50 protein-coding genes, 1 tRNA gene and 1 pseudogene (2 of these 52 only partly in view) are annotated in these 57671 nt (G+C 56.1%); 21 read left to right on the top strand and 31 right to left on the bottom strand.

All coding sequences use genetic code 11. The annotated features are described in order from the left end of the window. A protein-coding gene (locus BSR28_RS06735) for a nitroreductase family protein (protein ID WP_073713710.1) crosses the window boundary here: on the top strand, positions 1 to 70 show its 3' portion. 719 nt of this gene lie to the left of the window's left edge; only the last 70 of its 789 coding nucleotides appear in the window; its start codon lies beyond the left edge, outside the window; the stop codon is at positions 68 to 70. Between the two features lie 16 nt (positions 71 to 86). On the opposite strand, the gene BSR28_RS06730 is transcribed toward BSR28_RS06735, so the two are convergent. The 11 genes from BSR28_RS06730 to BSR28_RS06680 form a co-directional block, all read right to left on the bottom strand. Continuing rightward, positions 87 to 863, bottom strand: coding sequence for a hypothetical protein (locus BSR28_RS06730; RefSeq protein WP_073713709.1), 777 nt, complete (start codon positions 861 to 863; stop codon positions 87 to 89). Between the two features lie 104 nt (positions 864 to 967). Then, the gene (locus BSR28_RS06725; protein ID WP_073709206.1) at positions 968 to 1204 is read right to left on the bottom strand and encodes a hypothetical protein; all 237 of its coding nucleotides are present in this window, start codon (positions 1202 to 1204) and stop codon (positions 968 to 970) included. Further along, on the bottom strand, positions 1194 to 5756 hold the full coding sequence (locus BSR28_RS06720; RefSeq protein ID WP_073713708.1) for a hypothetical protein: 4563 nt from the start codon (positions 5754 to 5756) through the stop codon (positions 1194 to 1196). Before BSR28_RS06720 ends, BSR28_RS06725 begins: the two co-directional genes overlap by 11 nt. Before the next feature lie 67 nt (positions 5757 to 5823). Beyond that, complete coding sequence (locus tag BSR28_RS06715) at positions 5824 to 6438, bottom strand: HAD family hydrolase (protein WP_073713707.1); 615 nt, start codon at positions 6436 to 6438, stop codon at positions 5824 to 5826. 64 nt (positions 6439 to 6502) lie between these two features. Continuing rightward, positions 6503 to 6575, bottom strand: a tRNA-Arg gene (locus BSR28_RS06710). Between the two features lie 153 nt (positions 6576 to 6728). Next, a complete protein-coding gene (locus tag BSR28_RS06705; protein WP_073709209.1) occupies positions 6729 to 7673 on the bottom strand; it encodes a universal stress protein in 945 nt (314 codons plus the stop codon). A gap of 209 nt (positions 7674 to 7882) precedes the next feature. Beyond that, on the bottom strand, positions 7883 to 8698 hold the full coding sequence (locus tag BSR28_RS06700) for a C40 family peptidase (protein ID WP_073709210.1): 816 nt from the start codon (positions 8696 to 8698) through the stop codon (positions 7883 to 7885). Between the two features lie 147 nt (positions 8699 to 8845). Then, positions 8846 to 9514 (bottom strand): metal-dependent transcriptional regulator, encoded by a 669-nt coding sequence (locus BSR28_RS06695; protein WP_073713706.1) that lies wholly within the window; start codon positions 9512 to 9514, stop codon positions 8846 to 8848. After that, positions 9511 to 10851, bottom strand: a complete 1341-nt coding sequence (locus tag BSR28_RS06690) for an MFS transporter (RefSeq protein WP_073709212.1) — start codon at positions 10849 to 10851, stop codon at positions 9511 to 9513. The genes BSR28_RS06695 and BSR28_RS06690 overlap by 4 nt, the downstream gene beginning before the upstream one ends. Positions 10852 to 10894: 43 nt before the next feature. Continuing rightward, the gene (locus tag BSR28_RS06685; protein WP_073713705.1) at positions 10895 to 11689 is read right to left on the bottom strand and encodes a DUF3027 domain-containing protein; all 795 of its coding nucleotides are present in this window, start codon (positions 11687 to 11689) and stop codon (positions 10895 to 10897) included. 14 nt (positions 11690 to 11703) lie between these two features. After that, entirely contained in the window at positions 11704 to 12078 is a 375-nt protein-coding gene (locus BSR28_RS06680; RefSeq protein ID WP_073709214.1) for a cold-shock protein, read from the bottom strand. A 202-nt stretch (positions 12079 to 12280) separates the two neighbouring features. On the opposite strand from BSR28_RS06680, the gene BSR28_RS06675 reads away from it, so the two are divergent. The 3 genes from BSR28_RS06675 to BSR28_RS06665 all read left to right on the top strand — a co-directional run bounded on the left by BSR28_RS06675 (position 12281) and on the right by BSR28_RS06665 (position 15911). Then, positions 12281 to 14515: a TPM domain-containing protein gene (locus tag BSR28_RS06675; RefSeq protein ID WP_073713704.1), complete on the top strand. Its 2235-nt coding sequence runs from the start codon at positions 12281 to 12283 to the stop codon at positions 14513 to 14515. Between the two features lie 105 nt (positions 14516 to 14620). Then, positions 14621 to 15337 carry a PspA/IM30 family protein gene (locus BSR28_RS06670; RefSeq protein ID WP_073713703.1) on the top strand — a complete coding sequence of 239 codons (717 nt, stop codon included), beginning with the start codon at positions 14621 to 14623 and terminating at the stop codon, positions 15335 to 15337. A gap of 13 nt (positions 15338 to 15350) precedes the next feature. Further along, positions 15351 to 15911: an NYN domain-containing protein gene (locus BSR28_RS06665; protein WP_073709217.1), complete on the top strand. Its 561-nt coding sequence runs from the start codon at positions 15351 to 15353 to the stop codon at positions 15909 to 15911. Between the two features lie 75 nt (positions 15912 to 15986). Here the strand turns inward: BSR28_RS06665 and BSR28_RS06660 are convergent, their stop codons facing one another. The 3 genes from BSR28_RS06660 to BSR28_RS06650 form a co-directional block, all read right to left on the bottom strand. Further along, positions 15987 to 18710, bottom strand: a complete 2724-nt coding sequence (locus BSR28_RS06660) for an ABC transporter permease (RefSeq protein WP_073713702.1) — start codon at positions 18708 to 18710, stop codon at positions 15987 to 15989. Position 18711: 1 nt separating this feature from the next. Continuing rightward, complete coding sequence (locus BSR28_RS06655) at positions 18712 to 19476, bottom strand: ABC transporter ATP-binding protein (RefSeq protein ID WP_073709219.1); 765 nt, start codon at positions 19474 to 19476, stop codon at positions 18712 to 18714. 134 nt (positions 19477 to 19610) lie between these two features. Further along, positions 19611 to 20582 (bottom strand): sugar-binding transcriptional regulator, encoded by a 972-nt coding sequence (locus tag BSR28_RS06650; RefSeq protein ID WP_073713749.1) that lies wholly within the window; start codon positions 20580 to 20582, stop codon positions 19611 to 19613. A gap of 154 nt (positions 20583 to 20736) precedes the next feature. On the opposite strand from BSR28_RS06650, the gene BSR28_RS06645 reads away from it, so the two are divergent. The 7 genes from BSR28_RS06645 to BSR28_RS06615 all read left to right on the top strand — a co-directional run bounded on the left by BSR28_RS06645 (position 20737) and on the right by BSR28_RS06615 (position 30162). Continuing rightward, positions 20737 to 22467, top strand: a complete 1731-nt coding sequence (locus BSR28_RS06645; RefSeq protein WP_073709220.1) for a glycerol-3-phosphate dehydrogenase/oxidase — start codon at positions 20737 to 20739, stop codon at positions 22465 to 22467. 134 nt (positions 22468 to 22601) lie between these two features. Next, positions 22602 to 23357, top strand: a complete 756-nt coding sequence (locus BSR28_RS06640; protein WP_073713701.1) for an MIP/aquaporin family protein — start codon at positions 22602 to 22604, stop codon at positions 23355 to 23357. Positions 23358 to 23468: 111 nt separating this feature from the next. Further along, a complete protein-coding gene (gene glpK / locus BSR28_RS06635; protein ID WP_073709222.1) occupies positions 23469 to 25004 on the top strand; it encodes a glycerol kinase GlpK in 1536 nt (511 codons plus the stop codon). A gap of 213 nt (positions 25005 to 25217) precedes the next feature. Beyond that, positions 25218 to 26891, top strand: a complete 1674-nt coding sequence (locus tag BSR28_RS06630) for an L-lactate permease (RefSeq protein WP_073713700.1) — start codon at positions 25218 to 25220, stop codon at positions 26889 to 26891. Between the two features lie 246 nt (positions 26892 to 27137). Then, entirely contained in the window at positions 27138 to 27926 is a 789-nt protein-coding gene (locus BSR28_RS06625; RefSeq protein ID WP_073709224.1) for a (Fe-S)-binding protein, read from the top strand. A gap of 5 nt (positions 27927 to 27931) precedes the next feature. Further along, positions 27932 to 29509, top strand: a complete 1578-nt coding sequence (locus BSR28_RS06620) for a LutB/LldF family L-lactate oxidation iron-sulfur protein (protein WP_083563153.1) — start codon at positions 27932 to 27934, stop codon at positions 29507 to 29509. Next, positions 29509 to 30162 carry a LutC/YkgG family protein gene (locus BSR28_RS06615; protein WP_073713699.1) on the top strand — a complete coding sequence of 218 codons (654 nt, stop codon included), beginning with the start codon at positions 29509 to 29511 and terminating at the stop codon, positions 30160 to 30162. The genes BSR28_RS06620 and BSR28_RS06615 overlap by 1 nt, the downstream gene beginning before the upstream one ends. Positions 30163 to 30298: 136 nt before the next feature. Here BSR28_RS06615 and hemH read toward each other — a convergent pair whose 3' ends face one another. The 7 genes and pseudogenes from hemH to BSR28_RS06580 all read right to left on the bottom strand — a co-directional run bounded on the left by hemH (position 30299) and on the right by BSR28_RS06580 (position 38002). Next, a complete protein-coding gene (gene hemH, locus BSR28_RS06610; RefSeq protein WP_143237615.1) occupies positions 30299 to 31354 on the bottom strand; it encodes a ferrochelatase in 1056 nt (351 codons plus the stop codon). A 64-nt stretch (positions 31355 to 31418) separates the two neighbouring features. After that, positions 31419 to 32594 carry a sialidase family protein gene (locus BSR28_RS06605; protein WP_073713698.1) on the bottom strand — a complete coding sequence of 392 codons (1176 nt, stop codon included), beginning with the start codon at positions 32592 to 32594 and terminating at the stop codon, positions 31419 to 31421. A gap of 151 nt (positions 32595 to 32745) precedes the next feature. Continuing rightward, positions 32746 to 34317: a lysine--tRNA ligase gene (gene lysS, locus BSR28_RS06600; RefSeq protein WP_233120624.1), complete on the bottom strand. Its 1572-nt coding sequence runs from the start codon at positions 34315 to 34317 to the stop codon at positions 32746 to 32748. A gap of 201 nt (positions 34318 to 34518) precedes the next feature. Then, positions 34519 to 34926: pseudogene (gene panD, locus BSR28_RS09195) on the bottom strand (aspartate 1-decarboxylase); the annotation flags it as partial. Next, positions 34923 to 35798, bottom strand: coding sequence for a pantoate--beta-alanine ligase (gene panC, locus BSR28_RS06590; RefSeq protein WP_073709229.1), 876 nt, complete (start codon positions 35796 to 35798; stop codon positions 34923 to 34925). The pseudogene panD and the gene panC, both read right to left, overlap by 4 nt. Positions 35799 to 35849: 51 nt before the next feature. After that, positions 35850 to 37493 (bottom strand): PH domain-containing protein, encoded by a 1644-nt coding sequence (locus BSR28_RS06585; RefSeq protein ID WP_073713696.1) that lies wholly within the window; start codon positions 37491 to 37493, stop codon positions 35850 to 35852. Next, positions 37493 to 38002: a PH domain-containing protein gene (locus BSR28_RS06580; RefSeq protein WP_073713695.1), complete on the bottom strand. Its 510-nt coding sequence runs from the start codon at positions 38000 to 38002 to the stop codon at positions 37493 to 37495. The genes BSR28_RS06585 and BSR28_RS06580 overlap by 1 nt, the downstream gene beginning before the upstream one ends. Positions 38003 to 38258: 256 nt before the next feature. Between BSR28_RS06580 and BSR28_RS06575 the strand changes: the two genes are divergently transcribed. Both BSR28_RS06575 and BSR28_RS06570 read left to right on the top strand, forming a co-directional pair. Next, positions 38259 to 39917, top strand: coding sequence for an HD domain-containing protein (locus BSR28_RS06575; protein ID WP_073713694.1), 1659 nt, complete (start codon positions 38259 to 38261; stop codon positions 39915 to 39917). Between the two features lie 108 nt (positions 39918 to 40025). Beyond that, the gene (locus BSR28_RS06570) at positions 40026 to 40316 is read left to right on the top strand and encodes a WXG100 family type VII secretion target (RefSeq protein WP_073713693.1); all 291 of its coding nucleotides are present in this window, start codon (positions 40026 to 40028) and stop codon (positions 40314 to 40316) included. Between the two features lie 140 nt (positions 40317 to 40456). On the opposite strand, the gene groL is transcribed toward BSR28_RS06570, so the two are convergent. Further along, a complete protein-coding gene (gene groL, locus BSR28_RS06565) occupies positions 40457 to 42091 on the bottom strand; it encodes a chaperonin GroEL (RefSeq protein ID WP_073709234.1) in 1635 nt (544 codons plus the stop codon). Between the two features lie 287 nt (positions 42092 to 42378). Continuing rightward, on the bottom strand, positions 42379 to 42990 hold the full coding sequence (locus BSR28_RS06560; RefSeq protein ID WP_073713692.1) for a LytR C-terminal domain-containing protein: 612 nt from the start codon (positions 42988 to 42990) through the stop codon (positions 42379 to 42381). An 80-nt stretch (positions 42991 to 43070) separates the two neighbouring features. Between BSR28_RS06560 and BSR28_RS06555 the strand changes: the two genes are divergently transcribed. Genes BSR28_RS06555 through BSR28_RS06545 form a run of 3 tightly spaced genes read left to right on the top strand, consistent with a single transcriptional unit; the run spans position 43071 to position 45484 of the window. Beyond that, a complete protein-coding gene (locus BSR28_RS06555; protein WP_073713691.1) occupies positions 43071 to 43742 on the top strand; it encodes a uracil-DNA glycosylase in 672 nt (223 codons plus the stop codon). A gap of 2 nt (positions 43743 to 43744) precedes the next feature. Then, positions 43745 to 44710 carry an SGNH/GDSL hydrolase family protein gene (locus BSR28_RS06550; RefSeq protein WP_198928938.1) on the top strand — a complete coding sequence of 322 codons (966 nt, stop codon included), beginning with the start codon at positions 43745 to 43747 and terminating at the stop codon, positions 44708 to 44710. 9 nt (positions 44711 to 44719) lie between these two features. Next, a complete protein-coding gene (locus tag BSR28_RS06545; RefSeq protein ID WP_073713690.1) occupies positions 44720 to 45484 on the top strand; it encodes a type 1 glutamine amidotransferase in 765 nt (254 codons plus the stop codon). On the opposite strand, the gene BSR28_RS06540 is transcribed toward BSR28_RS06545, so the two are convergent. The 3 genes from BSR28_RS06540 to BSR28_RS06530 form a co-directional block, all read right to left on the bottom strand. Next, positions 45481 to 46143, bottom strand: a complete 663-nt coding sequence (locus BSR28_RS06540; RefSeq protein ID WP_073713689.1) for a hypothetical protein — start codon at positions 46141 to 46143, stop codon at positions 45481 to 45483. The two genes, BSR28_RS06545 and BSR28_RS06540, sit on opposite strands and share 4 nt — an antisense overlap. 240 nt (positions 46144 to 46383) lie before the next feature. Further along, positions 46384 to 47319, bottom strand: coding sequence for a hypothetical protein (locus tag BSR28_RS09120; RefSeq protein WP_073713688.1), 936 nt, complete (start codon positions 47317 to 47319; stop codon positions 46384 to 46386). A 175-nt stretch (positions 47320 to 47494) separates the two neighbouring features. Continuing rightward, positions 47495 to 48031 (bottom strand): hypothetical protein, encoded by a 537-nt coding sequence (locus BSR28_RS06530; protein ID WP_073713687.1) that lies wholly within the window; start codon positions 48029 to 48031, stop codon positions 47495 to 47497. A 180-nt stretch (positions 48032 to 48211) separates the two neighbouring features. Here BSR28_RS06530 and BSR28_RS06525 point away from each other — a divergent pair, with 180 nt between their 5' ends. Both BSR28_RS06525 and BSR28_RS06520 read left to right on the top strand, forming a co-directional pair. Beyond that, on the top strand, positions 48212 to 49006 hold the full coding sequence (locus BSR28_RS06525) for a mechanosensitive ion channel family protein (RefSeq protein WP_073713686.1): 795 nt from the start codon (positions 48212 to 48214) through the stop codon (positions 49004 to 49006). Further along, positions 49003 to 49749 (top strand): type 1 glutamine amidotransferase, encoded by a 747-nt coding sequence (locus tag BSR28_RS06520; protein WP_073713685.1) that lies wholly within the window; start codon positions 49003 to 49005, stop codon positions 49747 to 49749. The genes BSR28_RS06525 and BSR28_RS06520 overlap by 4 nt, the downstream gene beginning before the upstream one ends. A gap of 92 nt (positions 49750 to 49841) precedes the next feature. Here the strand turns inward: BSR28_RS06520 and ald are convergent, their stop codons facing one another. Beyond that, positions 49842 to 50948 carry an alanine dehydrogenase gene (gene ald, locus BSR28_RS06515; RefSeq protein ID WP_073713684.1) on the bottom strand — a complete coding sequence of 369 codons (1107 nt, stop codon included), beginning with the start codon at positions 50946 to 50948 and terminating at the stop codon, positions 49842 to 49844. 60 nt (positions 50949 to 51008) lie between these two features. Beyond that, complete coding sequence (locus BSR28_RS06510; RefSeq protein WP_180372221.1) at positions 51009 to 52433, bottom strand: amino acid permease; 1425 nt, start codon at positions 52431 to 52433, stop codon at positions 51009 to 51011. Positions 52434 to 52587: 154 nt separating this feature from the next. Between BSR28_RS06510 and BSR28_RS06505 the strand changes: the two genes are divergently transcribed. Together BSR28_RS06505 and BSR28_RS06500 are read left to right on the top strand one after the other, a co-directional pair. Next, a complete protein-coding gene (locus BSR28_RS06505) occupies positions 52588 to 53337 on the top strand; it encodes an ABC transporter permease (protein WP_073709244.1) in 750 nt (249 codons plus the stop codon). 9 nt (positions 53338 to 53346) lie between these two features. Next, the gene (locus BSR28_RS06500; RefSeq protein WP_073713683.1) at positions 53347 to 53919 is read left to right on the top strand and encodes a hypothetical protein; all 573 of its coding nucleotides are present in this window, start codon (positions 53347 to 53349) and stop codon (positions 53917 to 53919) included. On the opposite strand, the gene BSR28_RS06495 is transcribed toward BSR28_RS06500, so the two are convergent. Then, a complete protein-coding gene (locus BSR28_RS06495) occupies positions 53916 to 54512 on the bottom strand; it encodes a DUF4232 domain-containing protein (RefSeq protein ID WP_073713682.1) in 597 nt (198 codons plus the stop codon). The genes BSR28_RS06500 and BSR28_RS06495 overlap by 4 nt on opposite strands. Before the next feature lie 73 nt (positions 54513 to 54585). Between BSR28_RS06495 and bsh the strand changes: the two genes are divergently transcribed. After that, positions 54586 to 55557 carry a choloylglycine hydrolase gene (gene bsh / locus BSR28_RS06490; protein ID WP_073713681.1) on the top strand — a complete coding sequence of 324 codons (972 nt, stop codon included), beginning with the start codon at positions 54586 to 54588 and terminating at the stop codon, positions 55555 to 55557. Between the two features lie 109 nt (positions 55558 to 55666). Here bsh and BSR28_RS09055 read toward each other — a convergent pair whose 3' ends face one another. Next, the gene (locus BSR28_RS09055; RefSeq protein WP_073713680.1) at positions 55667 to 57415 is read right to left on the bottom strand and encodes an Ig-like domain-containing protein; all 1749 of its coding nucleotides are present in this window, start codon (positions 57413 to 57415) and stop codon (positions 55667 to 55669) included. 230 nt (positions 57416 to 57645) lie between these two features. Then, a protein-coding gene (locus tag BSR28_RS06480; protein ID WP_143237611.1) for a hypothetical protein crosses the window boundary here: on the bottom strand, positions 57646 to 57671 show its 3' end. It continues 556 nt past the right edge of the window; 26 of the gene's 582 nt are visible here — the last part of the coding sequence; its start codon lies off the right edge, out of view; it ends in the stop codon at positions 57646 to 57648.

Here is a 57671-nt window from a genome sequence, read left to right as displayed (position 1 = left end):
TGGTCAGGGTGCCGCAGAGCAGTCCCCCATGCTGGCGGTTCTGCACCAGCAGGGCCTGTGTTTGGAATAGTCAGGTAGTTGGGCGCTTAGAACTTCTTGATCTGGGTTTCGCTCATGAAAGCGCCATGACCGGTCTTGTAGTTCCAGCAGGTGACGCCCTGGCCGGTAGCGCCACACACTAGATCACCGTAGTACCAGGCCTGACCGGGCTTTAGGTTTTCTGATTCGACGTTATTGCTGCTGGGGCAAGCTCCGTGGTGGTAGCAAGAAACGTCGGTCTTACTGCGAATGAAGGTGCTGGTCCCGTCCGGGGCGAAGCTCATTACTAGGCCACCTTCGAAGACCTTTTCGGGTTCCATGGGCGGATTGTCTTGCCAGGCGTCAGCGATGCATTCTAGGCCCTTGAAATGACCGTCTTCGGTGTACCCATCGCAGCCGAACTTGCCGTTTAGGGACTGCATGACAGCGATTTCGGTCCCCAGGTACTTCTGCACGGTGGGCCACTCGATGGCACCGGCGGGTAGTTTCTTAGCGCCCGCACAGGGGTATGCGCCTGGTACTGGGCTTTGGCAATCAGCTTCGCCTTCTGCCGAGGCCGCCGAGGCGGGTGTCTGGCCGGCCGCACTTCCTGGCGCTGCCGGCGCTTCCTTAGTACCGGTTGCTTCCGGGGTGGCGGTATCCTTCGGGGCGGGACTTACCGTTGCCGAGGGCGTAGCTTTAGCTCCCCCATTTTCTGCGGTGCCGTTGGCATTTCCGTCAGATTTAAACCAGGACAGTCCCCAGACCGTTAGGGCGACAACGGCAATAAAGGCAATTGCCAGACCAAGGTAATGGACGGGGCTAAGCTTCTTCGCATCATTCATGAGTCTAAGCTTAGTACACTTTGCCTTTGAAATTAAGGTTTTTCAAGAGCTTTGAGTCCCTGATATTTGAGGCTAGAGCATTTAGTCCACCCCGCCCTAGGAGGTTATTCCAGGTGTGCGTGGTGATGCGGGGGCACTTCCGCTAGCAGCCGCGCATCGTTCTCACCACGATTCGGGGTGCGCTTCGACTTCCTGCGCGGACCGTCGCTAGTGCGCTTTACCGTATCGGGCACCGCCCAAGAAGGGTCCTTACCTTCCGCAAGGGCCCGCTGGTCCGCTTCCGAAATATGTCGAGCCACGCGCCGCTTGCGCGGGGGCACTAAGCGAGCCTCAGAGCTCATCGCTTTCCTCAAGGGGCACTAGGTGCAGTTCGGCAGCTAGGGAACGAACTGTGAAGCCCAGGACCGCGTTCACCTGGCGGCCAGTACGGGTCAGACCCAAAGCGCGGTGCAGAGCTAGGATGTACTCATCTTCGGTGCGTTCGCGACCATCAGAAGCCACCCAACGCAGCATCTGCGCCAACTGTTCGTCAGAGTAGGCAGCCAGCGGCAGACCGGTAGCGATCGCTGGACGAGGGCCCCGTTCGCGGGCGAACAGGGTGTTTACCAGTTTGGGTGCCGCGGCGACCTCGTCATCATGATCGGTATTTTCAGCGGCGGGATCGGCAGTTTCAGCAGAATCAGCGGATTCAGACTGGGGACCTTCACCGTTAGCATCCGCAAGGTTCGCGACGTACTGTCCGTCGCCGGCCTCAGCACCTGCTAGCCCGTCAGCGTTTTCGGTGGCCGAGGGCGCTACCGCACCTTCCCCTGCGGCGTCGCCTTGTTCTTGCTGGTCATCGCCGGCTTCCCAGGCGGCAATATCAGCCGGGGGCACGATTGTCGGAGTGGTGTCCTCAACTTCCGGTTCCTGTCCCATCACTAGGCCTAGACGCAGATCAACCGCGTCCAAAACCAGCTCCACTAGGGCATCAGCCTCAGCCTGCGGGCCCACAAAAGCCGCCGTGGAGTACACGCGTTTAACCAGCCAGCCGCAAGCCTCTAGGCGTTCGACATCATGGCGTTCGCTAACGCGCAGGGAAGGTTCGTTAACATAGTCAGCATCATCGGTAAGTACGGCCACCAGCAACTCGCCGGGGACATCCGGGTGCCCAATTGCCAGCGGAATCCGGTAGCCACCCTCAACACCTAGGTTCGGGACTACCTCTAGGCCGGTGCGGAATAGGCGCTCCGCCAGGTCAACTAGTAGACGATCAGGGGCGTGACCCACGGTTGACCAACCGGCCGAACCTTGAATGTCGCCGCCCGAACCCAAATGCATGAGGTCCACCATTAGCTGTTCGCCGGGGGCCTTGAGACGGTTCAGGTCCAGTTCGGAAAGGTCAAAGGAAGAAACTACGGTTAGTTCGTGGCGGGACACTGCCAACAGGGAAGCTAGGAGCTTTTCCCCGTCCGGCTTGGATAGGGCCCCGAAATCGTGCAGGATGCGCCCGTGCGGGGTCTTACCAAAGCCCAGGGACAGAATCACGCGATCGCGTTCAAGACCGGCCGGGGTGGAAGGATCAACCACCACGAAGGGTTCAGCCTTATCGGTGCGGAAGAAATCATCAACCGCCAGGGAACCGGCCACCGCCCGCAGGATGGCCTCACGTAGGTACTGTCCGTGTCGAGCATTGGTCGCGCAGACTGCCAATGATTGGTCAGCATGGGTAAGCGCATGTTCGATCACTAGGTCTACCACGCGCTGGACTTCCACCTGGGTGGATTCCACGTAGGGTACGTCCATGGCGGGCATGCCACGACCATCTACGGTAATGAGGTTTACGGAGGGTTCACAACGCGGTACCGGTACCGGGATCGACCCGTGATGGTAACCGTACTTAGCTAGCAGAGCAGAGATCGCAAGGTGCGTGCGGGTACGCCCTAAACCTGCTGAAACCAGCGGCAGGGCAGCCAGTAGCGAAGACCAGAGTCCATCAGTCCCCCGGTGTTCATCACCGAAAGCTAGCACCTGTTGGGCACGGGAAAGAATCGGGACAAACTGCCCAGCGCTCACGCCCTCGACCCGGTCCAAGAGTAGCGTCTCAATGGGCAGGGCTCCCTTGCCGGAGGTCAACTGGGTAGCCAGAACCGGCGGGATGATCCAAACCGGAAGTAGCTTAGTGAGCCACGGGTAGGAACGAAGGGTTGCTTCGACGTGCCCTTGGTCCCCTGCTTCAAGGGAAAGCAAGGCACCCTCAAGCTCATCCGCGTTTTCCAAAATAACCTGGTTGCAACGGTCTCTAAAGAGCTTCCCCGCGGCCGCGGTCAGCGAACGGGTTTGGGCGCGGTCTAGGCGGCGTAGACTAGCGGTCAAACTATCTAGGACCGGCCCCTCCAGGGCCTGGAAGCCACCCTCGGCGCTAAGAATCAGGTTAAGGGCAGAAGCCCACCAGGCTAGGTCTAGTTCGGCCACAATCAGTTCCGGAACCACGGCCCGGTTACGAATATCGGTCACGAACTCGGTTAGCCCCAAGGCCTGTAGGCGCTGACGAATCTCAACCAGAGCGGGCTGAGTATAAGCACCCGACGGTTCCTTGTTCAGACGCTCAACCAGTTCGATCAGCTGAGAAATGCCGATCTGCTCTAGGGGAGCTTCGGTTTCGAAAGCACCCTGCAGTAGTTCTAGGTCGCTGGCAATCTGCTTGGCCAGGGCCTGCATTTCTTCCAGTTCGCTGGGGATACGGGGCCAGCCGCCAGCCTCAGAGTATTCGGTCCACTGGTTGCGCTGTTTTTGAGCGCGCACCAACTGTTCGTGCAAGTCATGATCTGAACGTCCGGGACGTAGAAGTTCCTTCGCTGACTTAGTGAGCCGGCGACGCAGTGAGCCCTTCATGACCTGACCATGGTCGCGACGCCACTGCGGGGTGGCGGTAGCAATAATCATGTCCGCGGCGGAACGTTCGAAGACGATCGGGAGGAACACATCCAAGGTTTCCCGAATGCGTTCTAGCAGGTCTAGCTGTTCGCGCCACTGAGCAAAACTATTGGCCGCATGAAGGCCGGTTTCAGAGACGGCAGCAGAAACCTGAACACGCAGCTTGGGAAGTAGATCTTCGGACAGGCGCTTAACGGCAGCAAGAACAGGTTCGACCTGTTCGGCGTCCCGGATCATAGCACCGGACCAGGGGTCGCCCACATTGGCGCTAGAGAATAGCCCTAGGGCGGCAGCGTCATCTAGTGCCTCCCGGGCGGCCTGTCCCCCATCGGCAAAGATCTGGTTGCAGACCGAGGCGGGGAAACGCACCTTGGTACGGGGTGCCGGGTGCATCCCAATCAGGTCAGCTAGGACCTGTAGTGATTCGTAGGCGCTAATGTCCCACGGCTGGTGCTTCTGGTGCAGGTAGCTGGTGAAATCCTGCAGCGATTTGCGGGTTTCGCGTAGTTCTGCACGTAGCTGAGCCACCGGCATTTCGGTGGGGTTACCCCGCTCATCCAGCAGGGGAACAAGCTCTTCAGTGTCAGCCTCGGCGACGGCTTGCTTGACGGCTTCCGCGTGGGGTCCGGCTTCTTCTAGGATCCGGCTTAGCTGTTCAGAGAGGATCTGTGGCCAGCCTTGACCATCAGCTAGGTTAGCTACCCACCGGCCTAATCCGTGATCCTCTAGGGCATGCACTAGGGCGTAGGCGCTGGAGATATCGGTCGATGCGTAGGTGACTTGGTGTCCGGCTTGGACCTGCGCCACCGCCATGGCGGCCAGTAGGGTGCTGGGGCTGGCGCCCGGGCCCACCCCGACTAGGAAGCTTCGTCCGGACTGGGCGGCTTTGAGGATGCCTTGGTCCTGTGGGGTCAGGTCCCCAATGCCCACTTCTTGGTCAGGATCCGGGTCAGTTAGCTTCCCTAGGTTGACTTCTGCACCTAGGTGTTTACGTGCGGATTCTTGCCCGGCCAAAGCGCGGAGGATCTCAGATTCTTCGAGGTTTGAGGTGGCCTTCAGCTGGGCTAGTACTGCCGCTAGCGGGTCTTCAAAGATGCTAACGACTAGGTCTTCATTGAATTTGACGGTGCCAGGTCCCGCTTGCGCAAGCAGCTGGGGTAGCATCTCGAAGGCCCCGCTGGGGGTGAAGCCGAACTGGCTCCAGCAAGCGTCTAGGAGTTCATCTTCCGGCACTTCGATTCCGTAGGCGGCTGCTAGGTTCAAGAATTCAGGGTTCAGTCGCAGTCCGGGTAGCAGTGTGAGTGAGTAGTCGGTTGCTTCTGAGCTGATCTGGATCCCTCGTAGCAGTACGGGGAGGGGGTTTTCGAACTCGGGTGCGGTTACCAGTCCGAAGCCTAGTTCTAGGCGGGCAGTGCCGAAACGCGCAGCTTCCCGAGCTGAGGCGTCGAGTAGTTTTTCGACTTGATCCACAGCTGACGCGTGGGCGGCAGTTTCGCGGAAAATATTGGTCAGGCGGACGGGTTTTCCGCCGTATAGTTGGGCTAAACCAGTGGGGTGAGCGTAGGTTAGGTGTAGCCGTGCGGTTCCTTTTTGTTCGGAACGTAGTTGCTTGACTTCTTTTCGCCAGGTTCCCACCTGGGAGACGAAGTCGTAGATTTTTTGGGGCGTTTCGGTTGCTTCTGGGTTTTCAGCAGAGTTAACGTTTTCAGCTTCCGAGGATGCTTCCACGCCCTGTTCATCTAGGTCTGCTGAGGCTGCTTTCTTTGCTTCTGCGGCTGCCTTCTTGGAGTCTTTTTTGGCGAGTAAGCGCGCGGCTTTACCAAAGCGCGTTTTGGGTGCCTGTTCCGGGGCTTGTTCAGCACGTTCACGGGCAATGCGTTGACCGAAGGTCTCTTCTGCGGGAACTACCGATTCTGATAGTTCGGGGTCATTTGCCCCCTGGGCAGCTTGGACTTCATTTTCGTTTTGCTCACTCACCCTCTAAGGCTACCTAGTGAGAGCTAAAAACTCCCGCAGGCGCACCGATTAGAGCCGCAAATGCGATTCAATTAGCTAGGAATTCCTTAGCAACTTCGGCACTCTCAGAGAGGTTCAGATGCTGATGGGCGTTGATTCCCAGCTTTTTGGCACCGGCAACGTTTTCCAGATTATCGTCAAAGAAAAGGACCGCTTCGGGGGCAATCTTCATTTCGTCTAGGGCATGCTGATAGAAAGCGGGATTCGGTTTGGCGACTTTTAGTTCACAAGAGTAGAAGCGGTAGTCGAAGTCGGCTAGGAAGTCTAGCTCCGTGTAGAGGCCTTCACGCATGTGGAAGGGAATATTGGAGAGGATCGCAACCTGGGTTTCGGGGCCTTTAAGGCTCAGTGCCCATTCGATCATGGCCGGGTCAGGAATGCCGAATCCGTGTAGTTCAGCGGCCTCGTATGCCTGCCAGTCTAGGTCGACTCCTAGATCCTTTGCGACTAGTTGCCAGTAGTCTTCACTGCTGATGATGCCGGCGTCGTATTCGTGACGGTGTCGTCCCCAAGCTTCCCAGAACTGTTCACTGGTAATCCCTTTGTCTAGGGCTCCGGTGGTGGCCGCGAGCTTGCTCATACCGTCGGCTGAAACGTGTTCCATGAGGACGCCGAACATGTCAAAAAGGATTACTTTGCGCATGGCATGAGTATAACACGGGGAATTATTTACCCGTTTAAGTTTCAACTGATTCAAGTTTTATTTGTGCCCCCGAGACGATTCGAACGTCCGACACCCGCTTTAGGAGAGCGGTGCTCTATCCCCTGAGCTACGAGGGCGACTGCCCTATTTTAACCTACCGGGCTAGGATCGTCCGGCTGAAAAGAGATAGGCGCCGGGTTCTAGCTTCCTTGCTAGTTCCGGCGCCTATCCTGTGCTTTACCGACGGGCGGTTCAGCTTTTCCTTTCAGAAAGTTGACTCCTAAGAGTCTCTACGCACGCTCCCAGGGGAGTTTGCGCGGAGTATCGGATTCGTTCTCTGAGACGGGCGCATCCTTCACCGTGGGAACGATCATTACCGGGCAGGTCGAGTGTGCCAGCAGGGTTTGCGAGGTGGACCCCAAGAGGAGTCCGGCAAAGCCACCTCGGCCACGTCGGCCAACTACGATCAGGTCGACTGCGGTAGAGAATTCGGCCAGTAGTTCTGCCGGGTTTCCGTCAAGGACGTGACGGGCCACATCCATCTGTCGGCCCTCTAGTGCTTGGTCTACGGAGACATCTAGTCCGGTGCGGATATCTTCGATGACGCGGGCGCGGTCGATGATGGGCGGCACCCAAGCCATGAGGGAGTTACCGGTCGCGAAGGGTACCGCAGAGGCTACGGTTAGTTTTGCGTTCCATAGTTCGGCTTCTTTAATTCCGACTCGTAGTGCGGTCGAGGCCGTATCGGAGCCGTCGACACCCACTACCATTCGACGCACCGGAGTGTACGGGGAGCCGCCTTGGAAGCGGGGAACCACCACGACCGGGCACTTTGCTCGCGAGGGTACGGTGGCTGATACTGCCCCGAAGAGTCGGTCAGCTAGTCCGGATGAGCCCTGGGTGCCGATTACGACCATGGAGGCTTCTTCCGAGCCTTCTAGTAGCAGGGTGGCCGGGTCACCAGGGACAACTTCGGAACTGACGTGAGGAACACCCGCACGTAGCGCCATATCTACGGCTTTTTGCGCGGTCTCTGTAGCTTGCTCTCTTAGTTGCCCATCATCGAGGGGCATGTAGGAGCCTTCGATCCCTGAGGGGGTATAGGAAGCAAGATTGTAGGCCACTAGGATTTTTAGTGTTGCCCGGGACTGCGCAGCGCGCGCGATTGCCCACTTTAGTACTTGCCATTGTTCGTCACTGCCATCAGTGCCAACCAAAATGAGATCTGCACTCATTGGAAAACCTCCGCCATTGGAAAATCGTACATTGATTATAAGACAGGTCACGATTTCCCCAAAAAGTTGTGGCAGCTTTTGGGTTAACTCTTCCCAGAGTGAAAAAACTTTCCTCTTTTGATTTTTTATGGCCTATAACCATGATTCCCCGATATCCAAAACTGGATATCGGGGAATCACCGGAACAAAGGAGGAGATTTTTAAAGTCTTCAGCGCATCCGGTAGTAGGACATTCCACGAACGGGAATAATCTCAACGCTCTTACCAGGACGAGGAGCGTGGATCATCTTGCCACCACCGATGTAGATGCCGACGTGGCCCGGGCGCCATACTAGGTCACCAGGACGTGCCTGAGAGGCCGAAACGCGACGACCGTGACCAGGCTGAGCACCGGAGCTGTGGGGCAGGTTGATGCCTACCTGACGGTAGACGTAAGAGGTGAAGCCTGAGCAGTCAAAGCCGGACGGTGAGGTGCCGCCCCAACGGTACGGGGTGCCGAGGTAGCGGTAAGCGATACCAACTACGCCACCGGTGCCATTACCTGCGGGCGCTTCAGCTTGTTCTTCCTGAGCAGGAGCAGCCTTAGCGGGAGCTTCCTTCGCGGGAGCGGTATCAGCGTTCTGGCTGGTGCGGAAAGCGTCGCGGCTAGCAGCGCGCTCTGCACGGGCGGCGCGTTCTTCCCGAGCCTTACGCTCTTCTTCGGCACGCTTCTTAGCTTCTTCTTCAGCCTTAGCGCGTCGTTCTGCACGCGAATCACGAACTTCAACCTTGACATCAAGGGAAGGAGCGGTCCAAGCAGTACCAGTAGCCACGGTTAGCGGAGCGTTGTTAAGCGCTGCATCTTTGGCCTGCTGAGCTAGAGCGGAAACGTCAACTCCGGTAGGAGCGGCATCGGTTGGGGCTGCGGAAGCAACACCTACGCCCGAGGCGACCATCGACAGGGCTAGACCTGCGCTGGCTGCTGAGAGATTCTTCCGGGCGGGACGCCGTGTTGCACGGTGTCGACGTGACGGGATGCTCTGCATAAGCTTATTTCCTCCAAAGGATTTATTCGTAAGTACTGGGCAATAATAACCGAAAGATAACTGTATTGTCACGTTTTAATCACGACGATTTTGCTCACAACTGAGCTAATCGGCGATTTTTCAACAAAAATTGCGATAAAGAGATTTTTATTCCACAAACAAATGACGTGAAATTAGGTCGTTAATGGCGACCTTACCGCGCGGGGCAACCAGCAAGCGCACTCCGTTTTCATTAACTAGCGTGACGTGTACTCCCGGTCGTACGCCGGCCTTGAGCAATTCTTCCAGCAGATCGGCTTCCGCCTGGACAGGTTCCCCGATTCGTCGTACCACGCAAGGCAATCCCGCTTCTGGAATTTCAAGGTCCTCGATGGCATTACCGGGGGCTTGGGAAATCTGATCAGCTTCGCCCTGCTCAGGGATAGGATTACCGAACGGGTCCAGATCGGGGGAACGCAGGACCGACCAGAGTCGTGCCTGCACCTCATCTGACATGACGTGTTCCCAACGGCAGGCTTCATCATGGACCTGCGGTAGATCTAAACCAATTACGTCCAACAATAGCCGTTCAGCTAGGCGGTGTTTGCGGACTACGTCAGTAGCTAGTTCGCGACCTTTATCGGTTAGCTGGAGCTGGCGGTCCCGGCCCACCTTTAATAGTCCATCGCGTTCCATACGGGCTACGGTTTGCGACACGGTGGGCCCTGAGTGTCCTAGGCGATCAACGATGCGCGCGCGCAGCGGCGCTACCCCATCCTCTTCCATTTCAAAAATGGTCTTCAGGTACATCTCAGTTGTATCGATTAGGTCGCTCACTCGAGTTGCTCTCCTTCAGAGTCCGGTGTTTCCGGTATCACACTACTGGCTTCATTATTACCCATGGCGTCAGCCAAACGCTCTCGAGAACCGGAAACCCTAATAAATGGGCGGCTAAACTGCATGTCGACGACAATATCCCAATGCCGGTAAATCCACAACGCTGCTATCGCGGAAATCAAAATGGAACCAATGGCGCCAACCATAATGGACCACCTCGGCCCGAAGGTATTGGCCACCCAACCAACAAAAGGTGAGCCTACCGGGGTAACCCCTAAAAAGACCATGGTGTAAATCGACATCACTCGACCACGCATCTGCGGGTCAGTAGTAATCTGGATAGCGGCATTCGCGCTAGTAATCATGGTCAGGGCAAAGAAACCCAGCGGGATCGAAATAATCGCAAAAGTCCAATAGGTGGGCGCCAGAGCCAACAGGGCCTCAATCACCCCGAAGCCAAAGGCCGCCCCGACCACGGTCCGCACACGCGGATTAGCCCGGCGAGCCGCCAACAGGGCGCCGGTAAGTGAGCCGATCGCCATAAAGGAACCCAAGAGGCCGAACTCGCCCGCATCACGGTGATAGACCTCTTTTGCCATCACGGCCGAAGTCAGCTGGAAGTTCAGTCCCAGACAAGAGACCACCCCGGCCACGGCCATGATCACCAGGATGTCATGACGCTGCTTCAAGTAACGCAAGCCCTCACGGACTTGGCCTCGGCCCGAAGGTACGCGCGAAGAAGGATAGAAGTTCTCTGACTTCATAATCCCAAGGGCAATAACTGGGGCTAAGAGGAGCAGCGCATTAATCCCAAAAACCACCCAAGAGCCGGTAACAGCTAGGGCCGCTCCCGCGACTGTAGGACCAAGCATGCGAGCCAGGTTAAAAGAAGCTGAGTTCAAACCCACCGCATTCGGGACCGAAGGTGAAGGGACTAGCTCGTTTACAAAGATTTGCCGGGCTGGATTGTCGAAGGTCTGGACCATGCCACCCAGGGCCGCCAAGAGGTAAAAGTGCCAGAGCTTAGCCACGTCGAAATAGAGCAGCACCGCCATCACAATCGAGATGATCACCATCAGCGACTGGGTGAGCTGGATTAGTCGACGACGGTTTAAGCGGTCCACGACCACGCCCGCATAGGGAGAGAGGAACAGCTGCGGAGCAAACTGAAGGGCGGTCACCAAACCGATTGCCTGCGCATTCTGGTTGGTCATTTCGGTGTAAACCACCCAGTCTTGCGCAACACGCTGCATCCAAACGGCGGTGGCGGCGAAGGTCGTCCCCACGAACCAAATACGGTAGTTCGGATACTTTAAGGAATCAAAAGTCCTAGACACCGCCCCTCCTTTCCGTGTCCGCAGACGCTGTTAGGTTTGAGTGTTATTCAGACCAGAACTCTGCCGGATCTAGTACCTCTAGATTGAGGTCGTTCAAGCGTAGAGGCTCGATCTCCCAGGGGGATTCGGTCCGGTCGGCGTCGGTTTCTGAGTGTGCCCCACAGGAATAGGTATTGGGCACTACCTTGCCATCATCAAGGGCGTATTCATTACCGCAGACCCCGAAGTTCTTACCTACTGGTCCGGTTAGTTTGATCATGAAGGCGCAGGTTTCGCATGATTGCGGGTAGCGCTTGGTAGCCCGGGCGGTGCGTAGACTCTTGGTCCAGCGCTCCCCTACTCGATTTAGGGATTCTGCTGACAGGACCCGAGGGCGATCCAGGGCTTGGCGGATTTCGTCACCGGGTTCGATATCAGCTTCTTTAGCACGTTCTTCACCGGTTACTAGGCGTTCATCATGCGCAATGAACGGCACCATTTCGCCGCGTGGTACGTCTGCGGGCTGTAGTCGTTCTTCCCACGGTACCCACGGTGGGGCTAGGAGCGCGTTCTGGTAGGGAAGCATTTCGACTTCACAGACCGTGACTTGGCTGGAACGCGGTACCCGGGTGACGGTTACGGCCCAAGCCCAACCGACATAACCGGGGTGTAGGCATTCGAAGTAGTGAGTCAACAGCATGGGGCCGTCAACTTCTACCCCTAGATGGTCACCCACGTGTCCGGGGCGGGCTACCGATTGTGCCGCCTCTTGAGCAAGGTCGACCGCTTGCGCCAATTTGGCATCTTTTCGAGGCTTAGTTTTATTGCCTCCCGCGGCTGTGGTCTTCTCAGAGGTCATTTCTATTCCTAGGATCAGTAATCGAAGTCGGTTGCTACTAGTCGCAAGGCTTTGGCAATATTTCGTGAATTGCTTGGGTAGCGACCATTCTGTAGGGTCACTGAAGCCTCATCGAGTAGTTTAATTAGGTCTTCTACGCGGACTACGACCTCGGCCGGATTTTTCCGGTCCCGCTTAGGTGCCGGGGCTTCCTCGAGGACGGTCAAGGATAGTACCTGGGGGCCCTTGTGGCCAGAGACGAAACTAAAGTCGACCCGAGTTCCCGGGGTTAGCGAGGTGGTGCCTTCCGGTAGGTTAGAAATATGGAGGAAGACATCTCCAGTGTCCTCACTGGTTACGTATCCGAAGCCCTTCTTAGCGTCGAACCATTTCACTTTACCCCTGGGCATGCGAACTCCTTCAATTTCTCTTTAAGTCTTTAAGAACACCAGTCTACCAGTATGAGCTAAAAATCGACCCCTTTTTACTTTGCCTTGAGAATAACAGTTGATTAATTGCCGAACGCGAATTTAGGCGTTTTTTAGCAAATTTTTCTACCATTTTTTCTCAAGCAGGCTGCGTTTTTCGGTTATCTAGGGCAAGATTAAGGGCATGGGTAATCTAAGGCACAATAATCTCAAAAACCTAGCTAGTACGCTGCTAGCCACTGGACTACTTGTTGCTGGGGTTAGCTTGCCAGCCAGCTCGGCCTATGCCGAATCAAATGAGTGGACGAACCCGATTACCCAACTCTCTGATGCCACCGTACCCCAAGCAATTGCCACCACTAATTTAGAGCGCCAGAAGAATGATCACGCGGATTGGTTGGTGAAGGACGAAGCCGAAGTCCTAACTGATCCTAATTCTTTGGCTATCTCACTTGAAAAACTAGGTAATGATCCGCAGGTACGCCTGGCTTTGCTCAATACTTCAAAAGAGCCATTTAATCAGTATGCGATTCGTTGGGCGGAAGCCAACGGCGTGACTTCTAGGGACCTAGTGTTCATTGCCGATCTTAATGCCCGACGCTACACGGTGGTCCGGGGTCCTTCTGTCAGGATTACTCAATCTGAGCTGGAATCCTTGGACAAGATGTTTAAGAGCTCCTTGATTGAGGGCATTGACAGCGGTAACTGGGATGAGGCCATGCATCAGCTGGTTAATCAGTTGGAGCAGACCAAGGTCATTAGTTCCGGCCGGAAGGGCGCGGTAGAAGAATCTGAGGCCCCCGGTAGCACCAATGATCAGGGCCCAGCCGAACAGCCCACTTCGAACCGGCTGCTGAGCTGGATTCCAAAGCTCTTTATTTTCTTGGTTCTTCCCTTAATTGTGGTAATGGTGTTCCTGCAAAAGGCACGCCGCGATCGGGGAAGCCTGCGAGGCGATACTCACCAGACTCCCCTACCGCCGGGCACGGATCCGACTCTGGCCCAACTACCGATTAAGGAACTTGAGCAAGTCGTTTCTTCCACCCTGATGTCGGTAGATAACGGTCTGAAAGATGCCCGCCAGGAGCTAACCTTTGCGCAGGCTCAGTTCGGACGAACCGAAACCGAAGACTTTGAATCACTCTTGAATGAGGTTTCGCCTAAGTTAACTGACGCTTGGGATCTGTTTGGACGCGCTCAGAAACAGAGTGATGAGCAAACCATGCGCTTGGCGTATCTAAAGGTGCTGGACGAAGTCAAAGAGATCGATAGTGCGTTGGCGCAGCGCAAGCAGGCTTTCCAAAAGCTTCGTACTTCCGCGGCAGACCTACAGACCGGCGTTCCGAATCTGCGCGAAAAGATGGCCGAACTAACGCGTTTGAATGAACATGCGGAAGCAGAAATTACTTCGGTGAAAGCAGCTTTCCCCTCGGTACCCTTGGATTCCCTTGATGCGCTTCCCGGACGCATCAACAATCTTTTGGACGCCGCAGAACAGGCCCTGAAAGATTGCGAAAGAGCCAGAAAATCTCAAGATTCAAGTTTGGCTTTGCACCGTTTCGAGGTTGCCCAACGCACCTACACGCAAGCCTTTGAACTACACCAGCAGGTCGCAACGGCTTTTGAAACTCTAGGACAGATAGATAAGCTCATCGTTAAGGCGATTAGTTCCATTAGTTCTGATATTGATGATGCCAACCGCTTAGCGCAAAATAATTCGGCGCTGCAGAGTTTCGTCTCGGATGCCAAAGCTGAAATTGAAAAGGCTCAGGCCGCCCGTGCCGGGCAGGTGGACCCGTTAGAAGTCCTATCTAGCATCGGGAAAGCAGAACGTGCCCTAGATGAGGCGCTGGTACCTTATCGCTCTGAAGAACAAAACTTCAAAAAGAAGGTTGAACAGGCTTCCAAGGCATTGGCAAATGCGCGTCCGGCGTTATTCCGAGCGGCAAACTTCATTTCCAACAACCGCGGGGCAGTTGGCCCTAAAGCCCGGGTTGATCTGGAAACCGCTCAGGCCGCGGCAGCGTCCGCTCGTGAGATCCTGCAGACCTCCCCAGAGAAAGCTCTAGAGGAAATCGCCCGCATGGAAGAGTTGTCAGCGGCAGCGCTTCGTCAAGCGAATGTTGATGTTCAGCGCGCTACCCCGTCTGCGCAGGATCCGGAGGGTTATGTACGGGAGGAAAGTCGCTCCCCGAATGCTCCCAGTGTTCTGGCCGAGATGTTTTTGACGGGCCTTCTAAATGATTATTCCCGCCACGACTGGGGCTCGCGCTCTCCGTCCTGGGGTTCTGGCTACGATGATAGTTATAGCAGCTCAAGTGGTGGTTTCTTCGGTGGTGGCTTCAGTTCCAGCTCCGGTGGCAGTTTCTCTTCTTCTTCCGGCGGTGGATTCTCTTCTTCCTCTGGCGGCAGTTTCTAAGCTGGTGCCGAAAGCACCCCATAAACCGGGTGACAGTATTCAGACTCATCTAGTAATCTAAAACACAAAGGCTTGCAAAGCGCAGGCTTCAAGAAAGGAATGACCATGGCTGAAAAGCAATCAATCTTGGGTCGTATCACCCAGCTAGCTAAGGCAAACATCAATGCGCTACTGGACCGCGCTGAAGATCCAGAAAAGATGCTGGATCAGTTGATCCGCGACTACACGAACTCCATCGCGGAAGCTGAATCCGCTGTTGCTCAGACCATTGGCAACCTGCGCCTAGCCGAAAAGGACTACGAAGCTGATCAGGCTGAAGTTAAGGAATGGGGCGAAAAGGCTGCCGCTGCTAGCGCCAAGGCCGATTCCCTACGTGCCGCCGGTGATGCGGAAGCCGCTAACAAGTTTGATAACTTGGCCAAGGTCGCCCTAGGCAAGCAGATCTCTGCCGAACGCGAAGTCAAGGATGCCGAACCGCTACTAGCTGCCCAGCGCGACACTGTCGAAAAGCTCAAGTCCGGTGTTTCCTCCATGCGTGACAAGTTGGAAGACCTCAAGAAAAAGCGTGATGAGCTGGTAGCTCGTCAGAAGACTGCCGCCGCCCAGAACCTAGTTCAGGATGCGGTCAGCAAGATTTCCGTCCTTGACCCGACCTCTGAGGTTTCCCGCTTCGAAGAGCGCGTCCGCCGCGAAGAAGCACTGGCTCAGGGCCGTACCGAACTGGCGATGGACTCTCTAGAGAACCAGTTCGCGGAACTGGAAATGGATGGCGATTCCGCTGAAGTTGAAGCCCGTTTAGCTGCCCTAAAGAAGCAGCAGTGATTTAATAGACACCATGAATCAAACGACCTACCTGCTAGTTGACGGCGAAAATATTGACGCTACCTTGGGCATGTCTGTCCTGGGGCGTCGCCCAGAAAAGGATGAAAGGCCACGCTGGGATCGAATCCTAGACTTTGCCTACGACACTTGGGACGAGGGCGCTCGCGGCCTCTTCTTCCTAAACGCCTCTTCCGGGTTTATGCCCATGAACTTCGTGCAGGCTCTGGTCGCCATGGAATACAAGCCCATTCCCCTAGCGGGTGAGGGCGCCGAAAAGGTGGTCGACATTGGTATCCAGATGACCCTTGAGGCCATCTTGGAACAGGGCCATGGTGACGTTATCCTAGCGACCCATGATGCCGACTTTGTCCCCCAGCTGCAGGCGCTGATTGACGACAACCGTCGTGTGGGCGTCATGTGTTTCCGTGAGTTTGCTTCCTCTCAGCTGTTGGAGATGGCTGATCACGGTTTGCACATGTACGACTTGGAATACGATGTGCGGGCCTTCCAGGTAGAACTACCTCGACTGGAAATCATTCCGTTGGCCTCCTTCGATCCGCGTCAGTTCCTCTAATCGAACAGTTTTGGCCCCCACCATTTCCCCGTCAGAGGGTCTTGGTGGGGGCCATTTCTGTCTCTATCGCTCCCGCTAGGCTAGGGCCTGGATCGGGGTGGCTTTCCCGGCGCGGCGGGCGGGAATCAGGGCAGCGATCGTGGCTGCAACAACCACCACAGCCAGGGCCCCGAGGATCTGTAGCCACGGGATAGTGAAGACCTCCGTTCCCAGCCCGTCACCGATCGTGCGAGAGAAGTTCAGTCCCTTAATGCCCGCATAGGCGGCTACTACCCCCAGGATTACCCCTAGCAGGGCACCACAGATACCCGAAACCAGTGCTTCCCAGAGGACCATGCCCTTAGTCTGCCCAGAGGTCATCCCCAGGGCCCGAAGTAAGCCAAACTCGCGCTTGCGGGCACTGACGGACAGGATCAGGGTATTCGCTACGCCAATCATGGCAACCAAGACTGAAACACTTAGCAGTGCGGTAACTGAAAGCAGCATAATATCCACTGCCTCATAGATCTGGGCCTTAACCATGATCGGTGATTTGAGGGCAAAGTTTCGTTCAACGTCATTCTGTAGCTCTTTGAGGTAATCCACCTGTTCCTGCTGATCGTCAGTGGGCTTTAGGTTGCCAACGAACTGTGGGATCGCGTTAGGTCCACCCAGAGCTTCCATGGTCGCTTTAGAGATCGTATTACTGGCCATACCAGGCTTAATCTCTTGAACCCGGACCTCCAGCGTGTGCTTCTTGCCCTGCAGGTCAATCGACTTCAGGACGAGTTTCCCATCCTTGGTCAGATCTCGATAGTAACCTTCGTTAGATCCAATGACATACAGGACGTTATCTTCTGCCTGCGGCGCTTCAGAGTTCGTCAGCTTGGCAACGCCCCCATTTTCCTGCAGGGCAGCCCGATCAAAATCGTCCTCATTCCAGTCCTCTGACTTTGCCTCTGAGGAGTCCGGATTAACCAGATTCACCTTAATGCGGGGCACCAGGTTGGTAGCCACAAAATGAGGATCCTTCAAATACTTTTCCAGGGCTTTAGTACCCGCTTCTACCGGGTTTTGTTTCGGGGCATCAGCCGGTACCGAATCCTCAGGGACTAGATCCGTATCACTGAAACTGGTTAGGGTCACATCTGCACCGACAGCCCGATCCAAGGTAGCGTCCACCGAGCCGCGGACGGTTGCCGCACCCACCATCATCATGGTTACCAAACCTACTGAGAGGGCTAGGGCCGCTACGGTCGCACTGGTCCGTCCCGGATTTTGGCGGACGTTCTGTCCCGCAATTTGGGTGGTACTGCGTTGGCCTAGCTTGCCGATGGTCCCGATTAGGTTAGGTGCTAGGAAGGAGCCGATCATAAGCGTCCCTAGTACCCCTAGAGCGGTACCCAAAACGGTAAAGCCAAACTTTTCGATGCCCGCGTTAATACCGTAAATCGCGGTCGGAACCCCCACCAAAATCATTATGGCGGCCCCAATGGGCATCCGCAGGCGCCGCTTGAGGGAGGTTTCTTCCTCGGCCCCCAGAGAAAGCGCCTGGATGGGCGAAATCTTCTGTAGCGCACGGGCCGGACCAATCCCCGCAAACAAGGTGATCAGCAGACCCAAAATAAATAGTGCCACGATCATCCACCAGCTAATGGTGGAGGCAATCTGCTTCCACGAACCGGCAAGCTCGAAGTACCACAGAGCCGGAATCGACACAGCAATGCCCAAGACGATACCTAGCAGGGCGGAGACTGCACCCACGACTAGTTGCTCGGCCACTAGGGTGCGCTTGAGCTGCTGCTTGGAGGCACCAATACAGCGCATTAGGGCGATCTCTTTGCGGCGCTCCCCCTGTACAACCCGGAAGGTCGAGGAAACAATAATGATGGCCACAATCATGGCGATCGCCGGGAAGATTAAGAACATGGCGCTGATGATCAGCTGGGCCCCCTGGTAGCGCTCCATCTCATTATCTACTACTTCAGCTTGGGTCTTTACCGAGGTCGGCGAATTGGTATCTTTAGGGTTGAAGGGCTGGTAAAGGTTCTGGATCTCTGACTTAACCTTTTCTTCTGTGCCCGGTTTAACCTTCACATAGTAGACGAACCAATTGTCATTATATTTCTGGCTGTCAGCTAAGGTGATATAGCTAGTTCCAGTAAGTTGCTTAGATGATCTTTCGGTGGCGATACCTACGACTTTATAGGTGTAGGGAATGCGAGCGTAGTTTTCTGGATCCTGCTGTGCCCACTTATTAGCCAGTTTTTGGAATTCGGCGGCACTGTCCCCCTCACCATCCTGTGGCGGGTGGTCATCAAGCCAGAATCGTTTGGACGGACCGGTGAACTTGAGTTCATCCCCCACCTTCGCTTTCAGATCCTTAGCTTCCGTGTAATTCAGCAGAATCTGTCCAGGTTCTGTGGGATAGGTGCCGCCTTCCTGGGGCACTAGGACATTTTTGTCCCCGCCGGGCAGGACGGCGGTAGAGATAATATCGCCCTTATCATTCTTGGAGATTTCTGGATCGGCGGACCAGATAGCTTCGACATCTGGCATGTCCCTAACCTTTTGGGCTAGTTCTAACTGCCGGTCGAAGACTTTCGCGCCTGATTCGCCTTCAGCGCCGATGTCTCCTACTTGTACCTTTAGATCGACTCCGGCTACCCGGTTTTCTTCTTTCCATTGGAAGCTGTTTGCGATGCCAGCCCCAAACATGAGCGTCCCCATGGCGAAGGCGGTAGCCAGCATGATCGTGATGATCGAGGCTACGTAGCGCCCCCAGTGGGTTTTTAGATTTTCAATGGTTAATCGCCACATCTTAGATCAACCCTTGGAGAGTTTCTTCGCTGGCGTGCTCAATATCGTTAGAAATCCGGCCGTCCTTGAGGATCAGGGCACGGTCCGCGCGAGCGGCGGCATGTAGATCGTGGGTCACCATTAGTACGGTTTGTCCCAATTCGTCTACGGCTGCGCGCAGGATGTCCATAACTTCCGCGCCGGTCTTCGAGTCAAGGTTACCGGTGGGCTCATCCGCCACGATAATGTCTGGCCGGGAAACCAAGGTGCGGGCCACGGCGACGCGCTGCTGCTGCCCGCCGGAGAGCTGGTTGGGCTTGTGGTGCAGGCGTTCGGTCAATCCCAGCAGGCCGGTGATCTGTTCAAACCAGCGTTCATCAACGGTTTTCTTTGCCAGTCGCATAGGCAGTTTAATGTTGTCTGCCGCGGTCAGGGTGGGCACTAGGTTAAAGGCTTGGAAGATAAAACCGACCTGGCTGGCGCGCAGCTGGGTGAGTTCCTTATCTTTCATGCCCACTAGTTCCTTGCCGCCCAGCAGGATGGACCCTGAGGTCACGGTATCTAGGCCCGCTAGGGCGTGCAGGAGGGTGGATTTACCGGAACCGGAGGGGCCTAGGATAGCCGTGAACTGAGCCGGCATAATATCTAGGCTAATGCCGTCGAGGGCGCGTACCTCAGTTTCGCCGCTACCGTAGATTTTCACTAGGTCGCGGGCCACGATAATGGGACCATCGTGAGTCCGTTGGGGCTGAGGGTTTTCAGTGCGGGATTGTGATCGTGTTCTCATGCTTCAAAACTATCAACTTTTTTTGGAAAAGCTATCAGGACATACCCTGAAAAAACCCTGAAAAATCCCTTATCCACCCTGAATTGAGCCTTTAGCAGCTAGGGCACCCTACCTGCGGTGACAGGTATTAGTTTTCACCTACGAGGGCGCCCGCGCTTTTGGCGTTGCAGCTGCAGAACACGCTGACCAGTTTCTTCATCCACTACCAGGTCGGTTACGACCCCGGCACGCAGCGCACCTAACAGTGCACTAGCCTTCCCAATCCCAGAGACCACGCACAGACGACGCGGGATCCCCTTCAGAAGTTCTGGACTGGGCCCGGAAGCACGCTGGTTCAGTTCGATACCTTCCCAAGACCCGTCAGCACGAATTAGAACCGTACAAACATCACCAACCACCCCGGCGGCCGAGAGCTCATGGATCTGCTCATCTTCTAGATAGCCACCCGAATAAACCAGTGAGGGGACGGCAGAATCGAAGGCCCCCACCCCAAAGAGGGCTAGGTCAGCCTGTTCCATGGCCCCCTGAACCCGTTTTACGGAACGTTCCTTCCAAAGGGCAGTGCGGGTTTCCGCGTAATCGAAGAAAGCGGGAACCGGGAAGGGAACCACCTGAGCAGAGAAGACCTCAGCGGCACGGGTGAGCGCGGCCTCGGCGGGGGCATAGCCGGTATCAACAGCGGAAGCCGAACCGTTCATCTGAACCACGGTAATCCCCTGTCGGGAACCGGGGGTGGTTTGGCGCAGCACTTCAGTGGTGGTGTTACCCCAGGCGATCGCGATTGTATTGCCGTCTTTGACCAGGCTGGTCAGGCGTTCGGCAGCGACCTTTGCGACCATCTGTAGGCGGGCCACCTGGGTGAGCGGACGGTGGATGGAAACACAGGAGGCACTAATGCCGAAGGTATCTTCCAGCGCTAGCGCGGTATCGGACTTTACCGCCGAATCAACCCGAATCTGAACGATCCCGGATTCACGCGCGTACTTCAACAGGCGGGAGACGGTAGAGCGCGAAACATTGAGTGCGCGGGCGATTGCCTCCATGGTGTCGAAGTTCAGGTAGTACATCTCTGCGGCAACTTGTGCCTGTTCAGCTCTTTTGGTCACGTAGCTCATTATGCCTTGCACAGATGTGCAAATCCAGTGCAACTTTACCCAAAGTCCTATGCGCTAAGCCATAATAGATGACAAGTTCCGTGATTACGGAAACCTAGACATCACGTTCTAGACAGAGAAGTCAAAGAGAACTGGAGAAAGCCAAATGAAGGCACAACTATCCACTCAAACCCGCATCGAGAGCCTAGAGGCCATGAGCGATGACGCCGGCCTAGACATCCTCGTCATTGGCGGCGGCGTAACCGGCGCCGGCATTGCCCTAGACGCAGCCACCCGTGGCCTGCGCGTCGGCATTGTCGAAGCCCAAGACTGGGCCCAAGGCACCTCATCACGTTCCTCCAAGCTAGTCCACGGCGGTCTACGTTACCTATACAACCTAGACTTCTTCCTAGTGGCTGAAGCCCTAAAGGAACGCGGTCTACTGCTAACCAAGACCGCTCCCCACCTAGTCAAGGCCCAGCCCTTCCTGTGGCCGCTAAAGACCCCGGTCATCGAACGCTCCTACAGCGCCATTGGCGTTGGCATGTACGATGCTTTGGCCCAGTTCTCACACCGCGGCTCCGTCCCAATCCAGAAGCACTACTCCAAGAAGGGCGCCTTGGAAATCTTCCCCGACATTAAGGAAGACGAAGTCTCTGGCGCGATCCGCTTCTACGATTCTCGCGTTGACGACGCCCGCCTAGTAGTCACCCTAGTCCGTACCGCCTCCCGCTACGGCGCCCTAGCCGCCAACCGCACCCAGGTTATGGAACTAACCAAGGACGGCGAGCGCATCAACGGCGCTGTTCTAAAGGACCTAGAAGACGGCGGCAAGACCTACACCGTTAAGGCTAAGCACGTCATTCAGGCTACCGGCGTCTGGACCGAACAGACCCAGTCCCTAGCCGACACCACTGGCGGCCTAAAGGTACTCGCCTCTAAGGGCATCCACATTGTGATCCCCAAGGATCGCATTAAGGGCACCACCGGCTTATTCCTACGCACCGAAAAGTCCGTGCTCTTCATCATTCCGTGGAAGCGCTACTGGGTCATTGGCACCACTGACACCAAGTACCACGAGGACCTGCGCAACCCGGTTGCCGACGCTGAAGACATTGAGTACGTCCTAGACCACGCCAATGCCGTGCTAAAGTCCAACCTGACCAAGGACGACATCATCGGCACTTGGGCGGGCCTACGTCCGCTACTACAGCCGGGTACCAAGGATGGCGAAAAGGCCAAGTCCACCAAGGTTTCCCGTGAGCACACGGTTACCGAGGCCGCTCCCGGCCTAACCGTAATCGCAGGCGGTAAGCTGACCACCTACCGCGTAATGGCAGAGGATGCCGTGGACTTCGCCCTCGGCAAGGCTCGCGCTAAGGAACTACCCAGCCAGACTGAAAACACCCTATTGGCTGGCGCTGACGGTTACCACGCCCTGTGGAACCAGCGCGAACAGCTCGCCAAGCGCACTGGCCTATCCCTAGACCACGTCGAAGACCTCTTGGATCGCTACGGTTCGGATATCGAACTGATCCTGCAGGCCATCGAAGAGGATCCCAAGTTGGGCGAGGGCCTCAAGGAAGCTCCCGAGTACCTGCGCGCAGAGATTGCCTTTGCCTGCACTCACGAGGGCGCCCTGCACCTAGAGGACCTAATGGCTCTGCGTACTCGTTTGAACTACGAGCGCAAGGACCGTGGCCTAAGTGCCGCCCCGGAGATCGCCGACATTGCCGCCGGCGTTCTAGGTTGGGATGACAAGCGCAAGAAGCACGAGCTGGACCTGTACACGCAGCGTTGCCAGGCCGAGGAAGCCGCCGAAGGCATCTTCGACGAGGCCGCCGCTCAGTCCGAACGCGCTAAGGCAGATGACGTCACCGAATTCGTTCAGTTCTGAGCGATTTAGAGACGTGCCTTACATTTATGTGAGATACTAATCTTCAAACCCGGGTGGGGCGGGTCAAACTCCCGTCCCACCTCGCGCCCCGCAACCGCGGCCAGCGCCAAATCAACCCAGAAAGAGAATCAACGATGACTCCAACACTTTCTACGGTATTCGTCTCTGAAGTAGTCGGTACAGCAATGCTGTTGCTACTAGGTGGCGGTGTAGTTGCAAACAATATTTTGCCCAAGAACAAAGGTAATGGAACCGGCTTCCTAATGGTGAACTTCGGCTGGGGCCTTGCGGTCTTCGCCGGCGCTATTGTCTCCGCCCGTTCCGGTGCCCACATGAACCCGGCTGTGACCCTAGGTCTAGCTGCCGCTGACCTAGTTGCAGGCGCGTCTGTCGACGGCACCCGCATCTTGGTTTACATCTGCGCTCAGATGATCGGTGCCTTCATTGGTGCCGTCCTCTGCTGGCTGGCCTACCGCAAGCAGTTCGACCTCGCTGAAGATCCCGCCCTCAAGCTGGGCGTCTTCTCCACCGGCCCCGAAGATCGCGATTACTTCTGGAACACCGTCACCGAGATCATCGGCACCTTCGTTCTAGTCTTCGTCGTAATTGGCGCTGGTCTACTAGGCACCCCGGACAACCCGGCAGTCAACCTAGGCTGGCTAAACTTCCTAGGCGTTGCCCTATTGATCGTCGGTATCGGCGCCTCCCTTGGTGGCCCCACCGGTTACGCCATCAACCCAGCTCGTGACCTTGGCCCCCGTATTGCTCACGCTGTCCTACCCATCAAGGGCAAGGGCTCCTCTGACTGGGCATACTCCTGGGTTCCCGTCGTTGGCCCGATCATCGGTGGTGTCCTAGCCGGCCTAACCGCCAGCGCACTACTGTCCTGATAGTTTCCATCAGATAAACAACTCAAAGGTGGGGCTGGCAGACCAGCTGCCAGCCCCACCGTCCATAATCAGCAAAATAATCATCAACTACTTACAACGAGGTAAAACCAGATGACCGAAAAGAAATACGTTCTAGCCATTGACCAGGGAACTACTTCCTCCCGCGCGATCCTCTTCAGCCACGAAGGACGCATCGTCTCCACCGGCCAGCTCGAACACGAACAGATTTTCCCCAAGGCCGGCTGGGTTGAACACGACCCGATGGAAATTTGGCAGAACGTCCGCAAGGCCGTCGCTGAAGCTCTCTCTGGCGCTGAAGTTAACCGCCACGAAATCGCTGCCGTTGGTATTACCAACCAGCGCGAAACCACCGTGGTTTGGGACAAGAACACCGGTGAGCCCATCTACAACGCCATCGTTTGGCAGGACACCCGTACCGACGCCATCTGTAAGGAACTAGCTGGCGACGAAGGCCCGGACAAGTACAAGACTCGCTGTGGCCTACCCCTAGCCACCTACTTCGCTGGCCCCAAGGTCAAGTGGATCCTAGACAACGTCCCCGGCGCCCGCGAAAAGGCCGAAGCTGGCGACCTACTCATGGGCACCACCGACTGCTGGACCCTATGGAACATGACCGGTGGCCCCAACGGTGGCGTCCACGCCACTGACGTCACCAACGCCTCCCGTACCATGCTGATGGACATCAACACCCTAGAATGGCGCGAAGACATCTGCGCTGACATGGGTATCCCCATGAGCATGCTGCCGGAAATCAAGTCCTCCTCTGAGGTCTACGGCTACGGCCGCAAGAACGGTCTACTAATCGACACCCCGATCTCCGGCATCCTAGGCGACCAGCAGGCAGCTACCTTCGGCCAGGCCTGCTTCGAAAAGGGCATGGCTAAGAACACCTACGGCACCGGCTGCTTCATGCTAATCAACACCGGTAACGAAGCTGTCGTTTCCGAAAACGGTCTACTAACCACCGTCTGCTACAAGATCGGTGACCAGGAAACCGTCTATGCCCTAGAAGGTTCCATCGCCGTTGCTGGCTCTCTAGTCCAGTGGCTACGTGACAACCTAGGCATGATTGAAAAGTCTGAGGACATCGAAGATCTAGCCCAGAGCGTCAAGGACAACGGTGGCGTCTACTTCGTCCCCGCCTTCTCTGGCCTGTTCGCCCCGTACTGGAAGTCCGATGCCCGCGGCGCCATTGTGGGCCTCACCCGCTTCAACAACCGCGGCCACATTGCTCGCGCCGTCCTCGAATCCACCGCCTACCAGACCCGTGAGGTCCTAGACGCCATGAACGCCGACTCTGGCGTGGCTCTAACCGAACTAAAGGTAGACGGCGGCATGACCAACGACGAACTACTCATGCAGTTCCAGGCAGACATGCTGGGCGTGCCGGTAGTTCGCCCCGAGGTTGCCGAAACCACCGCCCTTGGTGCAGCCTACGCCGCAGGTATTGCGGTGGGCTTCTGGAAGGGCGAAGAAGACGTCGTTGCTAACTGGAAGGAAGGCAACCGCTGGGAGCCCAAGATGGACGAGGAAGAATCTTCCCGCAAGTACCGTCTGTGGAAGAAGGCTGTTACCCGCACCTTCGAATGGGTCGACGACGACGTCGTTGCCGAAAACGAAGACTGAGTGCCACCGACCCGCAAGGGTTTAAGCAAACAGTCCGGTCCGTAAAGACCTGAGTTATTGGGGCTGGTTTGAAAGCGAAAGCTTTTGAACCAGCCCCTTAACTGTGCCCATAAACCGCGCCCATAACCTGCACCCACAGGCCTTTCTAGACATTCGGGTGTAAAGTTTTGACGTTAAAAACTTTCCGCCATAGGTGCCGTCGAAAGGACTATTGTGTTTTCCCACTTACCGCTTTACTACCCGGCCATTGATGCCATTGGGCACAGCGTCATTCTGACCGCCCTAGTTGGCCTGATTCCCCTAGCAGCTTTCTTCGTCCTGCTGGGCGCCTTCAAAGTTAAAACCCACTGGTGTGCACTCATCTCACTAGTACTTTCATTCTTCATTGCCACGATCGGTTTCTCCATGCCTATGCCCATGGCACTGGGCGCTGCCACCCAGGGTCTGGCCCTTGGTTTCATGCCGATCATCTACATCATCATTGCGGCCGTCTGGCTCTACAACCTCACTGAAGCCTCTGGGCGTTCCCAAGACCTACGTGCCGTCTTCAACAACGTCGGTAAAGGTGACGTCCGCGCCGGAGCGCTAATCATCGCCTTCAGCTTCTGTGGTCTGCTAGAAGGCCTGGCCGGCTTTGGCGCCCCGGTGGCCATCGTGGCCGCCATGCTGGTTACCCTGGGCATTAAGCCGATTAAAGCCGCCATTGTCACCGTCGTTGGCAACGCCATTAACGTGGGCTTTGGCGCCATGGCTATCCCCGTTACCACCGCCGGCCGCCTAGGCGGACAAGCCCCCAGCTACGTCGCCAACATCATGGGCCACCTAACCCCCTTCCTAGCCACCTTCATCCCGCTGATCCTAGTCGCGGTACTAGACGGTAAGCGAGGCATCAAGCAGCTCTGGCCGCTAGCGATCCTAATCGGAGCCGTCACCTCCCTGGGACACTTCGTCACGGCCATGTTCTCTTACGAACTCACCGCCGTCCTCGCTTCCCTATTGGGCTTGGCTGCTGCTTACCTATTCCTGCGCGTGTGGACCCCCAAGACTCCCGAAGAGTACTGCGACCAGGTCAACTCCGATGCGGTACCCAGCCGCGAACGCGTCGTACTAGCCCTGCTGCCCTACATTCTGGTCGTGGTCATCATTGCCTTCACCAAGCTCTGGAAGCTAGGCGTGGATATCGACAAAGCCCTTAAGGCCACCGATATTAAGATCCCCTGGCCGGGTGTTTACGGTCAGCTCACCGACCAGTTCAACGCTCCCGCTAAGTCCGCTATCTACACCCTACAGACCCTGTCTAATCCGGGTACTTGGATTTTCGTTTCTGCGATCCTGGTGGCCATCATCTACGCTTGGCGAGGACGCGGCACCGCTTACGAGCTACCCCTCAAGCGAGGCTTGGGCGAACTACCCCAGACCATTTACCGTCTGCGCCTGTCCATCCTGACCATCGCCTTGGTTATGGCTTTGGCTTACGTCATGAACTTCTCTGGTCAGACCACCGCGATTGGTGCGGCCCTAGCTTTGGCCGGCGCGGCCTTCGGCTTCCTCTCCCCCATTCTGGGTTGGATTGGTACTGCCGTGGCGGGTTCGGCAACCTCGGCCGGCGCTCTCTTCGCCAACCTGCAGTCCACGGCAGCTGCCGGCGCGCACTTGGATCCGGGCATCCTGCTGGCGGCCAATACGATCGGTGGCGGCTTGGGCAAGATTGTCTCCCCGCAGAACCTATCCATTGCCGCCGGTGCGATTTCCCAGCCTGGCTCTGAGCCAGAGATCCTACGCAAGGTAGCTCCGATTTCGGTTGCCCTGCTGCTGGTCCTGTGCACCTTGGTGTTTGTGGCTTCGCAGGGTTGGTTGGGCTTCTACATGCCCCTACCGGTGAAGTAATCAGTCACGATTAAGACTGGGCTGGGAAAACGTACTTCGATAGTCGTTTTCCCAGCCCAGTTTATTTTTCGATACTTATTAATGACGTAAACCGCGGTTTGGGTACCGCTTAACCAATTTGCCTATTTTTCACATTTCCCGCGGGATTTCAAGGCTCAGACCCGGGGGCCAAAAATCGTTTTGGCAGTTTTTGATGACAGTCATACGCTAAAGGAGATAAAGAAATCTACTCAAGGTGGAGGAACAGTGAAAATCGCTCTATTTGCAACCTGCGTTTGCGACGCGATGTTCCCGCAAGCTCCTCAAGCAACGGTGCACCTGCTAGAACGCCTCGGACACGAGGTTGTCTTCCCGGAAACTCAGGCTTGCTGCGGACAAATGCACGTGAACACGGGCTACTTTAAAGAAGCCTTACCCCTAGTCGAAAACCACGTTAAGACCTTCCTACCCGTCCTAGACGGCGAATGGGATGCCATCGTGGTGCCTTCCGGTTCTTGCACCGGCTCGATCCGTCACCAGCAGAAACTGGTCGCTGATGAGTTCGGTAAGAGCGAGCTAGGCAACCTAGCCCAGGCGATCGCCGGAAAGACCTACGAACTATCCGAACTGATCGTGGACGTTCTGGGACTCGAGGACGTGGGCGCCTACTTCCCCCACCGCGTCACCTACCACCCCACCTGCCACTCCATGCGTATCGCTAAGGTGGGCGACAAGCCCTACCGCCTACTACGCGCCGTGGAAGGTATCGACTTTGTGGAACTACCTGAAGAAAAGTCCTGCTGTGGTTTCGGTGGCACCTTCGCAATGAAGAACCAGGCTACCTCGACCGCTATGTTGGCCGACAAGATGAGCAATATCCAGTCCACCAAGGCAGAGATCCTGGTTGCTGGTGACTACTCTTGCATGATGCACATTGGTGGCGGCCTTTCCCGTATTCGTGCCGGCATTCGCGCCATGCACCTAGCTGAAGTCCTAGCGGGCACTAAGGATGAGCCTTGGATTCCCACTGAAGACACCACCAAGTTGGGAGTGTGAAAAACATGTCGTTGACTGATGGATTAAAGAAACTCCCCGTCGTGGGCAGTGCTTTTGGCGGCTGTGGCTCCTGCGGGTGCCACGGTGAGCACGAGGTCGTTGACACCAACGAGCTAGGCTGGACCCCGGGCGTACCGGAACCTGATGACCCGCTACGTTGGGGCCCCAAGTTCCAGGCAGGTGCCGCAGACAACCTGCAGAACACTCAGCTGCGTCGCAACCTAAAGTATGCGACCACCAAGATTCGTGAAAAGCGCAATGTGCGTGTTTCTGAGATGCCCGACTGGGAGCAGCTTCGCGACAGCGCCTCGATGATTAAGCACCAGGCTATGTCTAATCTTCCTGAGCTACTGCAGCAGATGGAAGAGAACGTCACCAAGCGTGGCGGCATTGTCCACTGGGCTCGTAACGCCGAAGAAGCCAACCAGATCATCCTGGGAATCCTGGAAGAAAAGGCCGTTAAAGAGGTCGTCAAGATCAAGTCCATGGTCACCCAGGAAATCGGGATGAACAAGTACTTGGACGAGCACGGCATTAAGGCCTTCGAAACCGACTTGGCCGAACTGATCGTCCAGCTGTCTGAAGATATGCCCAGCCACATTGTGGTCCCCGCGATTCACCGTAACCGCGCAGAAATCCGGGCAATCTTTGCTAACCGGATGGAAGATGCCCCAGAGAACCTGAACGCTGAACCGCGCGAACTAGCCATGGCAGCTCGTGCACACCTGCGTAAGAAGTTCTTAGAGGCGAAGGTGGCGATCTCTGGTTCGAACATGATGATCGCCGAAACCGGTACCGTCAGTATTTTCGAATCTGAAGGTAACGGCCGTATGTGCCTGACCCTACCGGAAACCCTCATTTCCGTCGTCGGCATCGAAAAGATCGTTCCCAAGTTCCAGGACACTGAAGTGTTCGCGCAGTTGCTACCGCGCTCGGCCACCGGTGAGCGTATGAACCCCTACACCTCCTTCTGGACCGGTGTTACCCCCGGAGACGGACCGCAGGAGTTCCACCTGATTCTGCTAGACAATGGCCGCACCAAGGCACTAGCTGATGAGATTGGCCGTCAGGCTCTGCACTGCATCCGCTGTGGTGCTTGCATGAACGTCTGCCCCGTCTACGAACACGTTGGTGGTCACGCCTACGGTTCGGTTTACCCGGGCCCGATTGGTGCCATCCTAACCCCGCAGCTAACCGGGACCACGGATCGTCACGACCCGAACTCGGCCCTGCCTTTCGCTTCCTCCCTCTGTGGAGCTTGCTTCGAGGCCTGCCCGGTCAAGATCGATATCCCGTCCGCCCTAGTGCGACTACGCCAGCGCATCACGGATGCGAACCGTGGCGGTATTCCGGATATGTGGGATGTGGCCATGGCTGCGACCTCGCCGATTATGTCCAACGGCAAGCGTTTCGCCGCCGCGGGACGCGCTGCCAAGCTGGGTCGCATTGTGGCCGGCAAAGATAAGCGCATCGGCGCCCTACCCTTCCCGGCCTCAATGTGGACTGGGGCTCGCGATATTCCGGCACCGCCCGGAAGCACCTTCCGCCAATGGTGGGCCAAGCATGAAGAGGAGAAGCACTGATGGACGCAAAATCAGAAATCCTAGGTAATATCAAGGCCGCACTGGCACAGTCACAGGACGGTCCGGCTCCCGAACCGACCCGTGATTACCGTCGTGAGACTGAGAACGCTCCCGGCTCTGATCCGGTAGTGGAAGAAATGGTTGAAGCCCTGATCGACTACACCGCAGAGGTCAAGGTAGTTAATGAGGACCAGGCCGCTGACGCCATTGCCGAATACCTCAGCGCTTTGGATGCGAAGCGCGTCGTGCTTCCGCCGGAACTACCTGAGGCTTGGGCCCAGGCTGCCGGTCGTGATGGTCGTGAAACGGTTGTTGATCACCGTGACGCTCCTCTAAGCAACCATGAACTGGATGCCGTGGATGCGGTTCTAACCGGTTCACGCTGTGGCATTTCCCTCTCTGGCACCATCATCCTAGATGGTGAGGGTGATCAGGGACGCCGTGCTATCAGCCTCGTTCCCGACTCTCATATCTGTGTTTTGCGGGCTAAGGATATCTATCCGACCGTGCCGCAGGCTTTGGATTTGTTGGCTCAGAACCCGGAGCGACCGCAGACTTGGTTTGCTGGCCCGTCCGCCACTTCTGACATCGAACTAATCCGTGTCGATGGTGTTCACGGACCCCGAAATCTGCGGGTAGTCATTATCCGCTGATTAGATATATCATTACCCATGGCTTGGATCCCATAAGCTTGCTGGTAGCTGCGGGACCTAATCCAAGCTTATTGCCGGTGGGCCTGGTCAACTTGTTGATTGGGCCCACCGGTCTTTTAGCTTTTTCCGCAGTTTTTCAACCCAAAACCAGGGGTGCTAAGCCATGCTTAACCCAGGTTTCATTCGCCCCTAGAGCGGGTATATAGTGCAACACTTCCCCGCCGGCCGATTGGAACTGATGGGTGCCGGTAATCTGAATTTCTTCCAGGGTTTCTAAGCACTCCGTGAGGAATCCCGGGCAGATCACGTCAATGCTCTTAACGCCCTCTGCGGGCAGGCTAGCGAAAAAGTCTTGGGTGGACGGCGTCAGCCACGGGGCCGGCCCAAACTTCGACTGATAGCACATCAGGACATCGTCAGGATTCGCCTGATGGTTCTTGACAAGCCGGGTTTTTAGGGCCTCAAAGGTGGCTTCGCAGTGTCCCCGGTACGGGTCCCCAGCCTCATCTTGAGCACAGGGAATCCCATGGAAGGAAATGAGTAGTTTTTGGGAACGTCCGTGTTCCTGCCAGTAGTCGTGGATTTGCTGCTCTAGCGCATCTAGGTAGGGCTCAAAGGTTTCGTAGTGGTGCACACTGTGGACCGCTAGCGGGTAGCGAGAACGCAGCAGGTAACGCCAGACTTGGTCTAGTGCCGCCCCGGACGAGGCCGCCGCGTACTGCGGATAGAGCGGCAGGACGATTAGCTTTTCGACGCCTTCTGCCTTTAGTTCGTCGATAACCTTTTTGACGCTGGGCTGTCCGTAGGTCATGGCAGCGCGGACAGGTATGCGTCCGCTTTCATCCTCTAGGTCAGCGTTAAGTGCCGCTTCTAGTTTTGTGGCTACTTCTTGACTTTGTAGTAGCAGCGGGGAGCCCGCTTCGGTCCAGATGTTTTGGTAGAGCTTTCCGGATCGCTTTGGTCGGGCCGCTAGGATCATCCCGAGGATCGGGTACCAGGCCGCACGGGACATTTCGATTACCCGCCGGTCAGAGAGGAACTCTGCTAGGAAGGGACGCACGTGCTTGGCCTGTGGCGACTGCGGGGTGCCTAGGTTTAACAGCAGAACACCGGTTTTTACGCCGTGGGGTTTGGGGTGTGCCGGGGCGGTGCCGGGTTTTTCGGTCGAAAAATATTTAGGTAACAAACTCACCCGCCTATTATGACAGAAATGGAGCTTTCGTTACCTCATTTTAGGAAGGCGTCCCAAAATACCTTTATTTGACCTCAGGACGCTCCAGCCCCAACCAGCCCTCATCAATCAATAAGAACTGCATACTCTGGTACTCATCAGCCTCAAAGAAGACGCCCCACAGGCCCTCATCCACGACGGTCAGGGTCGAGTAGGCCATCCCACCCGGATGGAACTGCACCCCCTCGTCCCATGTCTGACCATCATCCAAGGAAACGCGCACGTGCCCGTTATGGCGACGCGTAGACCAGGGAGTATTTTCAATCGGATCATTAATGCGGGTCATCTTCGCATTAGAGAACAACAGGACCTTCGCGGCCGCACTACCCTGCGGCGCAAACGGGTAAGCGCGCACAAAACCAGCGTTATTTCCCGGGTCAATCAGGTCCGTACGGACCTCCCAGTTAGACCAGGTCTCGCCCCCGTCTTCCGAATAGGCGAATAGTCGTCCGGCATCGAGGCGGGCGGTCCGGGAATTCATCAGCAGACGGCCGTCAGAGAGCTCCACAACCTTGTTCTCATCCGCACCTACCTCGCTAAGGTTACCGGCCTGCCAGGTCTGCCCGTGGTCATCTGAATAGACCGAGTACGCGTGGAAGCCACTACCTTCCACGTCCACCACAAACTGGGTTAGCAGGCGTCCGCGATGCTTCCCGTAGCGTAGCTGGATTCCCTGTCCCGAGGTCGCAAAGCGTGACTTCCAGCTGCGTTCCTTGGTTACGGCTGAAGTAATTTTTCGTGGTTCAGACCAGGTTTCGCCGTCGTCTTCCGATTCGACCACAATCGTGTGCAGGATTTGGCGCTGCGGGTCGTCCGTGGTTTCGTCCCCGGGGACCGATTGGAAGAAGCCGGCGTCGTAGCAGAGGACGGAAATGATGAAGATTTTCCCGGCCTCTTCATCCACAATCATGGACGGGTCAGAGTAGCCGACCTTCTGCTCTTCGGGTTCACGCACCCCCTGGTGCAGGACGCGGGCGGCCTCCCAGGTGTTCCCCTGGTCCTTTGAGGTGCGCAGCAGGATCGAGTTTGGCTGCGGCACGTCACTGCGGTCGAAGGGACGCCCATCCCAGGCTGCTAGCAACCAACCGTGCTTAGGCGTGCGAACCATGGCAGGGATGCGGTGACAGTTATAGCCCAGGTCGCCTTCAGCGGCAATAACCTGTTTTTCTGCAATACGACGGGCAGCGGTTTGATCGGACAAGAGGGGCTCCTTTAGGACAGCACCAGCGGAAAACATCTTCGGCTTCAGTTTAGCTAATGAGAATTGTAAACCCGCTTGGGTTATGACAGTGCATACCCCAAGCGGGTTTAAAAGAAATCTTTCCCGTAGCGACTAGGAAGTCGTCACTTTATTAGAGGCGCTTGACCAGCGGGAAGGTGATGGTCTCACGGATACCCTGACCGGTGATCGCCATGATCAGACGGTCAATACCCATGCCCATACCACCGGCCGGCGGCATACCCTGTTCCATGGCCTGAAGGAATTCTTCATCCACTTCCATGGCTTCGGGGTCACCGTTAGCAGCATCTAGAGACTGCTGTTCGAAGCGTTCACGCTGCACGACCGGGTCATTGAGCTCTGAGTAGCCGGTGGCTAGTTCGAAGCCGCGGACGATTAGGTCCCACTTTTCGACCTTGCCAGGCTGGCTGCGGTGAGCCTTAACTAGCGGTGAGGTATCAACCGGGAAGTCCCGCACGAAGGTGGGGCGGTAGAGCTTGTCGCCAACTAGTTCTTCCCAGATGGTTTCCACGATCTTACCGTTGACGTAGTAGTCTTCGATTTCGACATCGTGTTCATCCGCGATCTTTTCTAGGGTTTCACGCGGGGTTTCCGGGGTGACTTCCTGGCCTAGAGCCTCAGAGAGGGATTCATATAGGCCAATCTGGTCCCATTCGCCGCCTAGGTCGTATTCGGTGCCGTCAGGCAGGGTGACCACGGTGGAGCCGGTGGCGGCAATTGCCGCGTTCTGGATGATGTCCTGGGTGAGCTGAGCGATCGTATCGTAAGTGCCGTAGGCCTGGTAGGCCTCCAGCATGGTGAACTCGGGGCTGTGAGAAGAGTCAGCGCCCTCGTTACGGAAGTTACGGTTGATCTCGAAGACGTTCTCAATGCCACCGATCAGGCAGCGCTTGAGGAATAGTTCCGGGGCAATACGCAAGTACAGTTCGGTGTCGTAGGCGTTCATGTGCGTGGTGAACGGGCGGGCCGCAGCGCCACCGTGAATGTTCTGCAGCATGGGGGTTTCGACCTCGATGAAGTCGTGCTCATCGAACCACTGACGTAGGGAGCGCACAATCTTAGAGCGGGTGCGGACCATGTCGCGGGCGGCCGGACGCATAATCATGTCCAGTTCGCGGCGACGGACGCGCTGCTCTTCAGAGAGGGCCACCTCGGTGCCGTCTTCGGCGGTGTAAGTCTTAGGTAGGGGGCGAACGGACTTGGAGGCTAGGGCCCAGGCGGGAGCGACCTCGTAAGTGCCAGCGCCGGAACCGGCCTCACCCGGGCGAGCCATAATGGAAAGTTCGCCACGGCGTGAGCAGATCACGCGACCGTACACGTACAGGTGGTCGCCTAGATCCACGTTCGCTTTGAACTCCTGTAGGGATTCGAGGCCCACTTCCGCGGCGGAAAGCATGGCCTGAAGGCGCTGGCCGGCGCCGTCCTGTAGGGTCACGAAGCAGAGCTTACCGGTGTTGCGTAGGAAGACCACGCGGCCGGCTAGGCCTGCAAGAGTTTCAGTTTCGTCGCCAGCTTCAAGGTTGGCGAAATCCTTACGGACCTGTGCGATCGAGGTGGTGATCGGCAACTGGACCGGGTAGGGGTTAACGCCGGCTTCTAGCATCCGCAGGCGCTTTTCGGCGCGCACACGGATCTGTTCCGGGGTTTCGTCATTCTGGGGGGAAAGATTTTCTTGGTTACTCACGCCCCACAGTTTAGCGCAATATTTCAGCTAATAAAGGCTTTAAGCGCGACTTTTGAACCAGTTAACAATCCCGCGGCGGCCCGAGGCTTTCTGTCCCGCGGTTTTTGCCCCTGATCCGTTCGTGGCTTGCGGCTGGGAAGTGCCGGAGCTGCGCGGGGTTTTACCGCCGGGGCGCCGGCCGGTTTTCTTACCTAGTTTGGCGGGGATTTGCCCTAGGTCGTTGCCGTTGTGCAGGATCCGGTTATGTTCGTCAACGAGGACGACCGCGGGTTCCATCTGCTGGGCGAACTTTTCCTGGACGTGCGCGTAAGCCATGATGATGACAATGTCACCGGGGTTGGCGTGGTGGGCGGCGGCGCCGTTGATTTTGATGACGCCACTACCGCGTTCGCCGGCGATCGTGTAGGTGCTTAGGCGCGCACCATTGTTGACGTTGACGATGTCGACTTTCTGGCCCACGAAGATATCGGCGGCGTCCAGTAGGTCTTGGTCGATGGTAATGGAGCCGACGTAGTCTAGGTCGGCTTCGGTAACGGTGGCGCGGTGGATTTTTCCGCAGGCCATTACCCGGGTGGTGCCGGCAAAGCGGGCTGGTTTACGTAGTTTCATTTACCTACCACTACTAGGGTGTTGTCGATTAGGCGGGTCTTGCCCACCCAGGCGGCGACGGCTAGGACGCCGGTGGCGCGCTGGCCTTCCGGGATGGGGGTGAAGTTTAGTGGGTCGATTAGGGCCACGTAGTCTAGTTTCACGCCGGGGGCCTGGCTTAGTTCGCTTTCGACGCGGTCTACGACGGCGGCGGCCGAGGCGGTCCGGGCGGCTACTTCGCGTCCGGTTTCGAGGGCGCGTGATAGGGCTAGGGCCTGTTCGCGTTCGGTTTCGCTTAGGTACTGGTTACGGCTGGACATGGCTAGGCCGTCGGTTTCGCGGCGGATGGGTACGGCTACGACCTCTAGTTGCATGTCTAGGTCGCGGACCATCTGCTTGATGATGGCTAGCTGCTGGGCGTCTTTTTGGCCGAATAGCGCGTAGTCGGGTTGGACTAGGTTCATGACCTTGTTGACGATTTGGAGGACGCCCGCGAAGTGGGTGGGGCGGGTTTTACCTTCGAGGATCTGGCCGACGGGGCCGGGGTTGAAGGTGATGGCGGGAGCGCCACCGGGGAAGACGTCCTCGGCGCTGGGGGCGAAGACGATCTGGCTACCTACGGTTTGTAGTTTTTCGACGTCCGCGTCTAGGGTGCGCGGGTAGGCGTCGAAGTCCTCTCCGGGTGCGAACTGGAGGGGGTTAACGAAGATGGAGACCACTACGGTGTCGGCTAGTTCGTGGGCGCGACGTACTAGGTCTAGGTGGCCTTCGTGGAGGGCACCCATGGTCATGACGAGGGCGACTTTGCCGCCTTTTCGGGTTTGACTTTCGTTGATCGCGGCTCGTAGGTCCGCGCGGGTGTGGACTACTTTGGTTTCTTCGTTAGTTTTCACGGCCTTTATCCTACCTGCTCAGAGTGGGTTTTGGTAGGTTTTTATTTAGTCTTAATGCTCACCCTTAGGTGCTTGGGCTTCCATTTCAAGGGCTTTTTGGTGCCATAGATTCGCAATCCCGGTACGGCGCGGTCCCATGGCGCGTTCTAGGATCTGCCCGGACCAGCGGGCGCACTGCTCGGCCCCGAAGTTCTTAGCCTTGCGGGCGGTAGCTCCACGGGCGACGGTAGCGAACTGGATGGTCCCCAGTTCGCGGCGGCGCTGCCAGGGGCCCTGCGCTAGGTACTGCCCCTGGATGTGTTCCACAAAGAGGATCCCTACCCGGCGGTTGAGCCAGCCGGTACGCAGGACCACGATCTGTTCGTTTAGGAATAGGGCGTTGCGGCGGAAGCTAAACCAGTCGAAGATGCGAGAGGCGGCCGGGGCGACCTCGAACTGGCTGGGTTCTTCCCTAGAGCCGTAGAGGGCGTCATGCCAGAATTTTTCGGGGTCGCTAATGGGCTGGTCCCCCACTAGCAGGTTCAGGGTCCGGTGGATTTCTTCGAGGGTGGCAGCTGGCGCTAGCGGCACTAGCCCTAGGGAGGCCTGGGTGTTTTCCCCGCGGGAGAAGCCGGCGACGCTCAGGTGCAGGTCCCACCAGCCACCTAGTCGCCAGAGGAAGGGCTGCTTGAGTTCAATGCCGTGGACTTTCCCGGGCGGCAGGGTCTGGTTTTCAGTCTTGGTAAAGCCCTGATGCAGGCGCAGTCCTTTGACTCCGACATTCGCCATGAAGTGGTAGTGCGTGTTGAAGGTTTTCCACAGGGCATTCAAGTAAGGCAGCCAGAAGGGCAAGAGGCCGACTAGGATACCGCGGAAGACAAGCTGTCGTTCGGGGATCACGTAGCTGAGTACCAGCATCACGATGATCGCGATAGTCATAATCAGGGCGATTATGAAGGTCAAACTGAGCGCGATGGTTTTTAGTAGGCGTTTTACGGGCAATCGATAGAAGCCAATTTCTTGTTCATCCCGGGCTAGGCCACGGCCTGTCACGGTACGAATTCCCGCGACGGGAGCCGCTGTTTCCAAGGTGGCGGCGGGAAGGGTTCGGGCGGCCTCGGGATCGGGCTGGACCTGGTCGATGCTAGCCTGGTCGATACGGGCTTGGTTGGCTTGAGCCGGGCCGGCTTGAGCCTGCCCCGGGGCGGCCTGTGCGCCCTCGGAAAGGGTAAGTACTTGCGTGCGCAGATCCGCCAGCTGATCCACCTTCAAGTAGGCGATAGAAATATGGGAATCCCCGTCTCCGGCGGCCTCGATATCTAGGACGCCCAGACCCAGCGGGCGGGAAAGCAGCGGGCGCGTAATGTCCACCGCCTGAATCCGGGAGTAACGGATCTGGCGTTCATTACGGAAAATGATGCCGCTGCGGAAATGGACGCTGTCCCCCTCCAGCGCATAGCCCATGCGCCGCCAAGCCAGATAGGAATAGATCAGGAACAGCAGTAGCACGCCCAGAATGCCTCCGATAGTGCTCCAGAGTGCGATCTGGAAGGTGCGGCCATCAGAAGTGCTAAGAAGTTGATAGAGCTGGACCAGCAGTTCACGCTGCTGATAGATAAGGAAAGTCAGGATTAGCACCAGGAAGCTACCCGTGCGGGCTAGCGGAGAGATCCAGTGGACCTTCTGCCAGTTGCGATCCGGATCGTTTTCGATCATCAGATACCCGCCATCTGGTTTTCTGCGTACTGGGAAAGACGCTGGCGAATCTGGGTCGCTTCCGCCTTTGGTAGTCCCGGGACCGTCGCGTCACTAGTAGCCGAGGCCGTATTAAGCTCTACCTTCGCCAGGCCATAATGGCGATTGATGGGGCCTTGGGAAAGGTCCACGTACTGGATTCGACCATAGGGTACTACCGTAACTCGCTGGAACATGACGCCACGTTTTAGGTACAGTTCGGTTTCCGTGAGCGTGTAGCCCAGGGCGCGCACCTGCCGGGGAATCAACCACAGTAGCCATAGAAGAATCCCGATGAAGACTAGGCTGACCGCCATTAGAATCCAAAACCACAGCCCAAAACGAGGGGTGAAAAGCCAAGCTAGGACCTGCAATATCGCAACCGGCAGTAGAGTCCAGAACACCGCCACCAGCAAACGAACTTTGGTAAGTTCGGGAGAAACTGGCTGATAGTCCAGGTCTAGGTGCTTCAGGATCCCCTTCTGGGTCATTTTGATTCCTTTATGGGTTTGGATAAGTGCCACTGCCGGGCCCATCTGGGTGGCATAGGGCGCGCTATGTTTTTCTCTAGGTTCCGTTTGAATCTTTACTTTAGAGAGTAGTTCTTCTCTGGGCCTTTGGGCATTTTTCTTCCACTATGTTAACGTTTCTAGTGACCGCTTTCACTTATTTGGGGTGCTAGGTTCTGCATGTAGTCGCTAACCGGCTTAAGATGGTCTGGTCTGTAGGCAACGAAAGGTGTCAGTTATGGGCGTCAGTGACGCACCACAGTGGTTGGTATCTGCGTATGTTCGTTCAGCGCAGGCTATCGGCGCAACGGCGGATAAAGACACGCTGGTGGAACATTGCCGAGCCTTAATCGAGCGCTGGTCCGCACCCGAACGCATCTTCCACAACCAAAGGCACTTGATTAATACCTTGGCCTCCCTGGATGAAATTATTTCCGCTTCCCACAATCCTGAAATGCTCCGCATGGCCGCTTGGTACCATGGCGCGGTCTTTAACACTGCTGAATCGGAAGCCTATTCGGGTGAAGCGGGAGAGGTCATGGCCCCCTCGGCCGATTTCGCGGTAGCGGACCTAACCGAGTTGGGCGTACCGGAAGAAAATACTGAACGTATTGCCTCCCTCATTATGACCCTCGGTAAGCACCAGGCCCCCGAAGATGACACTGACGCTTCGGTGCTGGTCGATGCGGAGCTTTCCATGCTGGCCGCTCCCCCGCAGGACTACCGCAAATACACTGAGGCAATTGCCGAGGAATATGCGCATATTCCCGCTCCTCGTTTCTACGCCGCTAGAGCCGTCATTATTGAGCACTTGCTGGCCCGCCGTCCCCTATTCGTTTCTCCCCTTGGTACCCAGTGGGAAGATCGTGCCAAAGAAAACCTTGAGGCGGAACTGGCCAAGGTCCGCACGAAACTTGAATCTTTCGCTCCCGAGGAAGTCTCTGAGCAGATCGCTGAGGCTCATCTGCCCACTCCTTCCGGGGATCCTTCGGACGAGCTTTCTGACCCGTTGGCCCGCCCCGTTGCGGCCGTCGCCGTTACCGACCCCCAAGAGGGCCAGTTGGGCCACCACCCTATGGCTTCCTTTAGCACTTCTGAGGGAGGTTCTTTTACTTCTGACAGTGAGGATTCAGCTTCGGTTACGGCCACTGCTTCCCTAACTGGTACGGATTCACCCTCAAGTACCCCGGCCTCGGCTGATTCGACCCAAGCTGATTCAGCCTTGGATGATTCGGCCCCAGTTAAGGTGCGCGAGCCGGAGGCTGTCACCGATGAGATTCCGGTGACTTCTGGTTCGGTAGCCGCTTCCTCTTTGGAGATGACCGATATTGAGCAGGACCTGGCACTTCGCGAACCGGAGCCGGTTTCTGGCGAGCTTCCTGTCGGGGATTCTTCTGAGGCTCCTTCTGATGGCGATTCCTTACGTTCGGGACTTGAGGATGAATCCTATTTTGATTCTGCTTCCGTCAAAGAGCAGGGAGCGAATGACCAGCTTTCCGTGGGAGCCGCCGCTGCCGCCCAGGTAGCCTCTGAAGCCCCGGTACCGACGGTGGATCAAGAATCCGCGACCCCGGTACAGGGTATTGATCTGCGTCATGTCCCCTCTGAGGATCAGCTTGCGAAACTGGCTGAGCTGGAAGAGGTTGAAGACCTTGAAGAGCGCCAGGAAACTGAGGCCGAGGAAGAGCCGAAGGAAGACACTCCGGAGGTTCCTCGCCGTCGTAATCTGGGTGAACCAGATGAGGATGATGAGGAAGATTCCCGTGCTTTGATTACCTCTACGCTTGAGTATGCGGACGATTGTTTGGATACGGCCCAGATGCGTGCTTTGAAGTTGAGTCGCGATCTGGCCCCGGGTATCCCGCAGATGACTCCGCCGGAAGAAGATACCAAGTAACTTTTCCCCGTTTCGCCTTTTCCACATTACGAGGGCGCTGCGAACTTTTTATAGCCGGCCTACGGGCACTCTGGTTAGGTAATTATTTCTTACCTTCGGAGGTGCACAGTGAGTGCTTTTAATGTTGATTCAGCCCAGATTTCGGCCGCTAGTTCGGCAACCAGTGCAGCTGGCGCTCAAATTCGGGCAGAGGTGCAGAGCATCATTGCTCAGCTTCAGTCTTTGCAGAATAACTGGCAAGGTGCCGCCCAAGTGGCTTTTGCCCAGTCTGTTTCTCAATGGCAGGCGGTTCAGGCTCAGGTTGATCAGGCTTTAGAGGATCTTTCTAAGCGCATGATGCTGGCGGCACAGACCTACGCCGACGCAGAATCTCAAGCTCATTCGCTCTTCTCCTTCTAACGTTTAGGAACTACTTTTCCTGCTTTTTGCGGGCATAGCAAGAGGGACGGTCTTAGCGGATTTCTCCGCGGGACCGTCCCTCTGGCTTTACGTGTTACCCGATTAGGGTGCAGCGTTTGGGTTTAGCTGAGCTGGTCGGCTCAGTACATGCCACCCATGCCGCCCATGCCACCCATGTCACCTTCGCCGCCGGCGGGGGCCGGGGGCTCGGGCTTGTCTGCGACGACAGCCTCGGTGGTTAGGAATAGACCGGCAATGGAGGCAGCGTTCTGCAGGGCAGAGCGGGTTACCTTTACCGGGTCGGCAATGCCGGCTTCGAGTAGGTTGACGTATTCGCCGGTAGCAGCGTTTAGGCCTTCACCGGTGGGTAGGTGCTTGACCTTGTCGGCAATCACGCCGGGCTCTAGGCCAGCGTTGAAAGCGATCTGCTTTAGCGGAGCTTCGATGGCGGAAAGCACGATGGAAACACCGGTAGCTTCGTCATCGGTTACGTCTAGGCCTTCGAGGGCGCTGCTGGCCTGGATTAGGGCGACGCCACCACCGGCGACGATGCCTTCTTCCTTAGCGGCCTTAGCGTTGCGGACGGCGTCTTCGATGCGGTGCTTGCGTTCCTTTAGTTCAACTTCGGTAGCAGCACCGGACTTGATTACGGCCACGCCACCGGAGAGCTTAGCTAGGCGCTCCTGTAGCTTTTCACGGTCGTAGTCAGAGTCGGACTTTTCGATCTCAGCCTTGATCTGGGCAACGCGGCCTTCTAGCTGTTCCTTGGAGCCAGCACCGTCAACGATGGTGGTTTCATCCTTGGTGACAACTACCTTGCGGGCGCGGCCTAGTAGGTCTAGGTCGGCGCTTTCTAGGGATAGGCCAACGGTTTCGCTGATGACCTGACCACCGGTTAGGATGGCCATGTCCTGCAGCATGGACTTGCGACGGTCACCGAAGCCGGGAGCCTTAACGGCCACGGACTTGAAGGTGCCGCGGATTTTGTTGACTACTAGGGTGGCTAGAGCTTCGCCTTCGATGTCTTCAGCGATGATGGCTAGCGGCTTGCCGGTCTGCATGACCTTTTCTAGTAGGGGTAGTAGATCCTTGACGTTGGTGATCTTGGATTCGACTAGTAGCACGTAGGCGTCTTCTAGGACTGCTTCCTGACGTTCTGCGTCGGTGACGAAGTACGGGGAGAGGAAGCCCTTGTCGAAGCGCATACCTTCGGTGGTCTCTAGGGTGGTGTCGAAGGAGTTGGTTTCTTCAACGGTGATAACACCGGCGTCACCCACAACTTCCATAGCCTTTGCGATTAGCTGACCGATTTCCGGGTCAGCCGCAGAGATGGAGGCGGTAGCGGCGATTTCTTCGGTGGTTTCGATTTCCTTAGCGGACTGCAGTAGGTGCTTGACGACTGCTTCGACGGCAATGTTGATGCCGCGCTTTAGAGCGATCGGGTTGGCGCCAGCTGCGACGTTACGGAGGCCTTCCTTGACTAGGGCCTGGGCTAGAACGGTAGCGGTGGTGGTACCGTCACCGGCGACGTCATCAGTCTTCTTTGCAACTTCCTTGACTAGTTCGGCGCCGATCTTTTCGAAGGGGTCGTCTAGTTCGATTTCTTTTGCGATGGAAACACCGTCGTTAGTGATGGTGGGGGCGCCCCACTTCTTGTCGAGGACGACGTTGCGGCCCTTGGGGCCTAGGGTCACCTTTACGGTGTCGGCCAGCATGTTTAGGCCGCGTTCCATGCCACGACGAGCTTCTTCGTCAAAAGCAATAATTTTTGCCATTTTGAGGTTTCCTCCCGCAATGCGGAATCAGCGGCGTTTACGTGCCCGCGACGGACGATTTAGAAACTCATGTTCATTTCCCATAAGCTCGTAAATCTCACGTTTACGCCTTGGTTTTTATCACTCATAGGCTTCGAGTGCTAAAGAAAGTTTGGCACTCTCAAGCCCAGAGTGCAAACTTTTTGGGCCTCTTGGGGATAACCTCACCTGTGGGCGAAAAGCAAAGCGCCCCACCTTTTCGGTGGAGCGCCAGCTTTTAGCTTTGTGCTTTGTTGGGACCCGTGCTTTTACTGACGGTAGTCCTTGCGCAGAAGTACGGTGATGCCCTTCTTATTGGGAGCTTCAGGGTAAGACTTAACCTCTTCGATCCCTAGGGTCTTAGCAGCTTCTTCAGCTAGTGCCTTGTACTCATCTGACGGGTAGTAGACAACGGAGGTCTTAGAGGCCCAGCCGTTGGCGTTAGCGGCGGTGCCTTCCTTGAAGCCGGCGTCCTTGAGCTTGGCAACTACAGAGGCAGCTAGGCCGTTAACACTGGCTCCGTTTAGGACCACGATATCGGCGTTGGCCTTGTCAGCTGCGGGCTTTTCTTCGGTGGCTTCCTGGGTGGCTTCAACCGGTTTGGCCGGTTCATCGGCCTTGGGGGCTTCAGCACTCGGAGCTGCTTCAGTAGTCGCACTGACGGTGGACTCTGCGGTTGACGGCTTCAGACGGGACGGTAGGTCTGCCCCGTTGTTGGTTAGTAGGTACATGCTGCCCCAGGCCACGATCGGCACTAGCAATAGCACTACTAGGAAGGGGACCATCCAGCGCCACCAGGGTTCGGGGGCACGGTGGACTCCACGAGGACCGTTCTGTGCGGCTTCGTCAAATTCGTCAGGCTCATAATTTGTCTTACTCACACCCTAAGGCTACGTCAAAGCAGCCCGCAAAGCCCATGGCGACGCGCGGAGTGACAAAAAAGACCGTTAGAATAAGGCCCATGAATGCCTCTTTCCCGCCCGGCTTTGACCCCCAGTGGGCCACGGCGCTACTCCCTGCGCTACCCCAGCTAGAACAGGTCTTAGCGCGCGTCCGGGAACGTAAGGCCCAGGGCGAGGTAGTTTTCCCGCCCTCGGACGATATTTTTGCGGCTTTCTCTAGGCCCCTTTCAGACGTCAAAGTCCTGATTCTGGGTCAGGACCCCTACCCGACGGCAGGCCATGCCATGGGGCTAAGTTTCTCTGTCCGGCCCGGGGTGGAGCTACCTCGTTCGCTCAGAAATATTTACCAAGAACTACAGGACGATCTGGGACTCCCCTACCCAAGCAGTGGGGACCTGCGCCCCTGGGCCGATCAGGGCGTCATGCTACTCAACACGATTTTGACCGTCCCGGAAGGACAGGCGAAGGGACACGATCGCCTAGGTTGGCAAGAGTTCACCGGGGCCGCTTTAGAAATCCTTAACGGTTTAGAGGTTCCGCCGGTGGCGGTACTGTGGGGTCGCCCGGCGCAGGCTTTGGGCGTGCACTTGGACCGGTGCCCGCAGGTTTGCGCCCCGCATCCCTCTCCCCTGTCGGCCCGTCGTGGCTTCTTCGGTTCTAGGCCTTTTTCACAGATTAATCAGATTTTGACCCAGCGCGGTCAACGGCCCATCGATTGGAGATTGCCGTAATCATGTCCACCAGGAAAAATCGCCAAAATCGTCATCTGGGCAAGGAAAAACCGGCCGCCAAAGAACAGCCGGTGGTAGCGTCCTCGGCCGAATATCGGGTGCGCCAGGAAGCTGGGGTGCCCGCTGCCCTGCCAGCCGAAGCGATGGCACGTTACGTGGCCATTGGCGATTCCTTCTCTGAGGGGCTAATGGATCCGGGTGCCAATGGTCGGTTCCGCGGTTGGACAGATCGTTTGGCCGCGAAGTTTTCTGGGATTCGCACCCAGGCGGGCCTACCGGAAACCCAGTACGCCAACCTAGCTATCCGGGGGAAGCTACTAGCCCCGATTATCGAAGAGCAGCTTCCTAGAGCCTTGGAGCTTGAGCCCACGGTGGTTTCGCTGGTTGGTGGCGGCAATGACCTGCTGCGGCCGAAGTCAACTCCGGACCGACTGGCGGCCCTCCTAGAGTCGGGGGTTCAGCAGTGTTTACAGGCCGGCGCAGCGGTGATTCTGTGTACTAGTTCGAACGCTGCTGACGGCGGACTGATTGAGAAAACTAGGGGCCCGAACGCTATTTTGAACTCCCATATTTGGTCGATTGCGCGGCGCTACCCCAACGTCTTTGTTATTGATCAGTGGGGTTTGGCGGCTTTGCGGACTTGGCCGGCGTGGGCCGCGGACCGGATTCATTTGACTCCCACTGGCCATGAGGTGCTTTCTCGTGGGGCTTTGAATGCGCTGGGCTGGGAGTTCGTGCCGGATCATGAACGCACTTTGGGCCCAGGTGAGGTCCCGATTCCGACCGATGTGCCGGTTTGGCAGGCGGTGCCGGAGGGCTGGGCGGAAACCGAACCGACTTGGCAGGATGACCTAGCTTGGGTGCGGCGTGATTTTCTTCCGTGGGTGGGCCGTCATCTGCGGGGCCGTTCCAGTGGGGATCGGATTTTGGCTAAGCGTCCAGAACTTTTGTCAGTCAGCGCGTACTAAGGAGTTTTTATGTCTGAGATTTTGATTTTGCGTCCGGACCCGGAGGTTGATGGCGGTCAGGTTCCCGGCTGGATTCGTACTTTCGCGGCTGATAAGGGCCCGGTTGATTGGGAACTTCGTGAGGTTTCTTTGAGCGCCGAGGGCGTGCCCGCCTTTTCGGATCAGGTCCGGGGCGTGGTGGTCCTGGGTGGGACGATGAGCGCGCACAGTGGCGACCAGAATCCTTGGGTTACGGACTTGGCAGAGTTCTTGCGTCAGGCTGTGGCCGCTGAGGTTCCGGTTTTGGCGATTTGTTTAGGCGCTCAGATTGCAGCTGAGGCTTTTGGCGGCCAGTGTGCTTGCCCGGCTGAGGGCCAGGGCGAGGAAGGTATGGTCAAGTATATTTTGCGTCCGGGTGCGAAGGATGACCGCTGGTTGGGCCCGGCTTTGCGGTCTGGTTCCGCTAAGTTGGCGATGCGGCAGGCTCCCCGGGTGCCGGTTTCTCATGACGATGCGGTAGTGGAGTTGCCCGAGGGGGCTACTTTGTTGGCGGCCTCGGCAAAGTGCCCGAACCATACTTGGCGTTTGGGTTCCCTATTGGCGTTCCAGCACCATCCGGAGGTTACGGCACAGAAGTTGGCCACCTGGGTAGCTAAGACTGCCTTTAAGGCCGGCAAGCAAGCTCCGCAGGTGGCCGCGATCCGTCAGAAAGCCCTCCAGGAAGCCCAGGGATTTGCCCAGTTTAATGAGGATTTTGGGCTGGCTCTGGTGGGCGCTTTCCTGAGCGACTGTTAGTCGTTTAGACCAAGCTGCTGGTTATTGAGGTCAACCTGCTGGTTGTTAATGTCTACCTGCTGATTAATCAGGTTAACCTGCTGCTCGTTTAAGCTAGGCTGCTGGGCACTAACAGGTTCCGTGGCCGCGTCTTCAGTAGCTGATACTTCAAGCTCTTTCGTGGGTCGAGGGTAGGCGAAGAAGTGGACCAAGGACAGAACGGCTACTGCCATTCCGGTGTAAATCAGATACGAGTATCCGCTGCCCATTGAGAGATCGAAGAGCCCTTGCGGGACCTCATGCTTTTGGGCTAGGCCGAAGAAGTACTCGAGCAGGGTTTTGGTCCGTGCAGCCACGTACATCATGAAGATGGCACCCAGCATCGCTATGACCGTACCGATCGTATCTAGCAGGGTTTTGGGGACGAAGAATCGGACGACCAGCACGATCAAGGCCGCAATATAGAACAGCATCGCCGCGATCAGCATCGGCCTAAACGGGTTTTCAAACTCGATCACGCTAACCGGAAAGTTGCTCAGAGCGGGCATAAACACACCGACTAGGCCGGCACCGATAGCTACGATCAAGAGTAGCCGTGACCAGCTACGACGTAGGTTAAAGGTGTTTGCCCTTACTGGTTGCGTATTATTCGCATTTAGCGGCTGGGCGGTGTTTTCCATTTTGGGTCTCCATTTCGCTTGGTAGTTGCCTCAATCCTATGGGCCACCGAGTTAGGGAACAAGCCAGAATTGGCCAATTTACATGGGTAAGTTTCCCCGTCTAAGGCGTTACGTTTTTTCGGTTTGAATGCAAAAGCCCCAGTAGGGTTTGACTAAAACTTATCGGTTTTAGCCAGATTCCCTACTGGGGCAAAGCTGAGGGGTGGTTGCCCCTCAATAGCGTATTAGCTAATCATTAAATCACTGAGCATTGCGCTTGACGATGGTCATGATGCCAAATACGAAGCAAGCAATGGAGAACAGGATGGATAGGTAAACACCGGCTCCCGCAGAGGAACCGTAATCATTACCCACGGCCGCGAATAGCGTGTTGCTGACCGAGTTTAGACCGATCATTAGCATGCTGGATAGGAAGAACATGACAACACCGTTGACGATGCCAGAAACCCCGGCGAAGATATCAAGTCCGGGCTGCTTGACGAAGAAGCGAGCACCGGCGGTGCCTAGGATTGCTAGGTAGCCAAGGAGTAGCAGCACGGGTAGGAAGTCGATGCCGCTCATTCCGGTTAGCATGCCGCCGGAGTATCCCGAAACGATAGGCATAAACATGGCAATCAAGCCAAGGAAGGCGGAGGCCATGAGGGCGATTCGTGGCCAGTCACGTTCGGCTTTGAAGTCTACCTTTACGGAACCTGCGGGAGCGGCAGTTGCCTGGAATCCGCTTTGGATATTGCTTGCACCCATGAAAGAAGCGGGGGCGGCGTACTGCGGCTGGGCATACTGCTGACCATACTGCTGCTGAGCGGGCTGGCCGTACTGTTGGCCGTACTGCTGCTGGGCTGCCTGCGGCTGAGCGTACTGCTGACCATACTGCTGCTGGGCCGGCTGGCCGTACTGTTGGCCGTACTGCTGCTGGGCTGCCTGCGGCTGAGCGTACTGCTGACCATACTGCTGCTGAGCAGGCTGACCATACTGCTGACCGTACTGCTGGCCATACTGTTGCTGAGCTGCCTGCGGCTGAGCGTACTGCTGACCATACTGCTGCTGAGCAGGCTGGGCGGGCTGAGCTTCAGCTTGCGGGGCGGCGGGCGGCGGCGGGTAGCTAGAAGCGGTGTATTCAGCTTTTACCTCTGCCGAGTTTTGTCCCTCAGCTTGGTTCTGATTATTAGGTTCCATGGGGGTCTCCATTTTTTATTGGTGATTCGGGTCTTATCCTAGTGCGCTACCTATCCCAAAACAACTGTTTTTGACTAGCGATTTCCTAAGAGTTAAGTCTAGAAAGCGCAGCTGTCCCAAGAGGTTCACCATTCATGACCTTGGAACCACCTAAAACGGCAACTCCCCGGTAGCTTTACATGAACTGATTCTGGGAGTTAGCTGTAATCCGGTTTTCTTTCCAAATTGCGGCCCCAATGAGGATCAAGGAGGCCAGTAAAACAGCAACCGTAGTGACAGTAAAAAAGATCATCCCGTTTGCAATCGCGTAAGAACTACCTGAGAAAACTGTGTTTCCCATGAGTCGACGCATTTCAAGAATCTGCGATAGCAGAGTGTAGTTGAAGTACCCGATTGCGGCTCCACCGATAATCCCGACGATTCCGGTTATGAAATCAAGAATCTGCGAGTTCGAGGTGAAGTTTACAAGTAGCAGGATTATGACTAGGCAGTAGAGAAGTAGTCCTGTCGCGATTCCCCAGGCCCAGCTCATTGAAATATCCGCACTTATTGCTTGCGTCATGATCTTAAACAGGGTCAGATCTAGGTCTGGATACAGCGGAATAAAAGCTGCCACGATTCCAGCTAGCACTGCGACCAGCAGGAATGTCTTACTCCCACTAACTTTTGAGGTAGAGGGAGTGTAGATTACGGGCTCTTGTTGTTGGGTCATTTCACTGTCCTTATCTTGTTCCTACTCTCAATCCTATTCGTTCGGATTCTTCAAAACAATCAATAAACGGTTTCACTCCCTCTAGATTCGGGATTTTTCGCCGTTTTTCTGGATTTGGGACACGTTATTTTTTGTTTTTGCGGCTTTTAGCTTATGGTTTTGCGCATGAGGAATCCCGGTTTGAGCGCTATCACTGGAGCTGCTGCCCTACGTGGTTTGACGGTTTTGTTTGTGGGCGTAGCTTTTGCGTACGTGTTTTCAGTTTTGATGCGTCAGTGGATGCGTTGGCGAGGTCGCGGCGCTTCTTCCCGCCGCATCCTCAGTACCGTAACTTTTTGGGTTATTTCTGCCCTGGTTTTTGCCGCGGCGATTACGGTGGTTTTCCCCTCCATTAATCCGGTTGATATTTTGGGTGGCTTGGGTGTTATCTCGGTGGCTGCCGGTATTGCTTTCCAGACGGTTTTGGGGAATATGTTTGCCGGGATCGTGATCCTCTCTAGGGATTCTTTCCGGGTGGGTGACCAGGTAAAAGTCGGTGAGAATGCGGGTACGATCACGGAGATTCACCTATCTTCGACTGCAATTCGTACTTTCGATGGACAGTTAGTGATTGTGCCCAATACGATCATGCATTCTTCGCAGGTGGTCGTTCAGACTGGATTTGAGCGAGTCCGCACGGTGGTTCCGGTGGAGCTCTCTAGTCAGGCTGATTTTGACCGCGCCCAGTTGATTGCGGAAGAGGTTATGGCGGATCTTGATTTTGTGATGAATGAGCCGGCCCCTAGGGCGATGTTTTCTGGGGTGGGCGTGGAATCTGTGACCATGGAGCTCTTGTTTTGGTCCGGTTCAAAGAAGCTGGAGTCGCGTGAGGCCACGGATATTATTATTCGCACTGTGGTTAAGGCCTTGCAGTCGGCTGGGATTGAACTGGCCACTACCGGCTTGGAGGCTTTGCGGGCTGGGGGCGCGAATTGATTACGGTACTACAGCCTGACTTGGTGGCCTCTCCGGGGCGTTTTCCCCGCTGGGCCCGCCATTTGGGTATTGAGCTGAATATGATTCCGCTGTTTTCGGATCGGGATATTCCGGCCCCTATCCCCCACGGTGAAGCGTTGATTGTTTTGGGTGGCCGGATGAATGCGCATTCTGAGCGTGAGCATAGTTGGCTTAATCCGCTGCGGGATCTAATGGTCGATTGTGTTGAGCGCCAGGTCCCAGTCTTGGCGATTTGTTTGGGCGCGCAGATTGCGGCCCGGACTTTTGGTGGCCGGGTCGCAACCCCGGCACCCGGCCAGGACGAGGTCGGTTTGGTGCCTTGGACCGCTAACGAGGCAGCTTCTTCAGATCCGCTTTTGGGCCCAGCTTTGCGGGCGGCCCGGGAAGCAGGCGCGGGTGGGACCTTCCCCGCGCAGGCCTCGCATCATGACGCGGTGGTGGAGCTACCTGAGGGGGCGACGTTGTTGGCGTCCTCGGCGGTGTGCCCGATTCACACGTGGCGGTATGGTTCCTTGGTGGCTTTCCAGCATCACCCAGAGATGGCGGCCCCTAGGTTGGCGGACTTGGTGGCACGGGAGTCAATTCGTTTTGGGGCCTCAGCGGCTGAGGCGAAGTCCCTGTGGTTTGAAGCAGTTTCTGAGGCGGCTGAAATTGAACCTATTACGGATGCCTTTGGGCAAACCCTACTGGGGACTTTAGAGTCCCTAGCGGCTAGCAGTTAGTTTTTGGGCATAAAGTGGGCCGGGCGGTACCTTCATGGGGGTGACCGCCCGGCCGGCTTTTTAGGCCCTACCTAGACCTTCGTGGTCCTGGATTATTCCGGTAGGGGGAAACTTTCGATCCCTAGCGCCTGTCCCACGGGGGCAGAGATAAGTTTGCCATTGTGGGTGGTTAGGCCCTTGGATAGTTCGGGGCGTAGCTGGCAGGCGTGGCCCCAGCCTTCATCCGCTAGTAGGACACAGTAGCGCATGGTGGCGTTGGTCAGGGCGTAGGTGGAGGTGAATGGTACCGCGCCAGGCATATTGGCCACACAGTAGAAGGTGGAGTTGTGGACCTTGAAGGTCGGGTCGGCGTGCGTGGTGGGGTGAGAGTCTTCAAAGCAGCCGCCTTGGTCGATGGCAATATCGACTAGAACGGAGCCGGGCTTCATCTTGGAGACCATTTCATTGGTGACTAGCTTGGGGGCTTTGGCGCCTGGGACTAGCACGGAGCCAATGACTAGGTCGGCGGTTTCGCAGGCCTTAGATACTGCCAGCGGGCTGGAGTATTGGGTGCGGACTCGATGTCCGGTTAGTTCTTCGATTTGGCGTAGGCGGGCGGTGTTGACGTCAAAGACGGTGACGTTCGCACCCATTCCGGAGGCTACCTGGGCGGCAGCGAATCCGGCGACACCACCGCCGAGGACGATTACCTCCCCGCGGTTTACGCCGGCGGCACCACCTAGGAGGGTGCCGTCACCGCCTTGGAATTTGAGTAGGGCGTGGGCGCCTTCTTGGGCGGCTAGGCGACCGGCGATTTCTGACATGGGGGCCAACAGCGGCAGGGAGCCGTCTGGCATTTGGACGGTTTCATAGGCGATCGAGGTGACTTCTTTTTCGATCAGTTGGCGGGTGAGGGGTTCGTCAGCGGCTAGGTGCAGGTAGGTGAATAGCACCAGTCCGGGACGTAGTCGGTGGTATTCGCTGGCGATTGGTTCTTTTACTTTTAGGATGAGGTCTGATTCGGCCCAGAGTTCGTCGGGGTCAGCTTTGAGTTCGGCTCCGGCGGCTACGTATTCTTCGTCGCTGATGCCGGAGCCTAGGCCGGCTCCTTCTTGGACGTAGACTGTGTGTCCTTTTTCGGTTAGGGCGTGGGCGCCGTCCGGGGTGAGGGCAACACGGAATTCGTTATCTTTTACTTCTGTGGGTACACCGACTCGCATTTCTTCTCCTTTGAAGAGGTCAAGTCCCACCCTTTTGGTGGGGCGTACTTGTTTGTAACGTTAGTCCGCTTTAGGGGTTTTGGCAACGACTTTTCGCGAAGCGAACCACGCGATTGTCAAGAAGATAAACCACGCGGGTGAGGCCGCGAGGGCGATGGCAGTATCGCTTTCTTGGGCTAGGGCCCAGAGGACGAAAGCGAAGAAGCCTAGGCAGATGTAGGCCATGACTCGGCCACCGGGCATCTTTGCGACGGAGGCTTCGTGTAGTTCTGGCCGGTAACGGCGGTAGCGCAGGTAGGAGACGATGATGGCGGTCCAGACGGCAATGAATAGTACGGATGAGAGGGTCGTGAAGATGGTGAAGGCGAAGATCAGGCTGTCTGAGAAGTACAACATGGGCACGGAGGCCAACAGCATCACGGAGGTTAGTAGTAGCGCCAGTGCCGGGACGTTCTTTTCGTTTAGTTTGCCTAGTACTTTGGGGGCTTGTCCGGCGGTGGCTAGGCCGTAGAGCATGCGTGCGGTTGAGTAGATCCCCGAGTTTGCCGAGGATGCGGCGGAGGTTAGTACTACTAGGTTGACGACGCTGGCCGCGAACCCTAGTCCGGCTAGGGCGAACATGCCCACGAAGGGTGAGGTTTCGGGGTCGATTGCGTTCCAGGGGGTGACGCACATGATGGCGGCTAGGGCGCTGATGTAGAAGATGACGATGCGTCGGGGTACGGCGTTGACGGCCTTGGGGAGGGTGGTTTCGGGGTCTTTGGTTTCTGCGGCGGTGGTTCCGACTAGTTCGATGCCGACGAAGGCGAAGACCGCGATTTGGAAGGCCCCGATGAAGCCGCTGGCTCCGTGGGGGAAGAAGCCGCCGTGGCTCCAGAGGTTTGAGAAGCTGGCGGTGTGACCGTCGTTGGTGAATCCGGTGATGACCATCCAGAGGGCCACTGCGACTAGGGCGATGATGGCGACGATTTTGATGATCGCGAACCAGAATTCCATTTCGCCGAAGACGCCTACGGAGGCCATGTTCATGCCTAGTAGTAGCAGGATGGTGGCTAGTGGGACTAGCCAGAGGGGCACGTCGTGCCACCAGAAGCGAATGTACCCGGTGATGGCCACGATGTCGGCGATGGCGGTAATGACCCAGCAGAAGAAGTAGGTCCAGCCCACCATGAAGCCCGCCCAGGGTCCGATTAGGTCGGCGGCCATGTCGGCGAAGGATTTGTATTCGAGGTTTGAGAGTAGGACTTCGCCTAGGGCTCTCATGACGAAGAAGAGGAAGAAGCCGATGACGGCGTAGACCAACAGTACGGAGGGGCCAGCTAGGGCGATGGTTTTCCCGGATCCCATGAAGAGTCCGGTGCCGATCGCGCCACCGATGGCGATGAGCTGGATGTGACGGTTGGTGAGGGAACGTTCTAGGCTGCGTTCTTCCTCGGCCAGCTTGGACGTCACTTTTTGGGGTGCACTGTTTGGCGGAGTTGTCATCGTTGAACCTCTTTGTTTTCGAATAAACTCGTTTCAGCGTCTAGTTTAACGCAAGGTCGGTCACTTTTGACGGCGTTTAGTCCCATTATTGGGTCTTTTTTCTGGGCAATTTCCTATACTGCTGGGATAAGGATTTTTTCTAGTTGGTGATTGTGTGTTTTCTGTTCCTTTAAGTGCCCTTCTTTTTACTTTGGGCGGTTCAGCGATCCTTTTGACGTTGACGCTTTTGATGCAGCAGTATTACGGACTGAAGCTGGGCTGGCAGCCGCTGATTGCGGGCTTGCGCGCGGTGGTTCAGTTGGCGGCCCTGTCGATTATTTTGCATGGCGTGGTCCAGTCGGTTTGGTTCGCGGTACTGTTTGTGATTGTCATGATGACGATCGCTTCGGTTACTTCGGCTAGGCGCAATAAGCAGTTACCTTTGGGGATGCGTTCGGTACCGACTGCGATCTTTATTGCGGCCACGATTACCATCACGTTTGTGTTTGTTTTCCGCATGCTTGATTTCAGTGTTTCGAACCTGATTGCGGTGGGTGGCATTGTGACAGGTAACTGTATGAGTGCCACTACCCTTGCGGGTCGTCGTTTTGCGGATACTTCGCGTGCTCAGCGGGGCCAGGTGGAGGCTTGGTTTGCTTTGGGTGCGGCTCCGGCGAAGGCTTTCCAGGAGGTTTCGCAGACGGCTATGCGTGAGATGCTGATCCCGAAGATTGACCAGACTAAGAACACTGGTTTGGTGACGCTGCCGGGTGCTTTTGTGGGTGCCCTATTGGGCGGTGCGGTGCCTTTGCAGGCGGCTCGTTTCCAGCTGGTCGTGTTGATCGCGATTATGTTTGCGCAGACTTTAGCGGCTATTATTCAGACAACTGTTTTGTCCCGCGCTACTGTGATCATCGCTGATTGAGGTTTGAGAATGCCTGAGGAAACTCCGCGTCTTTCATTTGGGGCGATCTTTGCTGGTCGTCTGTTTACGGGGTTAGTTGAGGGTTTCTTGATTTGGGTGTGCGTTCTTCTGGTGGCCTGGTTTTTACGCCTAGATGTGGGCGTTGGGCTTTGGGCGCAGGTGGTCTTTGGGACGGCATTCGTAGCTGCGGCGGTTTTGGCTTGGTTCCAGTATGTTTTAGCGGGTTATAGGAACGTCTATGTTCCTTCTGGTTGGGGCTTTGTATTTGGAAACCTGCTTTTGCATACTCTGACAGCTTTCGGGGTTGCGGTAGCTTTGCTGCAGAGCTTCCTTCTGGCTTTGGTTCCTACGGTTTGCGTGCTGGTTTTTAGTCTGGGCTTTGCACTTTGGCTACAGGAATGGAAACCGGGGCCGACTCCGGAAGAGGTCGCAGAGCGCAAAGCCGCGCTGCATAAGCTGACGGAGGAGACTAAGGCTGAAATCCGTGAGGAGCGCGAGCAGCAGCGCCGTCAGCGTCAGCAGCGGGACGAGGATGATCGCTATGACGATGATGGGTTTTTAAAAGGTATTCGCCGCGACTAGTTTGCAGGCTTGGTGGGCCCGGTCATTTCGATCCCCTGCGTTAGACAGGCGGGGAAATTTTCACCTAGTTCTTGGGTTACGCCCGCGCCAGCAAACTTCACTTCTACGGCTTTGATGCTGGTGGTTTTGCAGGAGCCTCCGGCGTTTCCGGGGAGTTTGAAACTGTAGTTAACCATGGCATGCGGGGCTAGGGTTTGTTCTGCTGCTGACTGGTTGTCCCCGGTTTTTACTTCGACTTCTTGTCGAAGACCGTCTTGGTCAATCACCCAGACTTTGGGTTTGTTTTTGCTTAGTTGGCATTCTTGGTCTGAGCTGTTGGTGATGGTTGCTTCTAGGAAGCGACTGCCGGCCCCGCCTTGTGGTTTGGCGAAATCGATTTTTAGGTCCGCTTCTTGGCATTCGCCCGTCGCAGTCGCTGTGGGTTGTTCGGCGGTTTTTTCGCTTTTTTCTGTTGTCTTGTTGGTGCTATTTGTTTCTGCCGAGGCCGCTGGGGCAGTTTTTGTTCCCGTTTCCTTTTCGGGGGCTTGGGTACCACAGGCGCTAGTGAGGACTAGTACTGCGGTAGCGATTAGGGATAGGCTTTTGGTATTCATATTCTTAGAATACAAAAAATGTGCCCTGCACCACCTTTATGGTTGGGTTGCTACTTTCTGAAAGGTATTTGCTGTGTGTACCGCTTTGGCTTTGTGTGCTTCTAATACTTGCCTGTTTGGTCGGAACTTGGATTTGGATGCTGGTTTCGGCCAGCAGGTCGTGGTTACGCCTAGGAAGTTTAGCTTTGAGTTCCGTGGAGGTTTGGTCAACGCTGATCATGAGGCCTTGATTGGGATGGCAACAGTTATTAACGGGTACCCGCTTTATGCTGAGGCTACTAATGAGTCGGGTTTGTCAGCGGCGGGCCTGAATTTCCCTGGGAATGCGGTTTATCATCCTCGGAAAGAGGGGGCGACGAATGTGGCCCCGTTTGAGTTTATTCCTTATGTGTTGACTCAGTGCCAAAATCTTGCTCAGGTGCGGGAGCTTTTGGGGTCGTTGAGTGTTTTGGATGAGCCGTTTGCGCCGCAGGTTCCGAATTCGCCTTTGCATTGGTTGATTGCTGACAAGTCGGGCGCTTTGGTGGTGGAGTCTATGGCTGATGGTTTGCATTGGTTTGAGAATCCGTTGCAGGTTTTGACTAATAATCCGCCGTTTGATTTCCATTTGGAGAATGTGAAACTGTATTTGAATGTGTCGCCTTCATGGCCGGGGAATTCTTTTGCTCCAGATGTGGACTTAGCTCCGGTGGGGGTTGGTTTTGGCGGGCGAGGTTTACCTGGCGATTCTTCGCCGGCTTCGCGTTTTGTAAAGGCTGCTTTTGAGCGTAGTGCGACGTTGGCTTTGTCAGATCAGGTAAGCGTGAGCCAGTTTTTCCGGATTTTAGAGTCAGTGGCCATGGTTAAGGGTGATACTTTGAACCAGTCGGGGCAGCCGGAGTTCACGGTTTATTCTTCTTGTTGTGATACGTCTGATGGGACGTACTATTACACAACTTATGGGAATCACCAGATTACGGCGGTGAGGCTGCCGGAGGATCTGGAGGTGGATTCTTTGTTTGAGTTCCCTTTGGTTGAGGGGGAGCAGTTTAATTTTGTGAATTAGTCTTTGTCTTGCTTGTTGTGGCAGGCTTTGTTGGTTTTTTTATAAAAGTTGGGGGCGGGTCCTTTTGGTCCTGCCCCCAACTTAATATGTGTTATGACCAGACGGCTTCTTAGTCGTTCTTGCGACGCTTAGCACCTACGACGATCAGGGAACCTGCAGCTGCCATAACTAGTGCGGCAGCGCCTAGTACGGCTGCGTCGGCACCAGTTTCAGCTAGGGAGACACCAGAGTTGCTACCGCCAGTTACTGGCAAAGTAGGAACACTACCGCCCTGCGCCGAATTCTTCGGACCTACCGGAGCAACAGGCTCAGCAGGCTTACCAGGCTTGGGAGAAACAACCGGAGCTTCAGGAGATTCCACCGTAACTCCAGGCACCTCAACCGAAACCTCTGGGGTCGACTCAAGGGTCTTTTCCGGGGTCGACTCAACAGTAACTTCCGGGGTCGGCTGAACAATCACCGGAGGTGCAGGATTAGGAACAAGAGGAGTCGTAGGAGCCTCAGGCGTTGTTTCAACCGTTTTCTCCGGGGTTGGCTCAACAGTCTTCTCCGCGGTCGGCTCTACCGTCTTTTCCGGAGTCGGCTCTACCGTCTTTTCCGGAGTCGGCTCTACCGTCTTCTCCGGGGTTGGCTCAACAGTCTTCTCCGGGGTCGGCTCAACAGTCTTCTCCGGGGTCGGCTTCACCGGAGACTTAGGAGCCTCAGGGGTAGGCTTTTCCGGGGTCGGCTTCACCGGAGGCTTAGGAGCCTCAGGGGTAGGCTTTTCCGGGGTCGGCTTCACCGGAGGCTTAGGAGCCTCAGGGGTAGGCTTTTCAGGAGTCTTATTGCTTGCTTCCTGGTCACTGATAACACCGCCGGCCTTTTCGTACAAAAGCGGAGAGGTCACATGCTTCACTTTGAGTCCATCGCCGCTAAAGTCCGCAATATTGTAGTAGGTAGTGTTGTAAAGAGGACCCTTAATTTCTGCGACGACTTGAGCGATCTTAATCTGAGCACCCGCCGGCAGGACATCCATCTCCACGGTAAGGAGGTTCGGAGTGCAGGAATACTTTACTCCTTCACGAAGGGATTTCAGCTGAGCCTCAGAATAGTTCTTCCCCTCAATAGTGAGCATCTTTTCAATATTGGCATCATTCCAACCACAGTTAAATTCCCAAAGACCACCCTTGTCCGCATAATCAGTCAGTTTTACGTGCTTAACTTCATGGTCAAAAGTGGGAGAGAAAATACGCCAAGATAGGCCACGTTTGATGTTGAAATATTGATGATCGAAAGGTAGGGTGAACCAACCTTCTTTAGTGAAGTACTTCGGATCTTCTTCTCGGCCAGTCGGCTGAGAAATATTGATCGTAATGGAATTTTTCTCAGTAAGTTTGATCGGAACAGATACCAGCTGGTCACTCTCAAAAGCTTTAACAGTAGCGTTAAATTCAAGACTACCCGTGATCTGCTCCGCCAGCTTTTCTGCAGCAGAATTAAATACTACCGTTACGCCATTCTTTTCCTGCTTAGCACAGGCATAAACGCTTCCGTCTTTTTTGTAGACAATCGGGAAATTCTTCACCCCGACACCTTCAAAGTACTGTGCAGGTAGTTGGTACTTGAAGTAATCCCCCGCCTTAGGTGTAGCAGGAAGGGCGAAATCAATCTGGTAGCCAACCTTATGTCCCGCAACTAGCTTATCTGAATCGAGCTCAACATTAGTTACAGCATTCTTAATTTCCGCACCAGTTGGAGCTACACAACCATCAGCAGCTAAAGCGACCGAGGTGGAGGTGAAAGCTGGCAGCAAAGAGGCAGAAACACCAACAACAGCCAAGGCTGTAGCTGCAGCAAACTTTCGGAATTGCGTGGCCATAAAAACCCTTCCATTTTAAAGTAAACAAACCCACCTAAAAACTAGGCGTTCGGTCATCGTAGCAGCACCAAAAACCCTATGCTAATCGATTTCAGAAAAGTGTCACATAAACGACTTTTAATAATCGTTTTCAGCCTCAATTAGGCTAACGGATACAAATCTGCGTCACTCAAAGGAAAGCTACGCAACAAAAAAGTCACCCGGAGAATACAAGCAAATATAAAGTGCTGTTAGTCCATGTCTATCGACGAGCCAA

This window comes from Boudabousia liubingyangii (assembly GCF_001907245.1).
Taxonomy (GTDB): domain Bacteria; phylum Actinomycetota; class Actinomycetes; order Actinomycetales; family Actinomycetaceae; genus Boudabousia; species Boudabousia liubingyangii.
The sequence above is the reverse complement of the archived record's forward strand: the minus strand, read 5'-3'. Positions and strand labels throughout refer to the sequence as shown.

Coding starts and splice junctions, on each gene's coding strand:
- BSR28_RS06730 (WP_073713709.1), bottom strand. CDS start 863: ATGAATGATGCGAAGAAGCTTAGCCCCGTCCATTACCTTGGTCTGGCA.
- BSR28_RS06725 (WP_073709206.1), bottom strand. CDS start 1,204: ATGAGCTCTGAGGCTCGCTTAGTGCCCCCGCGCAAGCGGCGCGTGGCT.
- BSR28_RS06715 (WP_073713707.1), bottom strand. CDS start 6,438: ATGCGCAAAGTAATCCTTTTTGACATGTTCGGCGTCCTCATGGAACAC.
- BSR28_RS06705 (WP_073709209.1), bottom strand. CDS start 7,673: ATGAGTGCAGATCTCATTTTGGTTGGCACTGATGGCAGTGACGAACAA.
- BSR28_RS06700 (WP_073709210.1), bottom strand. CDS start 8,698: ATGCAGAGCATCCCGTCACGTCGACACCGTGCAACACGGCGTCCCGCC.
- BSR28_RS06685 (WP_073713705.1), bottom strand. CDS start 11,689: ATGACCTCTGAGAAGACCACAGCCGCGGGAGGCAATAAAACTAAGCCT.
- BSR28_RS06680 (WP_073709214.1), bottom strand. CDS start 12,078: ATGCCCAGGGGTAAAGTGAAATGGTTCGACGCTAAGAAGGGCTTCGGA.
- BSR28_RS06675 (WP_073713704.1), top strand. CDS start 12,281: ATGGGTAATCTAAGGCACAATAATCTCAAAAACCTAGCTAGTACGCTG.
- BSR28_RS06670 (WP_073713703.1), top strand. CDS start 14,621: ATGGCTGAAAAGCAATCAATCTTGGGTCGTATCACCCAGCTAGCTAAG.
- BSR28_RS06665 (WP_073709217.1), top strand. CDS start 15,351: ATGAATCAAACGACCTACCTGCTAGTTGACGGCGAAAATATTGACGCT.
- BSR28_RS06660 (WP_073713702.1), bottom strand. CDS start 18,710: ATGTGGCGATTAACCATTGAAAATCTAAAAACCCACTGGGGGCGCTAC.
- BSR28_RS06655 (WP_073709219.1), bottom strand. CDS start 19,476: ATGAGAACACGATCACAATCCCGCACTGAAAACCCTCAGCCCCAACGG.
- BSR28_RS06645 (WP_073709220.1), top strand. CDS start 20,737: ATGAAGGCACAACTATCCACTCAAACCCGCATCGAGAGCCTAGAGGCC.
- BSR28_RS06640 (WP_073713701.1), top strand. CDS start 22,602: ATGACTCCAACACTTTCTACGGTATTCGTCTCTGAAGTAGTCGGTACA.
- glpK (WP_073709222.1), top strand. CDS start 23,469: ATGACCGAAAAGAAATACGTTCTAGCCATTGACCAGGGAACTACTTCC.
- BSR28_RS06620 (WP_083563153.1), top strand. CDS start 27,932: ATGTCGTTGACTGATGGATTAAAGAAACTCCCCGTCGTGGGCAGTGCT.
- BSR28_RS06615 (WP_073713699.1), top strand. CDS start 29,509: ATGGACGCAAAATCAGAAATCCTAGGTAATATCAAGGCCGCACTGGCA.
- BSR28_RS06585 (WP_073713696.1), bottom strand. CDS start 37,493: ATGATCGAAAACGATCCGGATCGCAACTGGCAGAAGGTCCACTGGATC.
- BSR28_RS06580 (WP_073713695.1), bottom strand. CDS start 38,002: ATGACCCAGAAGGGGATCCTGAAGCACCTAGACCTGGACTATCAGCCA.
- BSR28_RS06575 (WP_073713694.1), top strand. CDS start 38,259: ATGGGCGTCAGTGACGCACCACAGTGGTTGGTATCTGCGTATGTTCGT.
- groL (WP_073709234.1), bottom strand. CDS start 42,091: ATGGCAAAAATTATTGCTTTTGACGAAGAAGCTCGTCGTGGCATGGAA.
- BSR28_RS06555 (WP_073713691.1), top strand. CDS start 43,071: ATGAATGCCTCTTTCCCGCCCGGCTTTGACCCCCAGTGGGCCACGGCG.
- BSR28_RS06550 (WP_198928938.1), top strand. CDS start 43,745: ATGTCCACCAGGAAAAATCGCCAAAATCGTCATCTGGGCAAGGAAAAA.
- BSR28_RS06545 (WP_073713690.1), top strand. CDS start 44,720: ATGTCTGAGATTTTGATTTTGCGTCCGGACCCGGAGGTTGATGGCGGT.
- BSR28_RS06540 (WP_073713689.1), bottom strand. CDS start 46,143: ATGGAAAACACCGCCCAGCCGCTAAATGCGAATAATACGCAACCAGTA.
- BSR28_RS09120 (WP_073713688.1), bottom strand. CDS start 47,319: ATGGAACCTAATAATCAGAACCAAGCTGAGGGACAAAACTCGGCAGAG.
- BSR28_RS06530 (WP_073713687.1), bottom strand. CDS start 48,031: ATGACCCAACAACAAGAGCCCGTAATCTACACTCCCTCTACCTCAAAA.
- ald (WP_073713684.1), bottom strand. CDS start 50,948: ATGCGAGTCGGTGTACCCACAGAAGTAAAAGATAACGAATTCCGTGTT.
- BSR28_RS06510 (WP_180372221.1), bottom strand. CDS start 52,433: ATGACAACTCCGCCAAACAGTGCACCCCAAAAAGTGACGTCCAAGCTG.
- BSR28_RS06500 (WP_073713683.1), top strand. CDS start 53,347: ATGCCTGAGGAAACTCCGCGTCTTTCATTTGGGGCGATCTTTGCTGGT.
- BSR28_RS06495 (WP_073713682.1), bottom strand. CDS start 54,512: ATGAATACCAAAAGCCTATCCCTAATCGCTACCGCAGTACTAGTCCTC.
- BSR28_RS09055 (WP_073713680.1), bottom strand. CDS start 57,415: ATGGCCACGCAATTCCGAAAGTTTGCTGCAGCTACAGCCTTGGCTGTT.